Annotated in this window: 42 protein-coding genes and 4 pseudogenes (1 of these 46 cut by a window edge); 18 read left to right on the top strand and 28 right to left on the bottom strand. The window is 64.9% G+C overall.

Annotated features, from left to right (window positions below; all coding sequences use genetic code 11):
- The first annotated feature begins 178 nt into the window (after positions 1–178).
- Together FPJ27_RS01735 and FPJ27_RS01730 are read left to right on the top strand one after the other, a co-directional pair.
- Positions 179–490, top strand: a complete 312-nt coding sequence (locus FPJ27_RS01735) for a hypothetical protein (protein WP_072439892.1) — start codon at positions 179–181, stop codon at positions 488–490.
- Positions 491–697: 207 nt separating this feature from the next.
- Positions 698–922, top strand: a complete 225-nt coding sequence (locus FPJ27_RS01730; protein ID WP_072439805.1) for a DUF3562 domain-containing protein — start codon at positions 698–700, stop codon at positions 920–922.
- Between the two features lie 95 nt (positions 923–1,017).
- On the opposite strand, the gene FPJ27_RS01725 is transcribed toward FPJ27_RS01730, so the two are convergent.
- The 6 genes from FPJ27_RS01725 to FPJ27_RS01700 form a co-directional block, all read right to left on the bottom strand.
- Positions 1,018–1,749 (bottom strand): helix-turn-helix domain-containing protein, encoded by a 732-nt coding sequence (locus tag FPJ27_RS01725; RefSeq protein ID WP_239483172.1) that lies wholly within the window; start codon positions 1,747–1,749, stop codon positions 1,018–1,020.
- 448 nt (positions 1,750–2,197) lie between these two features.
- Positions 2,198–2,845 (bottom strand): response regulator transcription factor, encoded by a 648-nt coding sequence (locus FPJ27_RS01720; protein ID WP_204421187.1) that lies wholly within the window; start codon positions 2,843–2,845, stop codon positions 2,198–2,200.
- A 646-nt stretch (positions 2,846–3,491) separates the two neighbouring features.
- A complete protein-coding gene (locus FPJ27_RS01715) occupies positions 3,492–5,897 on the bottom strand; it encodes a phosphoketolase family protein (protein WP_204421186.1) in 2,406 nt (801 codons plus the stop codon).
- A 218-nt stretch (positions 5,898–6,115) separates the two neighbouring features.
- Entirely contained in the window at positions 6,116–8,512 is a 2,397-nt protein-coding gene (locus FPJ27_RS01710) for a serine hydrolase (RefSeq protein WP_204421244.1), read from the bottom strand.
- Positions 8,458–9,669 carry a putative glycoside hydrolase gene (locus tag FPJ27_RS01705; RefSeq protein ID WP_343300095.1) on the bottom strand — a complete coding sequence of 404 codons (1,212 nt, stop codon included), beginning with the start codon at positions 9,667–9,669 and terminating at the stop codon, positions 8,458–8,460. The genes FPJ27_RS01710 and FPJ27_RS01705 overlap by 55 nt, the downstream gene beginning before the upstream one ends.
- A 56-nt stretch (positions 9,670–9,725) precedes the next feature.
- On the bottom strand, positions 9,726–10,649 hold the full coding sequence (locus FPJ27_RS01700; RefSeq protein WP_204421184.1) for a polysaccharide deacetylase family protein: 924 nt from the start codon (positions 10,647–10,649) through the stop codon (positions 9,726–9,728).
- 173 nt (positions 10,650–10,822) lie between these two features.
- Between FPJ27_RS01700 and FPJ27_RS36210 the strand changes: the two are divergent.
- Positions 10,823–10,996: pseudogene (locus tag FPJ27_RS36210) on the top strand (two-component sensor histidine kinase); the annotation flags it as partial.
- A gap of 117 nt (positions 10,997–11,113) precedes the next feature.
- Here the strand turns inward: FPJ27_RS36210 and FPJ27_RS01695 are convergent.
- Positions 11,114–11,512 carry a hypothetical protein gene (locus FPJ27_RS01695; RefSeq protein ID WP_204421183.1) on the bottom strand — a complete coding sequence of 133 codons (399 nt, stop codon included), beginning with the start codon at positions 11,510–11,512 and terminating at the stop codon, positions 11,114–11,116.
- A gap of 234 nt (positions 11,513–11,746) precedes the next feature.
- On the opposite strand from FPJ27_RS01695, the gene FPJ27_RS01690 reads away from it, so the two are divergent.
- On the top strand, positions 11,747–12,703 hold the full coding sequence (locus FPJ27_RS01690) for a cation diffusion facilitator family transporter (RefSeq protein ID WP_204421182.1): 957 nt from the start codon (positions 11,747–11,749) through the stop codon (positions 12,701–12,703).
- Between the two features lie 50 nt (positions 12,704–12,753).
- On the opposite strand, the gene FPJ27_RS01685 is transcribed toward FPJ27_RS01690, so the two are convergent.
- Entirely contained in the window at positions 12,754–13,371 is a 618-nt protein-coding gene (locus FPJ27_RS01685; protein WP_204421181.1) for a VTT domain-containing protein, read from the bottom strand.
- 230 nt (positions 13,372–13,601) lie between these two features.
- On the opposite strand from FPJ27_RS01685, the gene FPJ27_RS01680 reads away from it, so the two are divergent.
- Positions 13,602–15,899 (top strand): heavy metal translocating P-type ATPase, encoded by a 2,298-nt coding sequence (locus FPJ27_RS01680; protein WP_204421180.1) that lies wholly within the window; start codon positions 13,602–13,604, stop codon positions 15,897–15,899.
- Positions 15,900–15,910: 11 nt separating this feature from the next.
- On the opposite strand, the gene FPJ27_RS01675 is transcribed toward FPJ27_RS01680, so the two are convergent.
- The 3 genes from FPJ27_RS01675 to FPJ27_RS01665 form a co-directional block, all read right to left on the bottom strand.
- Positions 15,911–16,861, bottom strand: coding sequence for a universal stress protein (locus tag FPJ27_RS01675; RefSeq protein ID WP_204421179.1), 951 nt, complete (start codon positions 16,859–16,861; stop codon positions 15,911–15,913).
- Between the two features lie 304 nt (positions 16,862–17,165).
- Positions 17,166–18,416 (bottom strand): nitrate/sulfonate/bicarbonate ABC transporter ATP-binding protein, encoded by a 1,251-nt coding sequence (locus tag FPJ27_RS01670; protein WP_239483170.1) that lies wholly within the window; start codon positions 18,414–18,416, stop codon positions 17,166–17,168.
- A gap of 98 nt (positions 18,417–18,514) precedes the next feature.
- On the bottom strand, positions 18,515–20,248 hold the full coding sequence (locus FPJ27_RS01665) for an ABC transporter permease subunit (RefSeq protein WP_204421177.1): 1,734 nt from the start codon (positions 20,246–20,248) through the stop codon (positions 18,515–18,517).
- Between the two features lie 391 nt (positions 20,249–20,639).
- Here FPJ27_RS01665 and FPJ27_RS01660 point away from each other — a divergent pair, with 391 nt between their 5' ends.
- The 3 genes from FPJ27_RS01660 (at position 20,640) to FPJ27_RS01650 (ending at position 22,912) form a co-directional block, all read left to right on the top strand.
- On the top strand, positions 20,640–21,560 hold the full coding sequence (locus FPJ27_RS01660; protein WP_204421176.1) for a DnaJ C-terminal domain-containing protein: 921 nt from the start codon (positions 20,640–20,642) through the stop codon (positions 21,558–21,560).
- Between the two features lie 6 nt (positions 21,561–21,566).
- The gene (locus FPJ27_RS01655; protein ID WP_204421175.1) at positions 21,567–21,917 is read left to right on the top strand and encodes a chaperone modulator CbpM; all 351 of its coding nucleotides are present in this window, start codon (positions 21,567–21,569) and stop codon (positions 21,915–21,917) included.
- A gap of 275 nt (positions 21,918–22,192) precedes the next feature.
- Positions 22,193–22,912 carry a Bax inhibitor-1/YccA family protein gene (locus FPJ27_RS01650; protein ID WP_204421174.1) on the top strand — a complete coding sequence of 240 codons (720 nt, stop codon included), beginning with the start codon at positions 22,193–22,195 and terminating at the stop codon, positions 22,910–22,912.
- Between the two features lie 74 nt (positions 22,913–22,986).
- Here the strand turns inward: FPJ27_RS01650 and FPJ27_RS36205 are convergent, their stop codons facing one another.
- Positions 22,987–23,277, bottom strand: coding sequence for a hypothetical protein (locus FPJ27_RS36205; protein ID WP_239483165.1), 291 nt, complete (start codon positions 23,275–23,277; stop codon positions 22,987–22,989).
- Between the two features lie 223 nt (positions 23,278–23,500).
- Between FPJ27_RS36205 and FPJ27_RS01640 the strand changes: the two genes are divergently transcribed.
- Positions 23,501–24,154, top strand: coding sequence for a response regulator transcription factor (locus tag FPJ27_RS01640; RefSeq protein ID WP_204421173.1), 654 nt, complete (start codon positions 23,501–23,503; stop codon positions 24,152–24,154).
- 97 nt (positions 24,155–24,251) lie between these two features.
- Here the strand turns inward: FPJ27_RS01640 and FPJ27_RS01635 are convergent.
- The 8 genes and pseudogenes from FPJ27_RS01635 to FPJ27_RS01600 form a co-directional block, all read right to left on the bottom strand.
- Positions 24,252–24,539 (bottom strand): annotated as a pseudogene (locus FPJ27_RS01635) (universal stress protein); the annotation flags it as partial.
- A pseudogene (locus FPJ27_RS01630) lies at positions 24,536–24,964 on the bottom strand (acetate kinase); the annotation flags it as partial. The pseudogenes FPJ27_RS01630 and FPJ27_RS01635, both read right to left, overlap by 4 nt.
- A 538-nt stretch (positions 24,965–25,502) precedes the next feature.
- Positions 25,503–26,372: a 4Fe-4S dicluster domain-containing protein gene (locus FPJ27_RS01625; RefSeq protein ID WP_204421172.1), complete on the bottom strand. Its 870-nt coding sequence runs from the start codon at positions 26,370–26,372 to the stop codon at positions 25,503–25,505.
- Between the two features lie 10 nt (positions 26,373–26,382).
- A complete protein-coding gene (locus tag FPJ27_RS01620) occupies positions 26,383–29,361 on the bottom strand; it encodes a molybdopterin-dependent oxidoreductase (RefSeq protein ID WP_204421171.1) in 2,979 nt (992 codons plus the stop codon).
- 55 nt (positions 29,362–29,416) lie between these two features.
- Positions 29,417–30,154, bottom strand: a complete 738-nt coding sequence (locus tag FPJ27_RS01615) for an OmpW family outer membrane protein (protein ID WP_204421170.1) — start codon at positions 30,152–30,154, stop codon at positions 29,417–29,419.
- 139 nt (positions 30,155–30,293) lie between these two features.
- Complete coding sequence (locus FPJ27_RS01610; RefSeq protein ID WP_204421169.1) at positions 30,294–32,264, bottom strand: acyl-CoA synthetase; 1,971 nt, start codon at positions 32,262–32,264, stop codon at positions 30,294–30,296.
- Entirely contained in the window at positions 32,261–33,217 is a 957-nt protein-coding gene (locus tag FPJ27_RS01605) for a fumarylacetoacetate hydrolase family protein (protein ID WP_204421168.1), read from the bottom strand. Before FPJ27_RS01605 ends, FPJ27_RS01610 begins: the two co-directional genes overlap by 4 nt.
- Positions 33,218–33,254: 37 nt before the next feature.
- Entirely contained in the window at positions 33,255–34,325 is a 1,071-nt protein-coding gene (locus FPJ27_RS01600) for a VOC family protein (RefSeq protein ID WP_204421167.1), read from the bottom strand.
- A gap of 470 nt (positions 34,326–34,795) precedes the next feature.
- Here FPJ27_RS01600 and FPJ27_RS01595 point away from each other — a divergent pair, with 470 nt between their 5' ends.
- Positions 34,796–35,569, top strand: coding sequence for a TetR/AcrR family transcriptional regulator (locus FPJ27_RS01595; RefSeq protein WP_072439754.1), 774 nt, complete (start codon positions 34,796–34,798; stop codon positions 35,567–35,569).
- 122 nt (positions 35,570–35,691) lie between these two features.
- On the opposite strand, the gene FPJ27_RS01590 is transcribed toward FPJ27_RS01595, so the two are convergent.
- The 7 genes from FPJ27_RS01590 to FPJ27_RS01560 all read right to left on the bottom strand — a co-directional run bounded on the left by FPJ27_RS01590 (position 35,692) and on the right by FPJ27_RS01560 (position 46,011).
- The gene (locus tag FPJ27_RS01590; RefSeq protein WP_239483164.1) at positions 35,692–36,393 is read right to left on the bottom strand and encodes a TetR family transcriptional regulator; all 702 of its coding nucleotides are present in this window, start codon (positions 36,391–36,393) and stop codon (positions 35,692–35,694) included.
- A 29-nt stretch (positions 36,394–36,422) separates the two neighbouring features.
- Positions 36,423–37,124 carry a PqiC family protein gene (locus FPJ27_RS01585; protein ID WP_204421166.1) on the bottom strand — a complete coding sequence of 234 codons (702 nt, stop codon included), beginning with the start codon at positions 37,122–37,124 and terminating at the stop codon, positions 36,423–36,425.
- A complete protein-coding gene (locus FPJ27_RS01580) occupies positions 37,121–38,716 on the bottom strand; it encodes an MlaD family protein (RefSeq protein WP_204421165.1) in 1,596 nt (531 codons plus the stop codon). Before FPJ27_RS01580 ends, FPJ27_RS01585 begins: the two co-directional genes overlap by 4 nt.
- A gap of 40 nt (positions 38,717–38,756) precedes the next feature.
- Positions 38,757–40,130: a paraquat-inducible protein A gene (locus FPJ27_RS01575; protein WP_204421164.1), complete on the bottom strand. Its 1,374-nt coding sequence runs from the start codon at positions 40,128–40,130 to the stop codon at positions 38,757–38,759.
- 123 nt (positions 40,131–40,253) lie between these two features.
- A complete protein-coding gene (locus FPJ27_RS01570) occupies positions 40,254–41,720 on the bottom strand; it encodes an efflux transporter outer membrane subunit (RefSeq protein ID WP_072439744.1) in 1,467 nt (488 codons plus the stop codon).
- Complete coding sequence (locus tag FPJ27_RS01565) at positions 41,717–44,881, bottom strand: efflux RND transporter permease subunit (RefSeq protein ID WP_204421163.1); 3,165 nt, start codon at positions 44,879–44,881, stop codon at positions 41,717–41,719. Before FPJ27_RS01565 ends, FPJ27_RS01570 begins: the two co-directional genes overlap by 4 nt.
- Positions 44,878–46,011 carry an efflux RND transporter periplasmic adaptor subunit gene (locus FPJ27_RS01560; RefSeq protein ID WP_204421241.1) on the bottom strand — a complete coding sequence of 378 codons (1,134 nt, stop codon included), beginning with the start codon at positions 46,009–46,011 and terminating at the stop codon, positions 44,878–44,880. Before FPJ27_RS01560 ends, FPJ27_RS01565 begins: the two co-directional genes overlap by 4 nt.
- Before the next feature lie 418 nt (positions 46,012–46,429).
- On the opposite strand from FPJ27_RS01560, the gene FPJ27_RS01555 reads away from it, so the two are divergent.
- The 3 genes from FPJ27_RS01555 to FPJ27_RS01545 all read left to right on the top strand — a co-directional run bounded on the left by FPJ27_RS01555 (position 46,430) and on the right by FPJ27_RS01545 (position 50,152).
- Complete coding sequence (locus FPJ27_RS01555; protein ID WP_204421162.1) at positions 46,430–47,155, top strand: TetR/AcrR family transcriptional regulator; 726 nt, start codon at positions 46,430–46,432, stop codon at positions 47,153–47,155.
- Between the two features lie 292 nt (positions 47,156–47,447).
- Positions 47,448–48,914 carry an ISNCY family transposase gene (locus FPJ27_RS01550; RefSeq protein ID WP_186381723.1) on the top strand — a complete coding sequence of 489 codons (1,467 nt, stop codon included), beginning with the start codon at positions 47,448–47,450 and terminating at the stop codon, positions 48,912–48,914.
- A gap of 224 nt (positions 48,915–49,138) precedes the next feature.
- Positions 49,139–50,152 (top strand): IS110 family transposase, encoded by a 1,014-nt coding sequence (locus tag FPJ27_RS01545; protein WP_204421161.1) that lies wholly within the window; start codon positions 49,139–49,141, stop codon positions 50,150–50,152.
- Positions 50,153–50,421: 269 nt separating this feature from the next.
- Here the strand turns inward: FPJ27_RS01545 and FPJ27_RS01540 are convergent.
- A pseudogene (locus FPJ27_RS01540) lies at positions 50,422–50,688 on the bottom strand (MFS transporter); the annotation flags it as partial.
- Positions 50,689–51,360: 672 nt separating this feature from the next.
- Between FPJ27_RS01540 and FPJ27_RS01530 the strand changes: the two are divergent.
- From FPJ27_RS01530 to FPJ27_RS01510, 5 genes are all read left to right on the top strand, one after another.
- Positions 51,361–52,080, top strand: a complete 720-nt coding sequence (locus FPJ27_RS01530) for an alpha/beta fold hydrolase (RefSeq protein ID WP_204421160.1) — start codon at positions 51,361–51,363, stop codon at positions 52,078–52,080.
- A 153-nt stretch (positions 52,081–52,233) separates the two neighbouring features.
- Positions 52,234–53,184 carry a UDP-glucuronic acid decarboxylase family protein gene (locus FPJ27_RS01525; RefSeq protein ID WP_072439733.1) on the top strand — a complete coding sequence of 317 codons (951 nt, stop codon included), beginning with the start codon at positions 52,234–52,236 and terminating at the stop codon, positions 53,182–53,184.
- A 198-nt stretch (positions 53,185–53,382) separates the two neighbouring features.
- Positions 53,383–54,693: a diaminobutyrate--2-oxoglutarate transaminase family protein gene (locus FPJ27_RS01520; protein ID WP_204421159.1), complete on the top strand. Its 1,311-nt coding sequence runs from the start codon at positions 53,383–53,385 to the stop codon at positions 54,691–54,693.
- 77 nt (positions 54,694–54,770) lie between these two features.
- Positions 54,771–55,757: a TauD/TfdA family dioxygenase gene (locus FPJ27_RS01515; RefSeq protein WP_204421158.1), complete on the top strand. Its 987-nt coding sequence runs from the start codon at positions 54,771–54,773 to the stop codon at positions 55,755–55,757.
- Positions 55,758–55,953: 196 nt separating this feature from the next.
- On the top strand, positions 55,954–57,671 hold the 5' end (the start) of the coding sequence (locus tag FPJ27_RS01510; protein WP_204421157.1) for a beta-ketoacyl synthase N-terminal-like domain-containing protein. It continues 2,698 nt past the right edge of the window; only the first 1,718 of its 4,416 coding nucleotides appear in the window; its start codon is at positions 55,954–55,956; its stop codon lies off the right edge, out of view.

Below are 57,671 nucleotides of genomic sequence, written 5' to 3'. Positions count from 1 at the left end.
CGGTGCCGGTTGGCGGGCAGCGTGCGACGATGCCCGTCGGTTGACGCACATCAACGAGGCAAGGCCGACGCTACGGAAGATGGAAGTACGAAATCAGGTATTGCGAGCGCACCACACTGATGAACCGGCTCTCGCCATCGATCGACGCGATCAACAGGAGCGGAACATGGGAATCGGGATGCAGATCGCTTACTTCGGCTTCGCCGGGTCGGCTCGGCTGGAGGCGGAAGCAAGCATCCAGCTGATGCGTCTCGAACCGTTCGGTACGCAACTGGCCGGCTGCCATCTCGCGATCGAGGCCATGGGCGCGTCGACTCGCCAGCCGAAGTATGACGTGCGACTCGATCTGATCACGCGCAAGGGGGAATTCCGTCCCGTTCCGCATATGACGGGCGTGGACCCCATGGACGCGCTGAAGCGGGCATTCGACATCGCCGAGCGGCAACTTGCCGGGATCGCGGCGGCTGAAGCCCACGAGAATCCGCGCTGACGCGTCCCGCGCATCGGACGCGATTCGCCATGGCACGATGCACCGGCCCGCCGCGGTTCGCGAGGCGTGAGTCGATCCGCCACGGCGATGGGGCCGCGCATCCGGGGCGTGTTGACTCAGGTCAAGCGCGGTGGCGGCGCCGCGCGTTCCAATGGATTCAGCCAGGACGACCTCGGATGAAGGCCTTGTCCTCGCGGGAGAGCGGTGATGAATCAGGATCGGTTGTTCGCCTCGTTGGCGGCCTTGGCGCGCGACCTGTCGATTTCGGACGACGCGTTGCGGCGGATGCTCGACGACGAGATCGCGACGCTGACGAAAGATGCCCGCGTGCATGATTACCTGCGGATATTCGCGATCCGTCGCCTGAGGCAGCGCATGCGGTCACTGAACGCCGCCGGCGGGTATCCGGAGCGACCGAAACCGGGACGATAGGCGATGCGCGTGCGGGTATTCGACGGAACGGGATCGAGCCTGCGGGATCCCTCCTGGTGCCGGACCTGGCTCGGCGCCGCGCGGGCGGCCAGCGCTCAGACGCGGGCGAGCCCGGCCAGATCGATGATATGGATCTGCTTGCCGTGCGGGTCGATCAGGCCGTCGCGCTGGAATTTCGACAGCATCCGGCTGACCGTTTCGAGCTTGATCCCGAGATAGCAGCCGATTTCCTCGCGCGTCATGCGCAGGTTGAAATCCGCCGGCGAATAGCCGCGCGCCCTGAAGCGTTCGGACAGGTTCAGCAGGAACTCCGCGACTCGCTGTTCCGCCGACATCGTGCCAAGCATCATCATCAGGCTCGACTCGCGCACGATCTCACCGCTCATCATCTTGTGGAGGTGGTGCTGCATCGACCTCACCTTGGCGCAAACCTTCTCCAGCTGGCCGAACGGGATGATGCAGACCGTGCTGTCCTCCAGCGCGATCGCATCGCCGTTGTGACGCCCGCTGCACACGCCGTCGAGACCGAGCGTTTCCCCGGCGATCTGGAATCCGGTCACTTGCTCCTGGCCGTCGCGATGCATGACGATCGTCTTGAACGAGCCGGTGCGGACCGAATAGAGGCTCTGGAACGTATCGTGCGCCCGGAACAGCGACTCGCCCCGCTTGACCGAGCGGGTCGTGCAGACCACCTCGTCGAGAACGGCCAGGTCGGCCGCGTCGAGTTCCTCCGGCATGCACGCCGAACGGACCGAGCAGGTCGAACAGCGCGCGCCGGGGCGCTTCACTCGCTCGTCCCGATCGACGGGACGAAGCGCGATCGTCATCGCATGCGCGACGGCGGGGTGGGCATTTTCGCGGCATTGGGCAGTCAGCATGATCTGCTCCTGGTCACTCGGTTGGGTGCGGCGCCGCGGCATGGATGGTGCGTCATGTCATGCCGCGGTCGGTCTGGTCGGGAAATTCGTTCCTGGTCATTTGTCGGTCGTGCACGGCGTGGAACCTGGCGATTTCGTCGGTGCGACGGCGACGACCCGGGACGCGGAACGGTGCAGCGCAATCGACGGGCAGACTGACGACGGCATGATCGGCGCTCGGGCATCCATGTAAAGCAGTATGGTTCGCGCGCGGCCGGACTGAAATCGGCGGGGATGGAAAGTCAGGTAGGGTTTGGAGAACGGCTGTAGGAGGATGCTGACAACGGCTGCGTCTGGTGAAAACCCTCGTTGGCGTCGCCCGGGTGCTCCAGCGGGGGTAAGCGCCTACCGTCGGCTGTCAGATGCCGTCCTGGTCGTCGAACAGCTTGTGCTGCATCGCATAGCGTACGAGCGCCGCATCGTGCGGCATCTGCATCTTGTCGAGGATCCGTGCCTTGTAGGTGCTCACGGTCTTCGTGCTGACGCATAGGGCCAGAGCGATCTCGGAAATCGTCTCGCCGGCCGCGATCCGCCGGAACACGTCGAACTCGCGGTCGGACAGGCGCTGATGCGGCAGCGAACCGGGGGGCTCGTTGAGGCGCTGCGCCAGTTGCTCCGCCATCGCCAGGCTGACGTAAACGCCGCCCGCCGCGATCTTCGACAGCGCCGCGACCAGTTCGGCGCTGGCGCTTTCTTTGGTCATGTACCCCGATGCGCCGGCGCGGAACGCACGCGCCGCATATTGCTGTTCCGCGTGCATCGTCAGCACCAGCACGCGCAGCGTGGGTTTCTCGTCCTTGATCTGCTTGATCAGCTCGATGCCGTTGCGGCCCGGCATCGACAGATCCAGCACCAGCACGTGCGCTTCGGTCGAGCGGACGAGCGCGACGGTCGTGACGCTGTCCCACGCCTCGCCCGCGATCTCGAAGCCGCTGGCGCCCCGCAGGATGTGTCGCAGGCCGTCGCGCACGAGCGCATGATCGTCTGCGACGAGTACCTTGATCATGGCGGCATGGCTCCTTGTTGCGCCGCCTGAAGCGGCAACGCGCCCGCGCTCGTGAAACGGCCGGGCGCGGCGGCCGGAGCCACGATGAAGACGAGCGGAACCGCCAGGGGCCCGCGCCTGCCGGGGTGAACCGGGCGCGGTATCGGGCTGCGGGAGGTCCGGCTGGCCATCGTGACTGTACTCCCGGGGCATGGCGCAACCGCGATATCGTGTGCGGGGCTATGACGCGGCGCTATCGCTCGCCGTGTCGGCAAAACTTCAATTCGTACATTGTGCGCCGGCACAAGGGCTTGTGCCAGGAGCGCCAGTTCGCTCCGGGCAAGACGACCTTGAGCAACGAGAGAGCCTGACGGGATGACAGGGCTTTCGCGGCGCAGCCGGGGCATCGCCGCGTCGTTCGGTTCGGACACGCTGCACGCGCGGCAGTCGTGTCCCGCCGGCGACGCCACGATGCGCCGCGCGATGCCCGCGACACCCACCGGCAGCACTCCGCGGTGCGCTTGAAATGTGTCACGCGCACCGGTCGGCGCGGCAATACAGTCGAAACCGGGGCGCATGCGCCATCGACGGGCATCTCGCCCGGATAGCGCGGCCGGGGGGCTCGATCGGCGCTAAGCCGTGGCCGCCCCCGGTGCATGCGAGCGACTCACAGCATCGGATTCCGGCTACCCGGCGTCGCCTGCCAGCGCCAGTCGCGGATTTCCGGCAGGTCGTCGCCGTACCGGTCCACGTGGCGTCGATGCTCGACCAGCCTGTCGCGCAGGTACTGCCGGAAATGCGCGCCCGTCTGCACGTGTTCGCCCACGTGATCAAGCACGGCCTCGCACAGATGGAAGCGGTCGACCCGGTTGAGGACCGTCATGTCGAACGGCGTCGTGGTCGTCCCTTCCTCGATGAAACCATGCACATGGAAATTCGCGTGATTCGTGCGGCGATAGGTCAGCCGGTGAATCAGGGCGGGGTAGCTGTGATGCGCGAATATCACCGGCCGGTCGGTTGTGAACATCGCGTCGAAATCCGCGTCGCTCAATCCGTGCGGATGGTCGTCGGCAGGCTCCAGCGTCATCAGGTCGACGACGTTGACGACCCGGACGCGCAACGCCGGCAGATGGGTGCGCAGCAGGTCGACGGCCGCGAGCGTCTCGAGCGTCGGCACGTCGCCCGCGCAGGCCATGACGACATCCGGCTCGCCGTCGCCGTCGTTCCCCGCCCACTCCCAGATGCCCGCGCCGGCGCTGCAATGCCGGATCGCAGCATCCAGGTCGAGCCATTGCGGCGCCGGCTGCTTGCCGGCGACGATCACGTTGATCCGGTTCCAGGTGCGCAGCGCGTGATCCGTGACGACCAGCAGCGTGTTCGCGTCGGGCGGTAGATAGACGCGCACCGTGTCGGACTTCTTGTTGACCGCGAAATCGATGAAGCCCGGGTCCTGGTGGCTGAAGCCGTTGTGGTCCTGCCGCCAGACGTGCGATGTCAGCAGGTAGTTGAGCGACGGCAGCGGCCGCCGCCAGCGGATTTCCCGGCAGGCCTTCAACCATTTCGCGTGCTGGTTGAACATCGAATCCACGATATGGATGAACGCCTCGTAGCACGACATCAGCCCGTGCCGCCCGGTCAGCAGATAGCCTTCGAGCCAGCCCTGGCAGGTATGCTCGCTGAGTATCTCCATGACGCGGCCGTCCGGTGCGAGCTGGACGTCGTCCGGATCGGTCGCGGCCATCCAGGTGCGCGCGGTGACGTCGAATATCGCCGACAAGCGGTTGGATTCCGTCTCGTCCGGGCCGAACACGCGAAACGTCCGGTCGGCCAGATTTGCCGACATCACGTCGCGCAGGAAGCCGCCCATCACGCGCGTGGCCTGCGCGTCGACCTGCCCGGGCGCGGGCACCGCCACCGCGTGGCGGGTGAAATCCGGCATCCGCAACTCGCGCGCTTCGCTGCCGCCGTTCGCCACCGGATTCGCGCTCATCCTGCGTGGTCCGGCCGGCGACAGCGACCGGATTGCCTCGCACGGACGCCCGTGCGCGTCGAACAGTTCGTCGGGGCGATAGCTGTTCAGCCAGGCTTCCAGCAATTGCAGGTGTCCCGGTTGTTTCAGGTCGGCGATCGGCACCTGATGCGAACGGAAGTGCCCCTCCGTTTTCAGGCCGTCGACGCGCTTCGGGCCGGTCCAGCCCTTGGGCGTGCGCAGCACGATCATCGGCCAGCGAGGGCGGACGAGCTTGCCTCCGCTGCGCGCCCGCGTCTGGATGCCGCGAATGTCGTCCAGCGCGTCGTCGAGCGCGGCCGCCATGCGCTGGTGCGCGGCCATCGGCTCGTCGCCCGAGACGAACAGCGGCCGATAGCCGTAGCCGGTCAGCAGGCTCTCCAGTTCGTCCTGTCCGATGCGGCTGAGGATCGACGGACTGGCGATCTTGTAGCCGTTCAGATGCAGGATGGGCAGCACCGCGCCGTCCGATGCCGGATTGAGGAACTTGTTCGAATGCCAGGCGGTGGCGAGCGGCCCGGTTTCCGCCTCGCCGTCGCCCACGACGCAGGCGACGATCAGCCCGGGATGATCGAAGGCCGCCCCGAACGCATGCGACAGCGAGTAGCCCAGTTCGCCGCCTTCGTGAATGGAGCCCGGCGTCTGCGGCGCGACGTGGCTCGGCACGCCGCCGGGGAAGCTGAACTGGCGGAACAGCGCCGCCATGCCCTCGGCGTTCTGCGGCACGTTCGGATAGGTATCGCTGTACACGCCTTCGAGCCAGGCGTTGGCGAGCACGCCGGGACCGCCGTGGCCCGGGCCGGCGATGAACAGCACGTCGAGGTCGCGCGCGTTGATCACCCGGTTCAGATGGGCGTAGATGAAGTTCAGCCCCGGCGTCGTGCCCCAGTGACCGAGCAGGCGAGGCTTGACGTGCGCGATCTGCAGAGGCTCGCGAAGGAGCGGATTGTCGAGCAGATAGATCTGCCCGACCGACAGATAGTTGGCGGCCCGCCACCACGCGTTCATGCGATGCAGCAGCGCGTCGGAAAGCGGGGCGGGGGAGGTCCGGTCGGCTTGGTTCATGCAACGCTCCTGAAAGCGGCCGTGCCGCATGGAAGACAGCGCGATTCGCGACGAATCGCCCAGCGTCCACGGTACGGCGAGTGGCCCGGCGGCGCTTGATCGTCATCAAGCCGGCGCAACGATCGCCGGCGAATCCGTCATACGACTGGCCGATTGGAGGGTTCCGCCCCGGTCATGCACGCCGTCGCCAACCCAGGCACGGGCCGGCGGCTGGATCGTCAGTAACGCAGATAGCGGCTCCGCAACGCGGAAAACGATGCACTCCGCCGTTCGGCGACGGCCTCGATCGCATCGAGGCCGTCGCCGGCGCGAATCGCCTGCCACACCTGCGCATCCCCGATCGAGTCGCGCGTCGCGTCGAGATCGAATGTCGCCGGGTAGAGCGCATGCAGGACGGACAGCAAGGCGAGACCGAGCCGCGCCGGACGTCGCGGCTCGCGGCCGGCGTGGAGGCTGACACCATGGCACAGCACTCCCCGGTACGTGGACTCGGTGGGCACGAAGTCGACCGGCTCGGCCTGCACGCCGAGATCCAGCGCATTCAGCATCGCGGCCACGCGCGCACTGTCGAGCCACGGCGCGCCCACCCATTCGAACGGATGCGGCGAGCCGCGCCCGACACTCACGTTGGCGCCTTCGAGCAGCGCGACGTCGGGGTAGAGATCGAGCTGCGCCGCCGTGCGCAGGTTCGGCGACAGCGGCGTCCATCCCAGCCCGGTGTCCGCGAACCGCATCGACCGCCGATAGCCGCGCAGCGGGATCACGCGCAGATCGGCGCCGATGCCGCGCTCGCGATCGAACAGTGCCGCCAGCTCACCGACCGTCATGCCGGGCAACAGCGGTAGCGGGAAATAGCCGGTGAACGATTCGCGGCCCCGATCGAGCATCGGGCCGCCGACACGGTCGGCGCCGAGCGGATCGGGGCGATCGAGGACGAAGAGCGGAATGCGATGGGCGGCGGCGGCTTCCAGCGCGTAACCCAGCGTCGTCTCGTAGGTGAAGAAGCGCACCCCTGCGTCCTGAAGATCGAACACCAAGGCATCGAGCCCCTCGAGCGCGGCGTCCGGAATCCGTCGGCGGGTGCCGTAGAGGCTGTACACGGGCAGCCCGGTCGGCCCGTCGCGCGCATCGACGACCCGCGCGTCCTGATCGGCACCCAATCCGTGTTCCGGCGCGAACAGGGCGGCCAGTTCGACATTCGGCGCGTGCGCGAGAAGGTCGATGGTGCGCGCGCCTGCGCGGTCGAATCCGGTGCGATTCGTGATCAAGCCGACCCGAAGGCCCGCGAGCGGCGCAAAGTGCAGCGCTTCCAGCACGTCGATACCGGTGTCCACCGGCCCGGCCCCGTTCGGTAGCCGCTCCGCTGCTGCAATCGCCGGTCCGGCCGACGGCAGCGCCAGTTCCTGCCCGGCGGCCGATTGCGGCGGCGACTGGCTGGCCAGCAGTGCGATCGCCTGTGCGCGAAGCGGCCGAGCATCGCCGCGGTCGTCCGGATGCACGCGGTTCGTCAGGATGACGGCGAACTGGCGGGACACGAAATCGATCCAGATGGCGGTGCCGGTATAGCCGGTATGCTCGACGGCGCCGACCGGAACCAGCCGGTCACGGTTGGCCGCCAGCGGTCCGCTCGACACCCATCCGAGGCTCCGCCACGGCGGCGGCGAAAGCGGCGTCGCCGGCGTCGCCAACGCGGCGACGCTTTGCGGCTGTAGAATCCGCGCGGCGCCCGCGCGGCCGTCGTCGAGCAGCATCTGCGCGAACCGCGCCAGGTCGTCGGCCGTCGAGAACAGGCCCGCGTTGCCGGCAACGCCTCCCATCCGGGCGGCGGTCGGATCGTGCACCCGCCCGCGCCGCATCCCGTTGCGATCCGCGGTCGTCGCCGCGCTGCGTGCTGCCCGCGCGGCGTCGGGCAGGAACATCGTGTCGTGCATGCGAAGCGGCGCAAAGATTCGATCGCGACAATACGCGGCCAGCGTGCGATGCGTGATCTGCTGCACCAACTCGCCCAGCACGACGAAATTGATGTCGCTGTAGATCGCCCGTTCACCCGGCTGCGCGCGCAGCCGCTGCGCGACGACTTCGCGCAATACCCCGTCGCGCGTGGCCGCATCGGGGCCGAGCGGCAGATCCGGCGGCAGGCCCGACTGGTGCGTCAGCAACTGGCGCACGGTCACCGCCTGCTTGCCGTTGGCTGCGAAGGCGGGCCAATAGCGGGCGACGGGGCTGTCGAGATCGAGTTGCCCGCGCTCCACCAGTTGCATGACCGCGGTCGTTGTGGCGATGACCTTCGTCAGCGATGCCAGATCGAACACCGTGTCGACGGTCATCGCTTCGTTGCCCGGCACCTGCACGCGCTGCCCGAATGCCTGCCGATAAAACACGTGATGCGCGTCGCCGAACGCCAGCACCGCGCCAGGCACTCGGCCCGCCGCAATCTGTGCCGCGACGATCCGGTCGAGCTGCGCGCGGGCGCCGGCGTCCAGGTTCGCGCCGTGCGCGGCCCACGCAACGCATGCGCACGCGAAGCCCACGGCCCGGCAGGTCCGCGCCAGATGCCGCTTCAGTGCGGCAATTGCGCGGCGTCGTAACGGTTGCGCGGATTCCACAGCATCCATCCATCGGTGTCCGCGGCGTCGGCCGCGTCGGTTTGCGCGCGGATCTGGTTCGCATCGAAGGCCCGCCGGTCGAACGCGTAGTCGCGAAATGCCTGCAGCCATGGACGGAAGCGCACGCCCGGGAGCCCGGTGCGCTCGCGCGCTTCCGCCAGCGAGCGCCTGACGATCTGGCCGGGATCGGCGACGGGATTGGTGCAGCCCGGCAGGCCCCACGTGAAGCCCGACGGATAGAGCATCGGCGAAATGTAGTCGAGCGCGGCGCCCAGCGACTCGATCTGCTGCCCGATCGCCGTGTCGTCGAGGTTCCAGCACACGTAGCCGAAGATGTCGGCGGACACGAAGACGTTGTACGGCTCGAGCCGCGTGCGCGCCGCCTGCAGGAAGCCGACGATGGCCGATGTCCGGTTGGCGCGGGTGTTCGGCTGCGCGAAGCGCAAGCCGCGCGCATCGGGAAAGCGCACGTAGTCGAACTGGATCTCGTCGAATCCCAGGCGCGCGGCCTCTTCGGCAAGGTCGAGGTTGTGCTGCCAGACGTCGCGGGAAAACGGATCGACCCATTGCAGGTGCTCCCGATCGTGCCAGACCGCCCCGGCTGCATCGCGTACTGCCCAGTCGGGGTGTGCGTTGGCGAGCGGGTCGTCCTTGAAGACGACGATGCGGGCGATCAGATAGAGATGCCGGCGATGCAGGTCGGCGAGCCGCGCCGGGAAGTCGCGGTCGACCGGCGCATGTTCGCTGAGCCGGGCCGCCGCGCCGATCGCTTCGCGCGCGGTGCTCCGGTAGGGTGTCAAGCCGCGATCGCCCTTGACGTCGATCACCAGCGCATTGACGGCGGTCGTCCCGCTCAGACCGACAGCGGCGTCGCGGATGGCCGCGCTGTTCACGCCGTAGACCGACAGGTAGACGGCCTTCGGGCGGAACGGCGTCAGGCTCAGCGTGACCGGGCGGCCGTCGTCGATGTCGGTTTGCGTGCTGCGCAGATAGCCCGGCGCTCGGGCGGCGACGGTCGATCCCGGTTGCGCGATGTCGAAGCGGCCGTGGTCGTCCGTGCGCCCGGTGGCCGCGGCCGTGGTGACGATCGCGCCGGCGATCGGGTGCTGTGTGCTGCCGTCGATCACGATGCCGGTCACGGCCTGCGTGCCCGCGCTGGCCGACATCGCGGCCAGCGCCAGCACCGCGCACTTCGCAAGCCGCACCGGCCAGCCGCCGCGGGTCATGGCTGCTGCTCCCCGGTGCGGGCCGGCTGCGCAGGCGCGTCGCCCAGCAGCCGCGCCAGCGCGGCCGGCCCATGGGCGTCGGTCATCAGGAAGCGCGGCAGCGCGAGCAGTGCCGCGTGCCGGTCGGCGCGGCGGCCCACCAGCGTGAAGCCCGCTGCATAGCCTTGTTCCGCCGCGATCGACATCAGTTCGTCGTCGTAGATGCCGAAGGGCCAGGCAAGCATGTCCACGCGGGCGCCGGTCTCCGCTTCGAGACGCTTGCGCGAGCGGTCGAGCTGGGTCCGGACGAACTGGCGGAAATCGGCCGCGCTGCGCCGGCGTCGTTCGACCTTGAAGTTGGGATGCCAGTACGTATGCGACTGGATGTCGAACAGCCCGGTTTTCCCGAGCGTGCGCAACTGGTCCCAGGTGAGCGCATACGACGCGTTCGAGATGGCGGACGGGTAGATGAACAGCGTGACCGGCAGCCGGTCACGCAAGACGATCGGCAGGAGTGCTTCGAACACCGAACGATGGCCGTCGTCGAGCGTCAGCGCCACCGGCCTGGACGGCAGCACGGCGGCCGGATCGCGGATCCAGTTCACGATGTCGCGCAGCGGCACGAAGTGATAGCCGTGTTCGTGCAGATAGCGCAGTTGCGCTTCGAAGGTGACGACGCGCACGGTCATCGAATCGTCGGCGGTGGCCGAGAACCGGTGATACACGAGGATCGTCGCGCTCGATTCGGCGGCCGGTGCGAAAGCCGTCGCCGGATGTGCCAGCCAGCATGCGACGACCAGCAGCCGGCCGAGCCTGCCGAGCATGGCTCGGGTCGTGCGGAACGGATCGCGGGATGCCGCGATCCGGACACGCGCGCGGCCGCGCTCGGGCCGGTCGGTCGCGGCTTTGCCGTCAGCGCCCATCAGGATCGTTCCGGACATGTTCGTGTGTCACATGGAGGCTTGCGAAGGAGAGACGGGCCGTGCTGTCTCGTGATGCGCCATGGTGTGGCCGGCATGCGGTGCGGCTCATGATGCAGGTCAACGGGTGGCAGGATCGGCGGCCGGGGGCGGTGCGTCAGGCCCGCGCCCGTGCGCGGCCCGGCCGAACGGACTTTCGGCCGACGGGAACTCGGCCGAGCGGGAGCGGCCTTGGATGGTCGATCGTGCGGAGAATCGCGTCGGCGCATGACGCCGACATTCAGGTAGACCGATCGCCCCCGCTTGGCGGACTACGGGTGAGCGTTTCGTGGCCGGCTGCCGACGCAGCCGGCGCGACCATGCGTTAGACGATCATGTGCGTTAGCAATCAGACACGACAATTTCAACGCTTGGCCGGAGCTCGCGGAATCGCTCGGTTGCAACCGAAACGGTGCGTTCATTACCGGACGCGCGGAACCATGCGATCACTGACCGAGCGCGCCGCTTCCCGGACCGCCGGGCTGGCCGTGCATGTAGCCCGGACCCATTCCCGTGCCCATGCCCATGCCTCGCCCCCGATGCATACCCCACATGGGGGACACGTCCGGGAGCTTGATGCCGCGCGCCTTCGCGCGCTTTTGCATCTCGGCATGATGTTCGTCGCGGATTTTTTCGCGCTCGGCATCCGACGCCGCGGCGAGCATACGGGTCCGGTATTCATTCCGCTCGGCCGGCGTCATCAACTGGCTGCCGTAGATCATGCCGCCGGCTTCGCGTGCCGGAGTGCCAGCGGGCTGACGTGGCTGGGCATCGGCGAAACTGGCCGTCATCGCGATCGCGATGCCGAGCAGACAGGTAACGGTGAACGTATTCGCTCTGGACATGACGGTCTCCAAGCCGGTTGAACGTGTTCAACCGTACACGGAAGGGCGGTAAATCCTTTGCCTCAGATCAAGCCCCCCGTGGTGGGCGTCAATACCATCGAAATGCATACCGGCGATCGCGTTCGACGAGCTTTCGACCCGAATGCCGGCGTTCGGCCGTGCCGGAACGCCATGCGTTCCGCCGCCGCGCGTGCGACTTTCGACTTTGTTCAACCTTGGAATATGACCTGAATCGTGACGTCAAAGAACCCCGATGTTTTTCCGGAAACCGTCGCTGAAGCGACACCGGCGACGGCCGTGGCAGCCACTCGAAGCACATGGGTGAGCGTCGCGGTGAATCTCGCGCTGAGCATCGGACAGGTTGGGATAGGTATCCTGTCCCGGTCGCAGGGTCTCGTGGCGGACGGCATTCATTCGTTATCCGATCTGATCGCGGATTTCGTCGTCCTGGTGGCCAGTCACCACAGCAAGAAGCCCGTTGATGCAAAGCATCCGTACGGACATCAGCGCTTCGAAACAGGCGCATCGCTCGCGCTTGCATTGATCCTGCTGCTGGTCGGGGGCGGCATGCTCTGGTCAGCGATACAGAAGCTCGAGCATCCGGAAGCAATCCCGCGCGTCCACGTTGCCGCGCTATTGGTAGCGATCATCGCGCTTGTCGCGAAGGAAGGCTTGTTCCGTTACATGCTTGCGGTTGCAACCCGGGTGAAATCGAGCATGCTGGTCGCCAACGCGTGGCATGCGCGTTCGGATGCCGCATCCTCCCTCGTGGTCGCGTTCGGCATTGTCGGCAACCTGCTTGGCTATCCGCTTCTCGACCCCATCGCCGCGCTGATCGTCGGCGGGATGATCGTGAAAATGGGCGCCACGTTCGGTTGGGATGCGTTGCACGATTTGATGGATCGATCGGCCGACGCCGAAGATGTACAGGCAATCCTCGCGACACTGCGTACGACACCGGGCGTGCTCGACTTGCACGATCTACGCACGCGAAAGGCGGGCGATCTGATCCTCGTCGACGTGCATCTCGACATCGATGCCGATCTCACCGTCGCACAAGGGCACGATATCGCTGTCGATGCGCGTGCTCGCGTGATGAGGCATCACCGTGTTCTGAACGTGATGACGCACGTCGATCCCCGCAAGCGGGAAAGCGTCACCGAAGTTGCGTCGGAGATTCGAAACGGGTAGACAAAAAACGGGCGGCGGCGCTTTCGTTCAAAACGCCGCGCGCGCTGACGTCATTCAGAGCGGTGTGGATGATGGCCACGCCGGAACGTCAACCGACGCTCATTGACCAGTGTGCTCCAATCGAGCTTCATCAGTGCGAAGACGAAGGCGAGCAATACCAGTTGCGTGACGACGAAGTATCCGCCGAGGTAAGTCCCTTCGAGCTGGGATTCCACGTCCAGCCGGGTCGATGCAAAGCGGCCGAGGTGCGCCCAAATCGCGTAGGTCATTGCGCGGCCGATGAAGAATGCCGCGGCGATGACCCTGAGCGGCAACCCGGAAAGGCCATACGCAATAAAGAGGTAGTTGGATGGAAGCGGGCTCAATGCGTAGAAAAAGAACGCGCCGGCAGTCAGCGTCTTGTGCTTCCGAAGCCAGCGGGTGGCGATGTCGATGTTCTCGCGATCGGATTCCATTATCCAGCGGGACCGGACGAGTGACCTCGCGAAGGTCGCCAGAATGACGCGGCCCGTTGTCGCGGCGCCAGCCGCTACGACGGCAAAGATCAGTGGATTTCCGCCGGGCAGATTGAACCCGACCCACGACATCGCCATCCAGGTCGGTGGGGCAAACGCCGGTATGAGATTCAGCAGAAGAATCACGACGAAGAGCACGGCCAGCGTTAACACGATATCGACTCCAGGCCATCCGGCATCACAGTGTCATTGTGCTGACGAAAGGAATCGTCAACTTGACTCACATCAAGCAAGAAGACGTGCCTGGTATTGCGCCGGAGGTACGTCGTCCTGACCCATGTCAAGCATCGAGCAGAGGCGCTTCTTAGACTTGATGCAGTTCCAGCTGCGACCGGATTCGGACGCGGCGGTTACATCCCTGCATGAGGATCCGAAACATCGGCATGTCACGCATTCCCCGGTCAATCGATTTTGTGTTGCTGGTCTTTGCGGCCGTTACGCTCGCCGGAGGAGGCATGTGCGTTGCGTTCGGTCTGCCTTCGCTCGCGCGAGTTGTCTGGCTGCTTGGCGCGTTGCCGGTCTTGCTCGCCTTGACCGTATCCATTGCAAAGGCAATCGTGAGGCGGCAGGCCGGCATCGACGTTCTCGCATGGTTGGCGATCGGGCTGGCGATGGCGCTCGACGAGACGCTCACCGCGGCAGTCATTGCATTGATGCTGGCAAGCGGGCGTACCCTCGAACAGTATGCGCAAAACCGCGCACAACGCGAGATGACCGCGCTGCTCAACCGTGCCCCCCGGCAGGCAACCCGATTCGAGGATGGTGAATGGCGTTCTGTCGCTCCGGAAACCATCCGCCCCGGTGACCGGCTTCTCGTGCGAAGCGGCGAGTTCGTGCCGGTTGACGGCACGCTGACCGGCGATGCGGAACTGGACGAATCCATGCTGACGGGCGAGTCATCGACCCAGCGACGACGATCCGGGGAGGGCGCATGCAGCGGTGTGGTCAACGCCGGCGCTCCGTTCGAGATGGTCGCCCGCGCGAGCGTCGGCGACAGCACGTTTGCCGGCATTGTCCGCATGGTCGAAAGTGCACGGCGCGAGCGCAGTCCGGCCGTACGCCTCGCCGATCGCTATGCAGCGTTCTTCGTACTGGTTTCGTTGCTTATCGCGGGTATCGCCTGGCTGGTGACCGGCGACGTCGCGCGCGCGCTTGCCGTGCTCGTCGTAGCCACGCCATGTCCGCTGATCCTGGCAGTGCCGGTAGCAATCGTTTCCGGCATGTCGCGCTGTTCGAAACGAGGCGTTCTGGTCAAAGGTGGCGGTGCGCTGGAACTCCTTGCGCAAGCAACGATTCTTTTCTTCGACAAGACCGGGACCCTCACGGGCGGCCGGGCGCGTATCGTTTCGATCGAGTGCGGCCCGAATGTCGAGGCAGACGATGTGCTGCGTGTCGCGGCATCCCTGGCACAAGCTTCGGGTCATGTCATTTCGGATGCGTTGACGGTCGCAGCGCGGGAACGTCACATCAAACTTTCACCGCCGTCGGCCGTCACGGAAACGGCCGGCGAAGGCGTGACAGGCCAGGTTGACAACCGGACTGTCGCAATCGGCAAGTTCGGCTACGTATCTGCCCGCTCGACGGTTGTGCCCTGGAGCGACGCCTTCCTTCGACGGGTCGGCAGCCAGGGCGGGGCCGCGGTATTCGTCGGAGCGGATGGCGTCATGATCGGCGCAATTCAAATGGCCGACCAGGTGCGGCTGGAAACGCCGAGGGCATTGCGGCTGCTGAAACGTGAAGGCGTCGAGCGCCTCATCATGCTGACTGGCGACCGACGGGACATTGCGGAAGCCGTCGGTGAGCTATTGGGCGTAACGGATGTGCGCGCGGAGCAAACGCCAACGGACAAGCTTGCCGCAATCCAGGCAGCTCGCAAGGAAGGCGTGGTGATCATGGTCGGCGACGGCGTGAATGACGCGCCGGCGCTCGCGGCCGCCGATGTCGGTATCGCGATGGGCGCGCGGGGCGCGGCCGCGTCGTCGGAAGCGGCCGACGTGGTACTGCTGGTGGATCGGCTGGATCGACTCGTGGATGCGATGCGTATCGCTCGACGGTCGCGCCGGATTGCGCTCGAGAGCGTAGTGATCGGCATGTCGTTGTCGGTCGCCGCGATGACGATTGCCGCGTTGGGATTCCTGCAGCCAATCGCCGGTGCGGTGATTCAGGAAATCATCGACGTCGTCGTCATCGTCAATGCGTTACGGGCGTCGATTGTGCGCAGGAGGTCGACGGAAGCTCGCCTGGCCGACGTCAATGTCGATGTCGAACAGCTCAAACGCGAGCACGCGGAATTGTCACCGCTGCTGGGCCAGATCAGGGATCTCGCAGATCGCATACCGAAGCTGCCCGGTGAAATAATGACCCGCGAGCTTGCCGATGTCATCGACGCGTTGGAAAAACGGCTATTGCCTCACGAACGATCTGACGAAATCAACGTCTACCCGCGTCTTGCGTCACTTCTCGGCGGCGAGGATCCGCTTGCGGCAATGAGCAGCGCGCACAGGGAGATTTTCAAGATAGTTCGATCGCTCAGGCAGGCGGTCACTGACATACCGCATGACGGGCCGGAAGTCATGCAGATGCAGGCGATACAACGCTTGCTATACGGGCTGGATGCAATCGTCCGCCTGCATTGTGCTCAAGAGGAGGAGCTGTTCCACGCAGTCGTAGCAGACGCTTGACGATAGATGCGTCACGCACGAGGCGGATTCACGAGAAGGACCGGTGTCTTCGTGATCCGCGCGACGCGCCCGGCAACGCTACCGACCATCCAGCCCGCGGTGCCGCGCCGTCCATGGGTGCCCATTACGATCATGTCCGCATTCCATTTGATCGCTTCGCGCACGATTACGTGAGAAACGTCGGCGTCGATTCGATCGGTATGAACCAGTTGTGACTGTGAGTGCCCGGCTACGCCATCGAGTACGGCCGTGGCTTCTTGCAGTACATGTTCTCCTTCGCTGACCAACGCATCCTCCAGTGTCTCGACAGGTACGAAGTCACCAAACGATACGGCGGGATCAAGTACGTATATCGCGCGTAACTCGGTATCGGGTCTCGCGAATTGCATCCCGACCTGCAATGCGTGGCGTGCCGGAGAGCTTCCGTCTACGGCAAACAGCATCCGCCGCGGCAGATGCTCGGCAACCGACGAGAAACCTTCCGGAACGATAAGCAGCGGGCAACGAACAAGTTTGGCAAGCGGACCGGAAACCGTTCCTTCAATCCATCTGCGCAAGCCGTGGTGCTGGCGTGCGCCCACGATCAGGAGTTCGGCTTGCCGGGCTTCCGTGCTTTCGATCAGCGCATGCACGACATCCCCGCCATGCCTGGACAGGTCGATTACTTCCGTGTCGATGGTGATATCGTCGCGCTTCATTTCGCTTTTTGCGCGTGACAGCGAATCGGTCGCGTCTCTGAGCAATTCGTCGCGCGCTGCCTCGAGAAACGCCATGGTCTGCGATCCGAGCGGAACGAGTGTTCTCGGATTTTCCGCAACGCTCACGATCTGTACCGATGCATTCGACGGAACGATACGTTTGGCATAGGCGAGTGCATGCTCGGTTGCGATCGTGCCGTCGATCGCGATGACTACCCTTTGGGGAGGGCGTCCCGCCGGTACGGTTGGGGTGCTGGTGCTCATGAATGTCTCCTGGTGGCAACCCGAGGTCATGCATACCGTGATTTTTCGCACGTACTGCTTGTCCCGGTTTGATCCTGGTCAAGCGCAGTCACGTTCAGGGTCGGTGTGTCGCGAAGAAACGCGATCGATTCGTGGCATGTCTCCCGGATCCGCCATGGATTGAAGTGTCGGAGGATTTTCAGGAAATTCGATGGGCCCGATGTGACGACGCTGGCGCATCACGGGTACCCGGTCCAGGTTGACGTGACGATCGGGACGACCGTCGCCGATCGGTTAAGCAGGAGCGCGACGAAGGCTGCCTGCGCTAGTCATCACCGGCGCCGAACATGCGGGTCGCGTCGTCGTAGGTGTAGAGCCCCGAAGCACGGCCCCAGTCGATGACGGTTCGCAGCGTATCCGCGGCGTCCTGCCGGTTGAGGTGATCTTCCAGCTCGAGCTCGAAACGTTCGCGCGGCGCCCGATGCCCGTCACGCTCGTCGAGGACGGCCCGGATGTGGCCGGCAAGCGGGACGAAGTGCTCGAGATGCTCGCGCAACAGCCGCTTGCGGTCGGCCGCACGTCCCTGCGCATAGACCCGGCCGGCGGCGGTCAGCCGTATCGCTCCGTCGTGCAGTTCCGCGAACGCCAGGATATGCAGCGCGGCGGCGGCGGGCAGCAGTTCGTTCACCTTGAGCAGCGGCCCGGCGATCTTCGACAGCTCGGCGTAGCCGTTGCTCGAACCGGCGGCAAGCGTCTCGATGAAGCCGTCGATGCGGTGGCTCGACACCACCGGCAACCGTTGCGTGAAATCGGGCGATCCCTTGCGCTGCGCATCGAGCGATTCGACGAGCCGCGCGGTCAGGATCGCGTAGATTTCGTTGGCGAGCGCCTGAAACTGGCTGTCGAGACGCTGGCGCGGATGCGGCAGCGGAATCCCGAGTTCGGCGACGATATGACCGGGATGCGCGCCCAGCACGAGCACGCGGTCGCACATCTGGACCGCTTCCTCGATGTTGTGCGTGACGAGCAATACCGCCTTGGTCGGCAACTGCCGCGCGGCCCAGAGATCCAGGAAATCCATGCGCAGCGTGTCGGCGGTCAGCACGTCGAGCGCCGAGAACGGCTCGTCCATCAACAGCAGCGCCGGTTCGCCGACCAGCGCGCGCGCAAACCCGACGCGTTGCCGCATGCCGCCCGAGAGTTCGCGTGGAAACGCGGACTCGAAGCCGTCGAGACCGATCAGTTCGATGACCGACAACGCGCGCTGGCGAATCACGTCGCGCGGCAAGCCGCTCGCATCCAGTCCCAGCTCGACGTTGTCCAGCACGGTCAGCCACGGGTAGAGCGCGAACGTCTGGAACACGACCCCGATTCCTTCCGCCGGTCCCGCAAGCGGCGCGCCGCGATAACGGACCTGGCCGGACGAGGGCTGGACGAGGCCGCCCGCGATGCGCAGCAGCGTGGATTTACCGGACCCCGACCGCCCCAGCAAGCCAAGAATCTCGCCTTCGCGCAGCGTCAGGTCGACGCCGGCCAGTACCGGCAGCGGCGCGCCCGAGGGTTTCGCGAACGACATGCAGACATCGTGCAGTTCGATCACGGGCGGCGCTTCGCGAATGGCCGGCGCGGCGTCGGGCTGAATGGAAGCAGGCGTAAGCTCGGACATGGGCGGACTCAATCCAGTCGGGCGCGGCGTTCCGCATACGCATAGAGCGGACGCCACAGCAGGCGGTTCGTGGCGATCACCAGGATCGACATCATCGCGATGCCGAGCGCGATGCGCAGGTAGTCGCCCGCAACGGTCATGCGTGCGATATAGGCGCCGAGCCCGCCTCCGTCGAGCGCGGTCGGCCCCCAGCTGACCGCTTCCGACACGATGCTGGCATTCCACGCGCCACCCGACGCCGTGATCGCACCCGTGACGTAATACGGAAAAATGCCGGGGAGCACCACCTTGCGCCACCACGCGTGCGGCCGCAGGCGCAAGCTCGCGGCGGCTTCCCGCAGATCGTTCGGCAGCGCGGTCGTGCCCGCGATCACGTTGAACAGGATGTACCACTGCGTGCCCAGGATCATCAGCGGGCTCAGCCAGATCTTCGGCGCGAGGCCGAAGCGCACGATCAGGAACACCGCCATCGGAAACAGCAGGTTGGCGGGAAATGCCGCGAGAAACTGCGCAATCGGCTGCACGCGCTCCGTCATCCTTGGCCGCAGTCCGATCAGCACCCCGAGCGGCACCCAGATGATCGACGCGATCGCGATCAGCACGACGACCCGCGCCAAGGTCAGCAGGCCGTCGTGCGCGACGACGGCGACATCGCTCCACATCAGGCGCGGCACGGCGACGCGCAGCAAGACCGAGACCAGCCAAGCGAGGCCGGCGGCGCACGAGGCCAGCCAGATCGCGTCGCCCGCGCGCCGGGACAAGGGCAGACGCGGCGCGAGCGCATGCCGCGGCAACGTGAGGCGCGCATGCGCGGCCCGCTGCAGGATCGAGCCGAGCGGCGCGCTTGCCTGGCGAATCAGGCTGGAGCGACGTAGCAAATCGAGCACCCAGCTGTGCGGCGCGCTTCGGCTGGCCGTCTGCTCGAAGCGGAACTTGTCGGCCCAGGCGACCATCGGCCGAAACAGCAACTGGTCGTAGAGCGCGATTGCGACGGTCATCGCGAGAATCGCATAGCCGACCGCGCGGAGATCGCGCTGCGCGATCGCTTGCGCGACATACGAACCGACGCCCGGCAGCGCGATCTGCAGGTTGCCAACCGATATCGCTTCGGCGGCAACCACGAAGAACCATCCGCCCGACATCGACATCATCGTGTTCCAGATCAGCCCGGGCATGGCGAACGGCACTTCGAGCCGCCAGAATCGCTGCCAAGCCGACAGCCGCAGGCTGCGGCTCGCTTCGTCCAGATCGTGCGGCACCATCCGCAGCGACTGGTAGAAACTGAAAGCCATGTTCCATGCCTGGCTCGTGAAGATCGCGAAAATCGCCGCCAGTTCGGCACCGAGCAGATTGCCGGGAAACAGCGACACGAAAAACACCACCGTAAACGACAGGTAACCGAGAATCGGCACCGATTGCAGGACGTCGAGCAGCGGAATCAGCACCATTTCCGCGCGGCGGCTCTTCGCGGCGAGCGTCGCGTAGGTGAAGGTGAAACACAGCGAGGCGAACAGCGCGGCCAGCATGCGCATCACCGTGCGCAGCGTGTATCCCGGCAATGCATCGGGCGCGAGCGTGACGCTTGCGTGCTGCGCGATCACGAGCGGGCCGACCATCTGCCGCGCGCCGGCGCCGACGAGCACCACCAGGCCGAGCACCAGCAAGACGGCAAGCGGGTCGCGCCAGTCGGGCGCGCGCGGGTACCAGTGTCCGCCGTGCAGGATGTCCGCATGGTGCTCCAAAGTGGCTCCCCCCGTTCCGTGTCGTCACATCGTCGGCCACGCTTGCCGGCGGGCCATTGACATGGGTCAAGCATCGCCCGGGCCGCTCGGGACGGCCGACGGCGCGGGGGCCGGATCGGGTTCATGCGAGTGGATCAGGTATCGCCCGGGCGGATTCACTCACGCGCGTCCCGGGTCCGTCGCGACATCGGCGGACACGTTGAGATGGATCAATCCCCGTTGCAGGATCGCTGAATACGCTGCGAAGGAGGGTGCCTGAACGCGTGCGGACGACGCGTTCGCACCGCCGTGCCGCGCCATGCCGGAATTCGCGGCACGGAGCGCGGCCTCGGCAAGGCTGCAGCGACGCATGCGCCGACCGGTCCATCGCTCTTACCGCCAGATCTTTCTCATGGAATACAAAGACTATTACGAAGTGCTGGGCCTGGCGCGCGACGCGACTCAGGACGACATCAAGCGGGCGTATCGCAAGCTCGCGCGCAAATATCACCCCGACGTCAGCAAGCATCAGGATGCCGAAGCGAATTTCAAGGAAGTCGGGCAGGCCTACGAGGTATTGAAGGATCCCGAGAAGCGGGCCGCCTACGACAGACTCGGCGCCGGCTGGCATGGCGGCGAGGCATTTCGCCCACAGCCGAACTGGGACGAAGGGTTCGAATTCAGCGGAGCCGGCGCGCCGCCCGACTTCGACGACTATCTGGCGTCGATCTTTGCCGCCGGGCGGGCCAGGCCGGATGGTTCGCTCAACGCCGGGCGCGATCACCATGCAAAGCTCGTCGTCGATCTGGAAGACGCGTATCGCGGCGCGCAGCGCGTCATTTCGCTGAGCGTGCCGGTCGTCGACCCACAGGGACACGTGCGGCTGCAGCCGCGGACGCTGAATATCTCCATCCCGAAAGGCATCCGGGCCGGACAGTACATCCGGTTGGCGGGACAGGGTGGTGCAGGGCATGGCGACGGTGCGCCCGGCGATCTGTATCTCGAGATCGTGTTTCGCGACCATCCGCGGTTTCAGGTGGACGACCGGGATGTGACGGTCGATCTCCCGGTCGCGCCGTGGGAAGCGGCACTCGGCGCCATGGTCACGACGCCGACGCCCGACGGCGAGGTCGCGGTGACCGTGCCCGGGAATTCGCCATCCGGAAGACGGCTGCGATTGAAAGGCAAGGGTATTCCCGGCGATCCGCCCGGCAACCTGTACGTGAAGCTGAATATTGTCCTGCCGCCCGCCGACAGCGAGCGGAGCAAGGCCGCCTACGACACCATGCGCCAGTCGTTCGATTTCGACCCGCGCGCGCATTTTTACGGGTGACGCATCATGAAAGAATCCGAAACCGCCTGTCTGCAAGGACAGGTCATCGACGAGCGTGCCGAACTGACGTTCGTCGAGCTGTGCAGGATCAGCGGCGCGTCCGAGGAGGAGCTGACGCTGTGGGTCGCCGAGGGCGCACTCGATCCGATCGGCGCGTATCCGCGAGAGTGGCGTTTCAGCGGGGCAGTGCTGCGCCGCGTCGCGATCGCGCAGCGCCTGTCCCGGGATCTGATGATCAACCCGCCCGGCATCGCGCTCGCGCTCGATCTGCTCGACGAGATCGATGCGCTGCGCGCCCGCACCCGGGCCATCCCGGCCGCGCATCGGGAATCGGGGCCGCCCGCGGGCCCCGCCTGATTCAACTCAAGGACACGAACCGGTCTCGGGCGCCTGTCGAGCGGACTGGCGGACGTTGCGCGGGCTGATCGCGAGCGCCGCGCCCGCCGTCCCGATTTCCGGCGTCCGGGTGCGCGCTGTCTGCGAACGGTGGCAGCGGGTGTCGATCGACGCGGTGGTCGACCGATGGGCTTGATGTGCGTCAAGGTGCTCGGTGACCCGAGAGGCGAGATTGATCACGGGGACGGCCACGACGAAGCGCGGCCGCCACGACTGCGGCCCGGGGAGAATTGATCATGGGAAACGATCTTGGAAAGGAGATGCGAGCGGAAGAGTCGCAGCGCGTATCGGGCGGCGACGACGTCGGCCTTCGGGAGTATGTGCGGCGCATCTACAACTATATGGCCGGGGGCCTGGCGCTGACGGGCGCCGTTGCCTACCTCGGCGCATCAACCGGGCTTTACCGGTCGATCGTCGGAACGCCCCTTTTCTGGGTCGTGCTGTTCGCACCGCTGGCGCTGGTCATGTTTCTGAGCTTCCGCATCGAGCGCATCGGCTTCGGCACGGCGCAGGTCAGCTTCTGGGCCTACGCCGCGCTGGTCGGGCTCTCCCTTTCCGGCATCTTCCTCGTTTACACGGGCGAGAGCATTGCGCGCGTATTCTTCATCAGCGCGGCCACTTTCGGTGCAACGAGCCTCTATGGCTACTCGACACGGGCCGATCTCTCCCGCTTCGGCTCCTTTCTGTTCATGGGGCTGATCGGCATCATCATCGCGGGGTTCGTGAATCTCTTCCTGGTTTCCTCGGCGCTGCAGTTCGTCGTTTCCGTGATCGGCGTGCTCGTGTTCACGGGACTCACCGCGTACGACACGCAACGCATCAAGCGTATCTACATAGCAGGCGAAGAGGGCGAGATCGCCGGCAAGAAGGCGATCATGGGGGCGCTTGCGCTCTATCTCGACTTTCTGAACCTCTTCCTGATGCTGCTGCGGCTCTTCGGTAGCCGCCGCAGCTAGGCAAGCGGTTGCGGATCGGGACAGGCGGCCGGGCCGCGATGAGCCCGGCCCGGCTCTCCGCAACCGGCCTCACATCATGTCGGTTTGGTTTGAACGTTGACGCCGCCCGACGCCTCGAGCGCGGCGAGTCGGGCATCCATCAGCTCCGCATGCAGCTTGATCGCCCGGATAAGAAATTGAACATCCTCGTTTTCGCTTTTCGAAGCAAGGTCATCAAATTCGGCCCACAGCTCATTTACCCGTTCGGCACGCATGGCAACTCCTTTGGCGTGTGTATGGATGACGTTGTACGGCAGGCGGGAACACCGTTGACGCCGTATGAACAGCATCGCCACTGGCCTGCCTTGCGTGCTGATCTGGATCAAGGGGGTACCACGTCGGGGTATCGCTCGACATTCGGCACCGGGCTCGAACGGGCCTTGTCTTGCCGGAAGCGCGCGTGCCGCGGCGATCGGCCATGTCGCTGAGCTTTGTACGACAGCGTGCAGACGAGACGCGTTCATGGCCCCATGCTTTCAAACAAATCGGCGCCAGTGAATCGCACGCCGTTCCGGGTTCGTTCACCTGCCGAGTGGATGGGTGTTTGTCATGATCAAGGTGGTGATTTCCGACGCGCATGCTGTCATGCGGGCGGGTGTGCGCAACGTCCTCGAGGAGGCCGACGGCTTCGATGTCGCAGGTGAAGCGACAGATGGGGCCGCCACACTCGAACTCGTGTGCGCTGTGAAGCCGCGCGTGCTGTCGCTCGGATTGATGATGTCCGGTATTCACGGAGTCGACCTTATCAGGCAAATCAAGAACGAGCACCCGGATGTCCGGGTGCTCGTTCTGACCGCGCATTCCGCACAGACCCATGCAGTGCGCGTTTTCAGGGCCGGGGCTTCGGGATTTCTTTCAAAGACCTGCTCGAACTCGGACCTGACCGATGCGGTTCGAAAGCTTGCCGACGGCGGGGTATACGTGAGCACGATGGTGGGCGATCTGTTGGCGCAAGTCATTAACGGCGACGGTGAGGCGCTCGCTCATCATCGCCTGACTGCGCGGGAGTTCGAGGTCCTGGTTGGTTTGGCATCCGGACAATCCATTTCTCAGACGGCAGGTAGCCTGGACATCAGCATCAAAACGGTCAGCACATACAAGTCGCGCATTATGGAAAAACTGGACTTGGCCAATGAATCGGACATGATTCGTTTTGCACTACGTCACCAGTTGCTGGATCTTGGCGACAACACGCTCGGGTAGTCGATCGCTACTATGGGCGGCACGCCATTCGTGTGAGAAATCGCACGGCAGATCCTGCCATGCCGCTTCTGCATTGAAAACCGGTGTGATACCAGGTCAGGTCGGCGCCGGCTTCCTCCGCGACGATCGGGATCCGCTGCGCGACGTCTTCGCCGCCCGGTTCGACATTGGCGATCTTCGGCGTGCCGGTTACGCCGCGCGCAGCCGCGGCGGCGTCGGTGACGCGCAGCCCTTCCTCGCGGAACGCGTCGGCCAGGATCGACGGATCGTAGCCGTACATGTCGTGGGCCGGTACCAGGAAATCGACGACGTAGACGGGCGTGAGCCGCGCGCTCGATTCCGACGCAAGCGTCAGTGCGGCGTCGATCGAGCTGGTCTGGATCAAGCGGCGCCGTCGCGTCGCAGCAGACGTACCGCATCGCGCGCCACGATCCACGCTTCGTTGGCCGGCTCGACGACGACCGTCACCGCGCTCGTGGCCGACGAAATCACCTGCGCATGGGCGGCATTGGCCGACGCATCGATGTCGACGCCGAGCCAGCCGAGCGATGCGCAGATCCGCTCGCGCAATGCGGCCGAATGTTCGCCGATGCCGGCCGTGAACACGAGCATGTCGAGGCCGCCGAGCAAGGCTGTCAGCGCCCCTGCTTCGCGCACGATGCGATGGACGTACAGCGCCAGTGCGTCGCGCGCGAGCGTGTCGCCGTCCGCCTCGCGGGCGAGGAGGGCGCGCGGATCGCGGGACGCACCCGAGACGCCGTTGAGCCCCGACTCGCGGTACAGGATCCGGCCAAGCACGTCGTGCGACAGATGCTGGGGTTCCTTTGATTCCTGTGCAATTTTCCGGTTAGATCCACCTCAGTTTGGCGGTGTTTTGCGTCAAGGACCCAATTTAATAATCAAAGTAATCATGGACTTGCTGACTATACGATGCAGTGGGGCCAGCGCTAGCCCCTTAGCCTCGCATCACGGCGAACTCGGCACCGTTGAGATGACCGAGCGGCTAAGCGGCAAGATCATGACAGGTAATTTCCATTAGAATAGCTAACTTTCTTGTGTGATGGAATGATCGAAGCCGCGATCAATCGGTTTGCCTATTGATCGCCTCGGATGCTCGAATCGACATGCAGTAATGTCATCGTGATACTCCCGAGTCAATGAAGTTCGGTCACAGCCACTGGAAATCGCATGCATCGCAGTTGAGCTGCCATGCCCTGTGGTGACCCGCCGAAGGCAGGCACCCGAGTTTGCGGAATCCGTGATGATGTGGTCGGCGAAGTTCTGATGAAACGAGCAGGCTGTGCCGCGGAGATCGGTGCGATTACCGCAGCGTCGAGCCTTGCTCGGATCATGAGCACTCGATCGCCACGGCGTTTGTCGACTGACTGAGCCTGACGTCTCCCAGGTAGGCGCTGTCGCCCAACTCGCACTCGCGCCAAGCGTTGCCGAGGGCATGTCGGATTTTGACTCTGTAGCGGCCACTGGCCTTGGCTAGGCCATCGAACCGGAAGTCGCCGAAGCCGTCCGAGACGGTTTCGGCTACCTGCTGATTACCTACGTACAAGGAGACGACCGCATCCGTGACACACTCAACCACGTCTCCTGCCTGGACACTGACACTTCCGCCGATGAAGCATGTTTCCCAGCGCTCGAGGCCGCTGTACCACACGCGGGGCTTCGTGCTCAGGTCGGGTCGCAATACCTTGAGTCCCTCCCGCCGGGCCTTCTCGACCATCGCCGTGTCATCGAGCTTGACCGCCTCGAAGACATCGGTCGGGCACGACTGCTGACAACGCGGACGGGGCCAACCCTGGTCGAGCAAATGCGCATCGAAGATCCAGATCTGGGGCAGTTGCAGCTCTTCGTTCCAGACGATTGCCTTGTAAGGGCAGGCCTTGACGATGTCCTTGCGGCCTCGTGCCTTGTCCGGATCGATGATGACGATGCCGTCGGCACGCTTGCGAACGGCGCCGCCGCCAACACGCATGCAGGGCGCGTCGTCACAGTGATTGCACATGACCGGCAAATAAGTGGTCTGCACCATATGCGCGGCACCCTGTACGCGACGCAGGATGCGGATGGGGCTCTCGGCGTTGGCCGAGGCGGGCGCGGCGTAACCGGGAAAGTCGTTGCCGACGTGTTCGTCCCGCGTGGCGATCACGCAGTTCTGGCAGTTCTCGCAACGCCCGACCTTGATAATCAGGTTCCACTTGCTCATTTGACGTTCCTCACGCTGCGCGACCGAGCATGAATGCTTCGGCACCGCGCCATTTCTCGACCTGCACCAGGCAGGAATTCGGGCTCATGCTGCTGGTGCCGGCGGTCTGCGGCCGGTCAGGGGTGAGCATGTTCATGCAACCGCAAATCTCGACTTGCTCACCGTCGATGTCGATCAACTGAAATTCGGCGCTCGCCTCGTAGGACTTCACCACGCCGGCGTTCACGAGCGGCGAGACATCGGCAGCACAGATCACGGCGCCGCGGTCGTTGTGCACCTTGACGAGATCGCGATGGGCGATGCGTCGAGCGGCAGCGTCGGCCGGATTGAGCCTCAGCAGCCAGAATCGGTGCCCCGCGATCAGCGCGCGATGATCGTCGATGCCGTTCACCGCGGAATTCTTGCCGTCACAATGGGTATGAAAGCTGTAGCGGCTGTGGGTGGCGATCAATTGCAGCGGATAGCGCCGAGCCAGGTCCGAGCGCAGACCCTCCCACGAGGGGATATATCGGTTGAGCGGCGGCCGCTCGGGATTGTCCGCCGTGTGCCGCTTCAGCAACTCGGGCACGAACTCCAGCTTGCCGCTTGGCGTCTGCAGGCCCTTGCCGAACTTTTCCGGGAACTGCGACGGCAGCGGATGAGGTTCCGGCAGGTCCTTCCTCCTGTCTTCCGCATACCAGCGCATGTCCACGGGATGGCGAAGCTCGGGCTTTTCGGGCGGCACGACGAAGTAGCCCTTGCGGCAGAATTCGCGCCACGAAATGTGATCGGGCAGATCCGACGAGTCGAAGACGCGCTTGACCCAGTCAAGATCGCCGCAGCCTTCGGTGAAAACGCCACCCAGGCCCAACCGAGTCAGGATGGCGGTGAAAATGTCGTAGTCGGAGCGGGACTCGCCCAAAGGCTCGATGCACTTGTGCTGCAGCGTCAGCATGCGATGGTTGACCGTGCCATACCCATGGTGGGCGTAGCCGCCCGAATTCGCCCATTCTCCGATGTCCCAACGCTCCAGCGAAGTGCACGCGGGCAGGATGATGTCGGCGAACTGGGCTTCGCCTTCCATCCAGATCGACTGATTGACGACGAACTCGATGCTCGAGTGCCGGTAGGCCTGCGTCCACCGTCCGGAATTCGTCACGGTACTGAACGCGGATCCGCCGTAGCGATAGATCATGTGGATCGGCGAATAGCCGGGCATCGGGTAGGTGAACGGCGCAAACTGGGCTTCCTGGGACATGCCGTCCCAGAGATAACCGGTGGCTTGACCGTTGAGGATCGCATCGGGCATCTGCTGTCGCGGCACCATCTGCTTGACGGGATTCATGGTCAGGATGTGCGGCATGCGCTGGTAGTTGTCCACCGCATTGGCGGTCCACGCCAGATCGCCCGAGATGCCGCCGTCCGCGTAGCCAGGGAAGTAGAACTGGAGATCGTGCGGGACGCCGATTTCGAGGCAGCCGAAATTCACTCCCGGCTTGCCCCAGCCCTGCATGGACATCATCATGATCATGCAGCGCGCCCATTGCGCTCCGGTCGCCCCGCGGCCCGCGCCACCGAATCCCGCGCCGGTCATCCCGACGGCGAGATGAACCTTTTTCTTTCCCCATAGGCGCGCAAGCGCACGGGCGTCCTTGGCCGGCACACCGGTCTCGCTCTCCTGCCACTCGGGAGTCTTGGGAGTCCCGTCGGTTTCGCCCAGAAGGTAGGCTTTCCAATCGTCGAAACCGGTCGTGCGCGTCGCGACGTAATCCTTGTCGTACAGGCCCTCGACGGCCCATACATACATGATGGCGGTCGCCAGGGCGGCATCGGTTTGCGGCCGGATCGGGATCCAGCGGCCGCCCAGCAGCTGTGCGGTCGGATTGCAGTGCGGGTCGACGTGAACGAACTCGATCCCGAGTTCCTTGGCCCACAGGCGGCGCGGTGTTCCCTCGAATCCTGCGTAGGCCCCGTTGGTACTTTCGGGGTCGCAGGACCAGAAGACGATCATTTCGGCTTCCTTCAGACCATCCTCGAGGCCGCCGTAGCCGGAGGGCACGCCGACGCGCATCGAGTTGCCGAAATGATGCATGGCGCCCCAGTACCAGCCTTCCCAACTGTCCGGATTCGCGGCGACCCGGGTAAAGCCGATCAGGTTGGCGAAGCGCGTCAGCGCGCTGAGGTAGTAGCCCACGTTGCCCCACTGGTGGTGGGACGACATCGGGAAAGTGATGGAGCCAGGGCCGTGAACGCGCTTCTGCCGATTGATCTCCTTGGCGACGATGTCCAGGGCCTCGTCCCAGCTGATACGCACATAGCCGGACTTGCCGCGGTTCTGGGGATTGCGCTCGCCATCGGGGTCGAAGTCGACCCGTTTCATCGGGTGGAGGATGCGCTTGTCGGAGTAGACCAGCGACTTGAGCGTCAACGCGTGGGGCGCGACCAATCCACGCCGTGGCGGGCTGAAGCGGCGTCCCCGTGCCTCGATCACCCAACTCGCCGCATCCGTATCGTCCAGCTCGATGGGGGTCACGCGGACGATGCGGCCATCCTTGACGTAGACGAACAGGGGCCCGCCATTGGTACAGGTGGTGTAGCGTCGGGTGCCGTCGCGCATGGGCGTGCCCATCGGCAGGCCGACGGTGCGCATCATGCTCAGGGTTTGCATGAGCCAGACCAACAGTTCGTCCTCGCCCTCGGTGACCACCTTGAAGTTCTTGGCGGCGTGGACGATTTCGCCCTGGTCGGGGCGGGGAGAGAGGAACTTCAGGGCAGTGGCGACATCCTTGAAGGCCATGCGCACGTCGGGCCGCGGATGCTTGCCGGCGCGCGACCGAATACGGCCATTCTTGAACTCGATGGCGCGACCGATGCTTTGATCCATGAGCCCGATCCACGCGACGAGATTGCGCTCCTTGAGGCGATCACGATAGTCGGGGAAGCGGCGCGCCGTCAGGTCCAGAACCTTGGGCAATGCAAAAAGAATGGTCTTGAGAGCCTGTCGTTTCATCGTTCGATCCAGAGTGTTGCTTCTATGCGGGGGCACTGGCATCCGGGCACACCCGCTAGAACGTATAAGCGACGTTCAAGAAAACGCTGAGGGGGTTGAGTCGGAGCGTCGATTTGGAAACGATCTGCGTCCCGGTCGCGGTCTGTCCGTATAACGTGAGGTGGGTCTTCACCGGCATGTAGTTGACGGAGGTTCCGACAGACCAGTGTCTGGTCACCGCGTAATTCGCCCCGATCTCGAACACGGGGTTCCACGAAGCGCTGAGCGTCGCGTGCGCCGAGCCCCCCGGCCCGAAGCTGTCGGAGACGAACTGGCTATTGGTGGCTCGAACCTGGGTGAACCACGTATAGTTCGCGCCAATGCCCAGGTACGGCCGGAATTTCGATGTGGCAGAAAACAGGTGGTATCGCAGTTCGATCGCGGGCGGCATCGGCCTTGTCGTGCCGAGCGTGCCGTACTTCTGCAACGTCCCGTCGCCAATCAGATTGACTTTCAGCGGCATTCCAAAAAGCATCGCGACACCGAAGTGGTCGGTGACGTAGTACTCGTTGGTAATGCCGATCGTATCCGTCGAACTGGCATGGGCGCTGCTACCGGCCAGTTCGTGATTGACCGTGACGCCGCCGACACTTTGCACGGCCAGGGGCGTTGCGTTGCCCTGAGGGGCGATGTGTAGCCATCCTACCGATGTCGTGATGCTTCCGGCCGACTGGGCCTGCGCATCGTCGCCAAGAAAAGCCGAGCCGATACAAACCGCCATGCCTGCGAAACGCGTCGTCCGCCTGAAATTCATCTTGTGTCTCCTCTGTCTCGATCCATCTCATGAATAACAACTAATTTGGATACCTTATTGAATGCGGCGATCTGTTTCCGATGTTGGTGCGATCCAGGTTAGCCGCGCTCCTCCATCGCCGCGGATCTGTCGCTGTGGGTCAGGATGACCGTGTTGGCTGCGCGGCGATCGAGATCGAGAACGCAAACGGAAAACGCCCCAGCACCACGCGTGCCGCAGGCTCGAGCCCGGGGTCGCTCAGCTCGACCGACACGGACATTCCGCCCGATTGATCGGTCGTGACGTCGATCGATGCACCGGGGGCGCCGCCCTGGGCCAATGCCGCGCGCAGCGCGTCACGCGTCTCGCGGCGCTTGAGTTCCGGTTTGAAGATTTTGCCGACGCCCGTGAGCGGGATAGCGTCCACGATTCGGACGTGCTTGGGCAGCGCGGCGCGTTCGGCGATCTCCTGTTGCATGAACGCCGTCAGATCGTGCTCGGTCGCGCTCATCCCCGGCTTGAGCTGAACATACGCGACCGGCAGCTCGCCGGCATGCGCATCGGGACGCCCGATTGCCGCGGCGAGCCGGACCGCCGGATGTCGATGAAGGGGTTCCTCGATCGCCGCGGGGTCGATGTTGTGCCCGCCCCGAATGATCAGTTCCTTCTTGCGGCCGGTCAGCCAAAAGTAACCGTCGACGTCGCAGCGACCCAGGTCGCCGGTGTTGAGCCAGCGCTTGCCGTCGCCAAGATCGAGCCACAGGGCGTTGTTCTGGTCGGGACGCGTGTAGCCGGTGAAAACGTTCGGCCCGGAAATGACGAGCAGCCCCTCTTCGTTAGCCGCGCAATCGCGCAGATACCGTCCCGCATCGTCCACGACGACTGCTTTCATCGCCTGGAAGGGGATGCGCAGCCCGATCGATCCCAGCCGGCGCTCGCCGGTCGGCGGGTTGACGCTGCTCACGCACGTTGCTTCGGTCAGGCCGTAGCCTTCGAGAATCCGGATGCCCGTTTTTTCCTGGAACGCTTTGAACACGCCGACCGGCATCGGTGCCGCCCCGCACAGGCCGTATTCGAGCGAATCGATGGCGTGATCGTTGACGGGAACGTCGAGCAGCGACGCATAAAGCGTCGGGACGCCACTGAAGAAATTGATGCGATGATGTTCGACGATTTCCCAGAAACGTTTGACGACGCCGTCCCCCCGGTAACCGTGCGGCGTACCGAGCACGACATGGGCGCCGCGAGAAAACGGCAGCAGGCCGGTCACCATCGCGGCATTGACGTGAAAGAGAGGCAATCCGCAGAAAGTCGTCTTGCCAGGGCCGATGCTGTCGCCGAGGAACCGGCCGGCGCTCCATGCATTGGCCACTTCGTTGCCGTGGCTGCGCATCGCGATTTTCGGCAACCCGGTGGTGCCGCCGGTGCAGAAGAACGACGACATGTCGCCGGGTTGAAAGCGACGCACGCTATCGAGCGCCGCACCCGATTCCCGCACGATTGCCGTACCGAAGTCGTGAATCTGGATATGCGCTGGCACCGCGCCGCGCAAACCACCATCGCCGTGCAGCTTCATGCACGCGTCACGCTGGAGCGTTCGGGCTGCTGATTGCGCCGTGCCCCGCACGCGATCGGCCGGATCGACCAGCACGAGATGCTGCAGCGACTCGACCCGGTGAAGGATATTCGCCACTTTCTGCCAGAGATCGGTCCCGGGAAACGGTGCAAGCGTCACGAGCACGCTGGCGCCGGCCGCATCGAGCAGCTTGGCTATCGCTTCACCTTCGAGCAGCGGATTGATCGCGCAGACGATGCCGGCCGCCTGCCCGCCCCAGATCACGAAATGCGTTTCGGGAAGATTGGGCAGGGCATAGGCGATCACCGAACTCGAGCGCACGCCGATGCGTGTGAACATGTTCGCCGTACGCGTGATGTCGCGCACCAGCTTGCGATAGGTCCAGCACTCGGCGTCGCGGTGCGCATCGGCGGTCGCAAAAAAGGAGAGCGCGGGCGCGGACGGATCGATGGCCGCACCGGCGCAAATCATCTCGTACGTGCTGGCAGGGAGGTCCTGCGGAAGACCCTGCGCTTCGATCGTCAGCACGTCGTCCGGGGTCGCGATGCCGTTCATGCTGCTTCGTCCACGATCTCGTTACGTTGCACGCCCAGATCGATCGTTCCGTCGCGGCTCGCGATCCGGGCTTCGACGATGTCTCCGGCCTTCAGGTATTGTGCGCGTCCCGCCTGCACCTTCATGAACATCTTCCACTTGACGGATTCGGGAAACAGCGCCACGGCCCGCTGCTTGAGCGGCGACGGAATGCTGAGTGCGCAGCCGGCCGGCGTGCCGGTCGCGAGCAGGTCGCCGGCGCGAAGGTCGTGCACGCCCGACAACTCGGTCAACGTTTCCGCCGGACCATAGACGAGGTTCGAGGTCGAGTCCCGCTGACGCACCGCGCCGTTGACGGTCAACGTCAGGTCGAGCGCCTTCAGCTTCGGGAAGTCACGCCGCTCGAGCAGGCACAGATAGGGGCCGACCGGGCCAAACGTCCGGAAACTCTTGCCCTTGTAGAACTGCATCTGCGGGATCTGGACATCGCGCGCGGAATAGTCGTTGACGATCACGGTGCCGGCGACGTAGTCGTGCAGGTTCTCGTCCGTGATCTGCCGGTGGGACGTGATGTCGCGTTTGAGGATGAGGCCGAGCTCGATTTCGTAGTCGAGAAACCGGACGTGTCGCGGTTTCACCACCGGTGAGTCGGCGGGGACGATGCAACTCGTCGCCTTCGTGAAGATCATGTTGAACTTTTTCGCGTCCGGATCCATGCCGGATTCGATCATGTGCTGACGATAATTCGCGCCCTGGCAAATGAATTGCTGGTTGGCTGTCACCGGGGGCAGCCACTCCACCTCTGTCTCCGGAATCGTCGATCCCTCGAGCATGGCGAGTCGTTCGACCGGATTCGCCGCGAGAAAGCCCGCGGTGGTTTCGAAGTCGCCGGGAATCGGCGTGACGGCGCCGTTGGCGGCCACCCCCCATTGGGCGCGGCCGTTATGCCGGAAGTGCAAGACAAGCAGTGACATGGATGGATCTCTCGGGAGTCGAATAGGCGGTTGGGGGTCAGGCGAACAGCTTCGCCAAGGTCAGCAGCTTGCTCAGCGTCAGATCGGGACTGCGGCGCAGGTTGCGAAACAGCGCCGCGAGGCTCGACGGCGTGAACCGGGGCTTCGTGAAACTGCGCGGCATCGTCGGGCCCCACTGCGCCATCGCTTCGCGGCTGACCGGGTGCACGCCTGTCGGCTCGTTAGCCGTGAACAAGTCGCCGTCGCAATAGTGTTCGTGCTTGTCGCCCCAAGGGTCCTGCCAGTAGTCGAAGATCTGGCTGCCGAGAATGTGTCGGCCGATGCCCCACGCATGCGTCCACCCGCTGTCGCGGAGCATGCGCTGCCCCATGCCGACGGCATCGGCGTCGACCAGCTCGTACGCGCTATGGCTATAAGTCGGCAGGAACCCCTGGGCGAGCGCGAGCGTATGGTGATCAGCCGGCCTGTCGCCCAGATCGAGCCGCATGAATGCCACCGCGGGGGAGCCGTCCGGCAGCACTTGGACATCGCTGGGGATGAACCCGAAATGCTGCGTGTACCACGCGCAGGTTTCCTGGAAGTCGGCAAGCTCGAGCACGACGTGCCCGAGCCGAATGACTTCAGGGGTGCTCGCCGGCGGCCGCTGCGTGTCGTTGATTCGCACGGGCGCGTCGACCGAGTTGAACGGGAGCGGAGCGCGATGCGGCAGCGTGTCGGCCCGTGTCTGGCCCGCAATCGCGTCGACCCGAAAACCTGACGGATCGGTGAGGCGCACCCGCTGGCCGCCACCGGGCCAATCCGATGCCTCGACCTTCGACGCGCCAGGGACGCTGGCGAGCGCCTCCAGATCGGCCCGGCTGTCGACCCGCAATCCGAAGCCGACGAAGCGGGCCTTCGGCGCGTGGCGAACGACATAACAGAAGTGTGCGGTGACCGTTCCGCGCAGAAGCAATTGCGAGTCGTCCCGCCATACCGTTCGGAGACCGAAGTCGTTGAGAAAGTGCTCGGCCTCGCCGAGGTCCGGACGATCGAAGATCAGATAGGCGAGCGCCGATGCCTTCGTCGTGGGGTGGGGGTGTCGAGCCGGCTGGGTGGTGGTCAGTTTCATGGCGGATGGCAGTCAGGCAGGTCGAACGGCAATCGCGAAGGCACGCGCCATCGCATCGAGGGGCTGTCCGCGCGACGGCACGCATGCAAGCGCACCGTCGCATGACATGACTGGCCGGCCCATGAATGTCGCGGCGTCGCTCGTCGATTGCGCATGTAGGCGGCGCGCGTCGTCGTGGGGGCGACGACTGCCCGGAAAATCGTCCGCTACGGCGCCGGCCGGCCCGGATCCCGGGATCGGTACGCCGAGCGTCGAACGCAATCCGCGCTCGGGCGACGAGGGCGGGTTGTCGTGAATGGACGCGCTGGCGTCCGTGTGCAGATGTGTCTCCACCGTTTCTCCATTCGTCTGTCGATCGGTTCTCGAGGCCTCGTTTCGCTGCCTTTTGTGACATTAAAATCATAGATGATGATTTTGTCAATACAGACATATTAATCTATACTTGGGCACGAACAAGGATCGGAAACGTCATGCCGAATACACCGAATCGCCGGACACCGAAGCGCTCCGCTCCGGAAGCAGCCAACGCGCCGGAACCAGCCAAATCCGCGGTCGCGGTCGCCGAAGAGCGCGAGCCGCGCGGCGCGCGCCGCAAGCGCGAGACCCGTGCCCGCCTGCTGGACGCCGCGCTCAGGCTGATGGCGCAAAAGGGCATGGAAGGCGTCGCGATCAACGAAATCACCGAGGCCGCGGACGTCGGCTTCGGCTCGTTCTACAACCACTTCGAATCGAAGGAGGCGATCTACGCGACCCTCGTGGAATCGGTATTCGAGGAATTCGCGGATTCGCTCGATCGCGTGGCCAGCGGCTTGTCCGATCCGGCGGAAATCATTTCCGTGTCGGTACGGCATACGCTGATACGCGCACGGCGCGAGCCGGTGTGGGGACACTTCCTGATACGCGAGGGTTTTTCGGCGCGCGTCCTGACGCTCGGCCTGGGCCAGCGCCTGCTGCGGGACATCGAGCGCGGCATCGCCGAGAAACGCTTCGTGGTCGCCGACCCGTTCATCGGCTTCCTTTCGGTTGGCGGTACGGTGCTGACCGCCATTGCGGCCGAGCTCAACTTCGTCGCGCCGGGCGCGCCGGCGGCCGATGTGCTGAAGGAACTCGGCTTCAGCGGAGAGCATTTCCCGGAACGCACGGCGGCAACGCTTCTGCATACGCTGGGGCTCAAGCGCGTGGAAGCCGAGAAGATCGCAAGCCGGCCGCTACCGGTCGTGGAAGCGGCCGAGACGGCGCAGTGACGCAGCGCCGTCGCCCGCTGCCAGGCCCGGGTGGGTCAATTGCGGACGAGCGGCAACACGGCAGCTTGGGCCGGGATGTGGCGGATGTTTGGCGAATCCCGGCCGGGTGGCCCGTTCTTACGCTACGTTGAATCGTCGCGCCGGGCATCCCGCGCGCCGGCGCTCAGCAGCGCGACGCCGAGCGCGGCTGCCCGCCCGGTCGCGGACGGCATTCGATTCGCGGCGCCCGCCGCGCCGCTTGGCGTCTCCGGTTGCGCAGCCGGTTCGGCGTGCAGGCCGTCGACGATGTGCCGAAACGTGGCATCGCGCAGCGCGTACAGATGGACCTCGACCCACAGCGGGAAACATTCCCAGCCGGCGGCAATGTCCGCGTAGTCGACTGCGGTGCAGGAGCCTCCGCGCTCCGGCGCCGCCAGCCGAACTTTCGTGATCATTCGATCATGGTCGCGGCGAAGGATCTCGATCAACAGCTCGCGCTTGTGTTCGAAGTGCGCATAGAACGCGCCGCGCGTGTACCCGGCGCCCTCGGCGATATGTTCGACGCTCGTATCGGCAAAGCCTTTCGCAATGAATAGCGCGCGAGCGGTGGCGATGAGCCGTTCGCGGGTGTCGAGCCTGCGTTGCTCGCGCGTGAGTCGGGCGGGTTTCATCCTGGGTTGTCCATGCAGGTGCAAATGATCGAAGCGGCGCCACACCGCGCCGCGCGAAACGCCGGATCGACGCGGGAACGGCGCAGCGCCGAGTCGTTGTTCGTCGAGATGATTTCGCCTGACGATGTAGCTTGATCGTGCAGGGCACGGCGCGAGGCCGCTCGCCCAGCCCAACCCGACCGGGCGCGTGTTCGCGGCCCGATTCAATCGTCGAGCGGATCCGGCGCGCCGCGCTCGGCGACGGGTGGCGCGATCCGTCGGTCGAGTGTTCCCGCGCGGCATCCGGCGGGCGGCGGCGCGTGCGTGGCCGCCGCGCGAATGCCCGCGGCGATGCCGAGCGCGAGCGTGTCGAGCGCATGGCGATGCGCGTCGACGAGCGCGTCGTAGCCCGCCGACGCACCGGCCCGAACGATGCTGCGGCAAGTCAGTGCCGGCTGTCCGGAGCCGGCGTCCACCGTCCATGTCGCATCGAGCAGCACGTGCGACGCCGGCCACGATTCGACACGCTGAACGTCCACGGCGACCCGATAGACCGGCGTGCCATCCGGATGGGCGACGCGGTGAACGTCGATCGTGTTCAGCCGGGACGTGACGCGCGTCGACAGTCCGCCGCGCATCTCGTCGCCGAGCGGCGAAACCCACCGCTCCTGTTCCAGAATGTCGACCCGTTCGGGGCCGCGCTGCACCGCGAGCCGGTCGCCGTCCGCAGGCGCCGCGACGTGCACGCTCTGCATGTCGATCAGCCATGCGGGACGTGCGGCGCCGGATTCGCCGCCCGCGCCATCCGCCATTCCGAGCGTATGGAATCGTACGGGCGGCGATGCACAGGCGCTGAGCACGGCCAGCGCGACGCACGTCGCGATGCGGATCGGCATCCGGATCGTGCGAAACAAATGCGGCGTCATTTCGGTTCTCCTTTCTTGCCGAAGAGCAGCGCTTCCGGATGCCGCTCGAGATAGTCGGTCAGCGTATTGAGCGACTGGAGCGTATGCGTGAGCGATTGCATCGCGTCACGAACGTCCGACTGCATCGGCGAATCCTGCCGCAGCGTCGCCTGCGCGGCGTCGAACGTGCGTTGCGCCGCCGCCAGCGTGTCACGCGCCTGCGGCACGACCTGCTCGTCGAGGTGTCCGAACAGCTGGTTCGCATGCTCGAGCGCACCGTTCAGACTGTTGCCGATCTGGTCGAATGGAACCTTGTCGAGCTTCCGGGCGATGTCGGCGAGCTGAACCTGCAGTTCGTCGAGCGTGTTCGGAACGGTCGGCAGCTCGACCGGCATGCGGCGTACGTCCACGCTCGCGCGCGGCGCCTTCGGGAACATGTCGAGCGCCACGTACAACTGGCCCGTGAGCAGGCTGCCGGTGCGCAGCTGCCCGCGCAGCCCCTGCAGCACCAGGTGCTCGAGGAGTTCGTGGCCGCCGGCCGTATCGGGGGCCGGCAGCGCGGTGTCGCTGTGCCGGCTCAGCCTCGACGGATACAGCGCCATCGTGACCTTCATGCTGAACGTGCGCGAGTGCTCGTCGTACTCGATCCCGATGTTCGTGACCTGACCGAGCGCGATGCCCCGCAAATCGACCGGCGCGCCGACGGACAGCCCGCGCAGCGACTGGTCGAAGCGCATGACGACCATCAGCGGCGTGCCGTCGGGGTCGCGCATTGCCTCGGCTTCGTCCGGCGCGAGCCGGAACGACGCGTTGTCGGCCGCCGGCGGTGCATCGGCTTGCTCGGGCGGCGACTGAAACGCGAGGCCGCCGACGACCACCGTCGCGAGCGACTGCGTGTTCAGCTTCAGGCCGTTCGAATCGAGCCGCAGATCCACGCCGCTTGCGTGCCACCAGCGCGTGTTTGTGCCGACGTATTTGTCGTAAGGCGCCTTCACGAACGCCTGCACGTCGACGCCCGTGCCATCCTTGTCGAGCGAGAAGCCGACCACCTGGCCGACCTGCAGGTGCCGGTAGAACACCGGCGAGCCGATATCGATCGAGCCGAGCGAATCGCCGTGCAGCAGGTAGCGGCGGCCCTGCTGGTCCGCGGTGACGGCGGGCGGCGTCTCGAGGCCGGCGAAGTCGGTCTGCTCGTGCGGCGAGCGGCCGAGGTCCGCGCCGATGTACGCGCCGGACAGCAGCGTGCCGAGCCCGGAGATGCCGGTGGCGCCGACACGCGGCCGAACGACCCAGAATCGCGTATCGCGATTCGCGAACCGCGCGGCTTCCTTGGTGAGCTGGATGCGCACGACCACGCGCTTGAAGTCGGGCGTAAGCGTGATGGCCTGCACCGAGCCGATATCGACGTCCTTGTAGCGGACCTTGGTCTTTCCGGCTTCGAGGCCTTCTGCGTTCGCGAACGTGACGGTGATCGTCGGGCCGGTTGCGGCAATGCTGCGATACACGAGCGACAGCCCGATCAACGCGCACACGAGCGGAACGATCCAGACGAGGGACGGGATCCAGCGGCTGCGCGGCCGGATCCCGGGTTCAGGCAAATCGAGGGGAAGCATCGTATGAATAGTCGTGGAGTTGCGACGGGCTTGCGCTCGTTCAGGATCGAGGGCGGGCGGCTGCGCGGTGCACGCCGTCCCAGATGAGTCGCGGATCGAACTGCATCGACGCGCACATGGTGAGTACGACCACGGCGCCGAACGCCAGCGCGCCGGGGCCGGGCGTGATCTCGGCGAACGACCCGAAATGCACGAGCGCGATCGTCAGCGCGACGACGAACACGTCGAGCATCGACCAGCGGCCCACGCGCTCCACCAGTCGATGGAGCCGCGCGCGTTCCAGCGGGCGCCATGGCGTGCCGCGATGCGCGGCAACGGCCTGCAACGCGAGAATCGCGAGCTTGAGCATCGGCACGAGCACGCTCGCGACGAACACGACGACGGCGAGCGGCCAGTCGCCGGACGTCCAGAAGTACGCGACGCCGGCGAGAATGGTGTCGTCCTCGGTGCGGCCGAGCGATGTCGCGTGCATGATCGGTAGCAGGTTCGCCGGAATGTAGAGAAGCGCGGCCGCGATCACGAGCGCGCCCGTGCGTGCGGCGCTGCGCGGGCGGCGTTCGTGCAGCGTCGACCCGCAGCGCGTGCAGCGCGCGCCGGCGGCCTCGGTATGCGGCGGCTGCACGCGTCCGCATGTGTGACATGCGACCAGCCCCGCGGCGCGGGCCGTGACGCTTGCCGGCCGACCGTGCCCGGTCGCGCTGGGCGTGTCCGTTGCGTCCGCTGCGTTGGGCGCCACCGGTGCAGCGCGCCGCGGCGTGTGCCGCCGGCGCGACACTGCGGCGGGCGTAGCGCCGCCGCGCAGCGTGATGATCTCGTCGCGCGCTTCCCACAGGCCGCCCAAGTCGAACGACGTGAGAAAGCCGAGCATCATGGTGAGGGCGCCGAACGCAAACAGCGCGGGGCCCGGTATCACGTGCGCGACGCTCGTCATCTTGACGATCGTGACCAATATCCCGAGCAGGAACACCTCGACCATGCTCCACGGGCGTAGCCGCTGCATGTTGCGCAGGACCGGCTCGAAGCGGGGCGGTACGCGGCCCGCGCGCAACGGTACGAGCACGTACAGCCACGCGGCGAGTTCCAGCAGCGGGAACAATATCGTCATGCAGAACACGATCGCCGCCACGACCGGTTGCCCGTGCAAGCGCAACGCGGCCACCGCGTCGGCCGGCGTCGCGTGCGATGCGATGCCGGCTGCGTCGAGCGCGACGATCGGAAAGGCCTGCGCGATGAAGTACGTGAACAGTGCTGCGAGCGCGATCGCGCACAGCCGGTCCAGCGCCGGGCGGCCGTGCGCGCTGCCGCTCACGCGGGCACGGCATCTCGGGCAGTGGACAGCCAGCGCGCGCAGGCGCGGCGGCCGCCGAAACAGCAGGTCGCATTCGTGGCAGGCGACCAGGTTTTCGGGTTTCATCGGAAATCGATCAAGCGGGGTGAGGGAGTGCCCGGCGCCGCGGTACTCGCGGTGCGCCGGTCGTCGGGCGTCGAGGTCTGGGCCGGCGGCACGCGCAGCCGACCCCGTCGAAGCAAGCAGCCGTTATTGCCGGGCCGCGACTGCCGTGCGGGCGTCGGGCGGCAACTCGCCCATTGCCTGCAGGAGTGCCGCCGTATCGGTCATTCGCCGGCTCGCGGCACGGACCGCGTCGAGCTCCGCGGTCAGATATTGCCGCTCGCTCGCCTGCTGCGCGGACACCGGAACGGCGCCCAGTGTGCGGCGCTGCACCGTTTCGTCGAAGGCAGCGCCCGCCGCCCGCGCCGCGATTTCGTTCGCGGCCAGCGTCTGCGCGTCGTTGTCCAGCGCGGCGAGCGAATCCGCGACGTCACCGAACGCGGACAGCACCGCCGACTTGTACTGAAGCACCGCCGCGTCGTACGAATCGAGCGTCGCACGCCGGTGGGCCAGCAGCGCGCCGCCATGGAAGAGCGGCTGCGACAGGCCTGCGCCGACTGCCCACAGCCCTCCCGCCCCCGACAACAACGCTGGCCAGCTGAAGCCGCCGCGTCCCAACGTCGCCGTGAGCGACAAACTTGGGAACAGCTGCGCGGTTGCTTCGCCCGCATCGGCCGCGGCGGCTTTTACCGCGGCTTCGGCCGCGCGGATGTCGGGACGTGCCTTCAGCAGGTCGGACGGCACGACGACGGGCACGTGCTCCGGCAGCGACAGGTTGCCGAACGCGGGGATCGGCGGCACGGCGTCGGGCGTGCGGCCGAGCAGGATCGCTAGCGCGTGAACGGTTGTCGCGCGCTGCTGGCGTAGCGCCGGCAGCGTCGCGGCGAGCGATGCCGCATTCTGCGTCGACGCCAGCGCCTGCGCGTGCGAGATCGCGCCGAGCGCGTAGCGCTGTGCATCGTCGTGCGCGGACGATGCCGCGATGGTGACGAGCCGCTCGGTCAGCAGGATCTGTCGGTCGAGCGCCGCGGCGGAGATCGCGGTGCCGACGATGTTGGCTGCCAGCGCGCGCCGTGCCGCCTCGAGCTCGCAAGCGCGCACGTCGACACGCGCGGCGCTTGCCGCGTTCGCGTAGCGCGTGGCGCCGAACAGATCGAACGTGTAATGCGCCTGCAACTGACCGACGAACACGTTGTAGCGCAGGGTCTGCGCGCCCGTGCCGGAGATGTCCGGCGTGCGGGTGCGCGCCACCTGCGCATTCGCGTCGAGCGACGGCAGCGTCGATGCGCCGACCTGCGCGCGCAGTTCCTGCTGCGCGGCGGCGAGCGTCTTTTCGGTCGCGGCAAGCGTCGGATTCGCGCTCAGCCCTTCGTCGACCAGCGCGTCGAGCGCGCCGGAGCGATAGAGCCGCCACCACTGCGGAACCGGCGCAGCACCGACGTCGAATTGCTGCGCGACGCCCGCCGCTTCGGCGGTCCGCGCCGGCTGCGGCGTCTCGCCATAGTGAGCCGGCGACGGCATCGCGGGCGGCGTGCTGCTCGGGGCCATCGCGCAGCCGCACAGGCCGAGCGCCGCGGTCGCGGCAAGCGCCGCGGTCATACGCGTAAGTTTCATTGACATGTCTCCGGGGACGCGACGGCCGCGGCGGTCGACTCGCGTTCGTCGCCTCGCACCTTGAAGCACGTCGCATAAAGGGCGGGCAGGAAGAAGATGGTCAGTCCCGTCGCGACCGTGATGCCGCCCATCAGCGCCGTTGCCATCGGGCCGAAGAAGCCCGAGCGCAGCAGCGGGATCAGGGCGAGCACGGCGGCGGCGGCGGTCAGCATGATCGGCCGGAAGCGCCGCACCGTTGCGCTGACGATCGCCGTGAAGCGCGGCTGTCCAGCTGCGATGTCCTGGTCGATCTGATCGACCAGGATCACGGAGTTGCGCATGATGATCCCGAACATCGCGATCACGCCGAGCAGCGCGACGAAGCCGAACGGCTTGCCGAACAGCAGCAGCGCGGCGACCACGCCGATCAGGCCGAGCGGCGCGGTCAGCACGACGATGAAGGTGCGCGAGAAGCGCTTGAGCTGAATCATCAGCAGCGTCAGCACCGCGATGATCATCAGCGGCATCTGTGTGTTGATGGACATCTGGCCCTTCATGCTTTCCTCCGCCGCGCCGCCGATGTCGATCCGGTAGCCGGTGGGGAGCGTCGCGCGCAGCGTCGCCAGCGCACCGTCGATGTCGCGCGTGACGCCGATGCTCGCTGCGTCGCCGCGCACGTCGGCCTGCACGGTGATCGTCGGCTGGCGGTCGCGTTCCCAGATCACGCCGTATTCGAGCGTGTCGCGCACGTGGCCGATCGCGCCGAGCGGCACCGGGCCGTGCGGCGTCGGAATCGCGATACCGGCGAGCTTCGACGGGTCGACGCGCTCGCTCTTCGGCGCGCGCAGGTCGACGTTGATCAGCTTGTCGCGCTCGCGATATTGCGTGACCGTGTAGCCGGACAGCGTCATCGCGAGGAAGCCCGACACGTCTTCCGACGTCACGCCGAGCTGACGCGCCTTGAGCTGATCGATTTCGAACGACACCGAGCGCTCGGCCGGCTCGTCCCAGTCGAACTGCACGTTGCGCGTGCGCGGGTCGGCGCGCACCTTGTCGGCCACCTTCTCGGCGATGGCGCGCGCGGTCGCGATGTCGTCGCCGCTCACGCGGAACTTGATCGGGAAGCCGACCGGCGGCCCGTTTTCAAGCCGCGCCACACGCGTGCGCACGGTCGGGAAACGGGTCGCGAGCGTCGACTCGAGCCAGTGCGACAGCCGGTCGCGCGCTTCGACGTCCTTCGCCGTGATGACGAACTGTGCGAAGTTCGGCTGCTGAAGCTGTTGGTCGAGCGGCAGATAGAAACGCGGCGCACCGGTGCCGACGAAGTCGACGACGTGATCGATTTCGGGGCGGCCAGCGAGCGTCTTCTCGAGCCGCGTGGCCTCGCGCAGCGTCGCGTCGAACGACGCGCCTTCCGGCAAGCGCAAGTCGACCAGCAGTTCGGGGCGCTCCGAGTTCGGGAAAAACTGCTGCGGCACGCGCGTGAAGGCGGCCATCGCGATCGCGAACAGCACCGCGGTCACGCCGAGCACGACCCAGCGGCGTTCGATGCAGGCCGAGATCCAGCCGGACAGGCGCCGGTAGAAGCCCGTGTCGTACACGTCCTGCCCGTGCGCATGCCCGTCGTGATGCTTGAGTTCGGGCAGCATGTGGTAGCCGAGCAGCGGCACCAGCACGACGGCTGCAAACCACGACACGATCAGTGAAATGGCCGATACCTCGAAGATCGAGCGCGTGTATTCGCCGGTGCTCGACTTCGCGAGCGCGATCGGCAGGAAGCCCGATACAGTCACGAGCGTTCCCGTGAGCATCGGGAACGCCGTGCTCGTGTAGGCGAACGCCGCCGCACGCGTTCGCGTCCAGCCTTGCTCGAGCTTCACCGCCATCATTTCGACGGCGATGATCGCGTCGTCCACCAGCAGCCCGAGCGCGAGCACCAGCGTGCCCAGCGACACCTTGTCGAGCCCGATGCCGAACACGTGCATGCACAGCGCGGTCACGGCCAGCACGATCGGAATCGTGATGACGACCACCATCCCGGTGCGCAAGCCCAGCGACACGAGGCTGACCACGAGCACGATGGCGACGGCTTCGCCCACCGCTTCGACGAAGTCGTCCACCGAGTGCTTGACCGCGTGCGGCATGCTCGACACCGCGCTCAGCTTCACGCCGGCCGGCCGGCCTGCCTGGAGTTCGGCAGTCCGGGCGTCGAGCGCCTCGCCGAGATCGATCACGTCGCCGCCCTTTTGCATCGTCACGCCGATGCCGAGCACGGCGTGGCCGTTCGTGCGCATTTGCGTGACGGGCGGATCGTCGTAGCCGCGCGTGATCTTTGCGACGTCGCCGAGCCGGAACGTGCGGCCGTTTACGGTGATCGGCATGTCCGCGAGGGCCTGCATGTCCTTGAACGCGCCGGTAGGGCGCACGAACACGCGATCGTCCGCCGTCGTGATCGTGCCGACCGGCGCGACGGCGTTCTGCGCCTCGATCGCTTGCGCGAGCTGTTGCGGCGTGATCGCGAGCCGGGTCAGCTGCGCGTTCGAGATCTCGACGAACACGTGCTGATCGGGGTCGCCGAAGTAGTCGACCTTTGCTACGCCGGACACGCGCAGCAGCACCGCGCGCAGCTTGTCCGCGTAATCGTGCAGTTGCGCCGGCGAGTAGCCGTCGCCTTCGAGCGCATAAATGTTCGTATAGACGTCGCCGAATTCGTCGTTGAAGAACGGACCGACCGTGCCCTTCGGCAGCGTCGCGCGGATGTCGCCGACCTTCTTGCGCACCTGATACCAGGTCTCAGGCACCTGATTGACCGGTGCCGAATCCTTCATCGCGAAGAAGATCATCGACTCGCCGGGGCGAGAGTAGCTCTTGATGTTGTCGACGTACGGCGCGGCCTGAAGCTGGCGGCCGATCCGGTCGGTGACCTGCTCCTGGACTTCGCGGGCGGTGGCGCCCGGCCAGTAGGTCTGGATCACCATCGTGCGGAACGTGAACGGCGGATCCTCGGACTGCGCGAGGCGCGTATAGCCGATCACGCCGAAGATCGTCGCAAGGCCGATCAGGAAGATCACCAGTTGCTGATGCTTGAGCGCCCATGAGGACAGATTGAAGCGACGGTCGTCGGCCGGGCCGGCGTCGGTTCGCGCGTCGTCCGGCAGTTGCTGATGTTCGGGGGCGTTCATGACGGGAAGTCCTCCGGATGCAGCGGCGGCACGACGCGCACGCGTTCGCCGGCGGTGACGGTATGGACACCTTGCATCACGACGCGCTCGTCGCTCGCGAGCCCCGACGTGATGGACACCGTGCGTTCGTCGTAGCGTCCGATCGACACCGTGCGCAGTTCCAGCGTGTCGCTGCCCTTGCGGACGACCCACACCGCCGGCACTTCGCCGCGGTGAAAGAGGGCGGTGGCCGGCAGCGTGATCGTATGGTCCGCGGCGGCGTCGGTGCTGCCGTCGAACGCGACGTTGGCCGTCATCCCGGAGCGCACGTCCGGGCTCGGCGCGATCAGCGTCAGTTTTACCCGCCACGTGCGGCTTTGCGGATCCGCGGCGGCCGCGACCTCGCGCACGCGCGCATCGAACACTTTGCCCGGCAGCGCCGTGAGGCTGACGCGCGCGCCGCGGCCGATCGCAAGATCGCGCAGGTCGCGCTCCGAGGCGTCGCACACGATGTCGAGCTCGCCGCTCCAGTCCAGATGAAACACTGCCTGCCCGGCCTCGACGTTCTGCCCGGTATCGGCATCTTCGGACGTCACGACGCCGTCGTGATCCGCGACGAGCGTCGCGTAGCGCAGATGATCTCCGGCGAGCGCCATCTGCGCGAGGGCGGCATCGCGCTGCGCGACCGCCGACGTATAGGCATCCTGCGTTGTCTCGAGCTGCGCAGGGGCAATCAGCGCCGCCTGTGCCTGCGCGCGGTCGCGCTCCAGCTGCTGCTTCGCGTAGACGACCCGATGCTCGGCGGCGTCGAGCTGTGCGCGGGTATTGAGCAGCGTGTTGTGCAGATCGGCGGGATCCAGGGCCGCGAGCGTCTGCCCGGCCTTCACGGTGTCGCCGATGCGCACGCGCCGCTCGACGATCTTGCCGCCGACCCGGAACGACAGCGCCGTCGAATAGCGCGCCTGAACCTGTGCCGGCAGCACGCGCTGCGACGCGCCACTGTCCGCGTGAGCCGGCAGCGCGACCACCGACCGCGGTTCGGGCGCGGGGGCCTCATGCGAATGACAAGCCGTCAGAAGAATTGCACAGCATGCGAGCGCGATCGGCGCCCGCTGAACCGGCGGCGCGATGCGTGTCAGGAGCCGGCGCATCGAAGTGCGCGCATCAAGACCTGGTGATTTCACGATGTTTCCAAGACGAATGAAGGGCCAACTAAAAAAAATCCGGCGACCTCGGCGGGCCGGCCGACTGGGGCGGGGCGCGATCCGGCTTCGCTGCCGACGGCGCATCCATTTGCTAAATCAGTACTCCGATGTTTGCGTGGCAGCGTCCGATGCCGGCACGCGCAGGTCACGCAGCCTGCGCCCGCCGCAGGGAGCGGTGGGGCTGGCTACCGCGCGGGCATCGAATGCCCGTGCTGGCCGTTACCGCACGTCGAGGACCCTTCCGGCAGACACGCTCGGCGCAGCGATTTCCGAGATTAGACTCATAACTGATAATATTGTCAAGTATGAGACAATAATCTAAGATTGCGGAATGCAAGAAATTTCGAAGGGGGGAGACGCTGTCATGGAACAAACGTCCGAGCCGCCGCGGCCCATCGGGGCCGCCGTCGCGACCGAGCACCGGCTGCCGCGGGGCGCGCGACGCAAGCAGGCGACGCGCATGCGTCTGCTGCGGGCGGCGTTCATGCTGATGGCGGAAAAGGGGATGGACAACGTGGCGATCAGCGAGATCACCGAGGCGGCCGACGTCGGGTTCGGCTCGTTCTACAACCACTTCGCATCGAAAGACGGACTTTTTGCCGCGTTGATCGAGTGGGTGTTCGACGATTTCGCGGATCGGCTCGAGCGCGTGACCGGCGGCTTGTCAGATCCGGCGGAGGTCGTGTCGGTCTGCGTGCGCCATACGCTGATGCGAGCGCATCGGGAGCAGATGTGGGGTCGGTTCTTGATGCGCGAGGGTTTCTCGGTGCGCGCGCTCGACCGAGGGCTTGGGCAGCGCTTGCGGCGGGACAGCGTGCGCGGCATCGCGGCGCGCCGCTTCGTCGTCAGCGATCCGTTCGTCAGCGTTCTGGCGTCGACGGGGACGATTCTCGCGGCAATCGCCGCGCAGCTTCACATCGCCAGGACGGTCAAGGGCGGGACGAGGCGACGGGTGGAGGGCGTTGGCGGTTTCCCCGAACGGACCGCCGCGATCGTGCTGCAGACGCTTGGCGTTGCGCGCGCCGAGGCGCACGCCATCGCGAATCGCCCGCTACCGCCGGGCGATTTCGCCGGCGCGGGAGGCGGTTGAGCGGCGGTAGCCGCCGACGCACGTCGGGCCGCTTGGGTCAGGCAACGAAGGCGGCAACGCAACCGTGTCCGGTTGCGAGCGCGCCGCCGGACTCGCGAGGTCAAGGCCTGCAGAATTTGCTGGTTTTGCATTTTACATAAGCTAAATTATCAACGTTAAATCTTGTAGCGGCTAAGTTGTAATGTCCGCTTCTGGCTAAGTTCAAATGTCCGCTTTTCGACCCATCGTAAGCTGACCGGCCGCTGGGAATCCAGCGCTGGAGGCTTCGATGGCTGCAACGGAACGGATCACGATGACGATGTGCGAGCTGGACAGGTTCAAGGTCATTCAGGACGTGGCGGACGGCAAGCTCCAGCCGTGGCGCGCGGCCGAACGACTCGGGTTGACGACGCGGCAGATCCGGCGACTGGTCGGCCGATTGCGTGAGCACGGGCCGCAAGGTCTCGTGTCGCAACGGCGCACGAAGCCCAGCAACAACCGACTGGATAGCATGATGACTGATCGGGTGCTGTCGATCATCCGGGATCGCTACGCCGATTTCGGACCGACGTTGGCCTGCGAGAAGCTGTACGAATGCCACGACATTCGGCTGGCCAAGGAAACGGTTCGCAAGCTGATGACCGACGCTGGCCTATGGGTGCCGCGCCGGCAACGCCCGCCCAAGGTCTATCAGCCGCGAGCACGACGCGCGTGCCTGGGCGAACTGATCCAGATCGACGGCTGCGATCATCGGTGGTTCGAGGAACGGGCGCCGGCCTGCACGCTGCTGGTGTATGTGGACGACGCGACGAGCCGGCTGATGGGGCTGCACTTCACGCAGACCGAATCGACGTTCAGCTACTTCGAGGCGACGCGTGCGTACATCGAGCGCCACGGCAAGCCGAGTGCGTTCTATAGCGACAAGTACAGCGTGTTCCGCAATACAACGCCGGGCAAGACTGGTAATCGGGTGACGCATTTCGGTCGAGCGATGTACGAGCTGAACATCGACACGTTTTGCGCAAACAGTAGTCCGGCCAAGGGGCGAGTCGAGCGAGCACATCTGACGTTACAGGATCGCTTGGTCAAGGAGATGCGACTACGCGGGATCAACACGGTGGCCGACGCTAACGCTTACGCGCCCTCCTTCATGGCTGCTTACAACGCGCGCTTCGCAAAGCCGCCGAAGAGCGACTTCAATGCACACCGGCCGCTGCGCGCCGATGAGAATCTCGACTTGGTGCTGACGTGGCGCGAGCCGCGGAAAGTCACGAAGTCGCTGACGGTGCAGTACGACCGAGTGATGTATTTGCTGGACGATACGCCGGAGAATCGGAAGCTGATCGATCGAACGATTGAGGTTTGGGAGTACCCGGACGGGCGCATCGAACTCCGAACAGAGGGTCGCGTGTTGTTCTGCAGGCAGTACGACCGGCTGGCCGAGATCGATCAAGCCGCTGTTATCGAACACAAGCGCCTGAGTCATGTGCTCCAGGTTGCTCAGGCGATCCAGGCGCAACGCGATAACAGCAGGATCGGTAAAGCTCCATCCAGAACGCATCGAGGCGACTCGACCAAGACGAACCGCAACACCTCTCAGCCGAACAAAAAGAAGCAGCGTGAGTTCACGCAGGCCGACGTCGAGAAAGTGATCGTGGATCTCGCTGAACGCAGACAGAACCAACAGCCCGCACGCAAACCTGGCCGTCGGTCTGCAAGGGACAGCGACGCAAGCGTAAGCACCCTGCCCGTTCAGGATCCACTCTTCGACACTGCGTGATCTGTAACCCAAGAGAAACACACCTCAAGCCCGCAAACCCGGACATTTCAACTTAGCTGGGAAGCGGACATTTGAATCTGGTCTAGACAAATCTGTAGTAGCTTTTTAGATGGAATGGTCGCCTCCCGCCACAACGACCGTTCCAGCGCCTGATCGTGCTTTCTCAGCTCCTGGTGTGGATGTGCGACAGTGCTTTGTCCGTTCTTCCGTTCAGGAGAGATTCCATGGAGCCCACGACGATAGCCATCGACCTGGCCAAGCGCGTTTTCCAGATTCACTTTGTCGATCCGGATGGCAGAATTCACAGCAAGGTGCTCAAGCGTGACCAGATGCTGCCATTCTTCGCCAACCGGCCTGCAGCCCGGATCGTCATGGAAGCTTGCGGCAGCGCCCATCACTGGGCCCGGCAACTGACAGCGCTCGGGCACGAAGTCAGGCTCGTAGCGGCCCAGTTCGTGCGCCCGTTCGTCAAGTCGAACAAGAATGATGCGGCAGACGCGGCAGCGATCTGGGAGGCGTCTCTGCGCCCCGGCATGCGCTTTGTTGCCGTCAAATCGGCGGACCAACAGGCAATGCTGGCGCTACACCGGATGCGCCAGCAACTGGTCCGGATCCGCGTCATGCAGGTCAACCAGCTGCGGGGATTGCTCTATGAATTCGGCGTCGTCTTGCCACAAGGCCGACGTCCATCGATCCAGGCCGCGCAAGCGGCGATCGCGACGCTAACCGATCAACTGCCGGGAATGCTGATCGATAGCCTGCGTGATCAACTGTCTCGGCTTCACCTGCTCGACGACCAGATCCAACGCATCGAGCAGCGCATTATCGGGTGGCGACGCGGTGACGAAGCCTGCCGGCGGATCTCGGAAATTCCGGGCGTGGGTCCACTGACGGCAACCGCAGCAGTGTCGGTCATCGGTCAAGCGCAAACCTTCCGTTCCGGACGGGAATTCGCGGCCTATCTCGGCCTTGTGCCAAGACAAAACGGTTCAGGCGGAAAAGTTCGGCTTGGCGGAATCAGCAAACGCGGTGACGTTTATCTACGGACCCTGCTGATTCACGGCGCACGAGCCGTGATCTCGAGTTCGAAGCATCTGCCGGCGCACATGCGGGATCTGTTGGCACGACGGCCGACGAATGTCGTCGCCGTCGCGTTGGCGAACAAGATGGCCCGCACGATCTGGGCATTGCTGGCTTACGGCCGAACTTACCAACCAGCGGCGGCGCTACCGAGCTAAAGACCCAATAAACGAACATCAAACTCATCCACGGTTGCACGGGTGATATTGAACGATGGCAAGACAGGTTGGACCGCGCAAGGGCAAGCCTGAGACATTTCTCGGACCTCGAGTCCGCTAGTTAGATTAGGACCCTTGCGGCGAAATCCATCGGGGCCGGCAGGCACGTCCTGCAATCGAGTCCGGATATAAGTCCGCAACCACCCTCCTCGCCGCGATCAAAATCGCCTTGCAAATGGGAGGCGACCATATAAGAAATGTCGTGTGACATAGCCGGCGATGCCGATCAAGCAAGCGACAGCCCGGCTGGTCTGGCTCACTCGGAGCACGCGAATCGGTGACACGCGGTCACTCAGTGCACCGCAGATCGGGAAGGCAATGAATCGCGGGAACGCTTCAATGAAAAAAGCGAGTCCGGACCACGTCGCTTTCTGAGTGACCTGAAAGACGACGAGCGGTACCAGAAAGAGCAGCATCTGGTCTGCAAGCCGCGACAGAAAGAGAGAACCCAGGAAGGCCGGCTGATCGACGCGCATCACGCGTATGCCCCCGCAAGATTGATCGGAACGCGTCCCGAGTACGCCCGCTTCACTAGACGCTCAATGTGTCGATCCGGATGCGCCGTCGAGCGTGTGCCGTTCGGTGCCACGCAGCGGCGGATTGTCGAGTGCATACATATCTCCCGGCCGGATCGGGTAAACGTTCCCGTCCACGTCCTCCACTTCGCATGACCTGCGATGCAATAGCAGGCTTCCAGATGATTCCTGTATTGCAACAGCGACTCCGTACCCGCCGGTACCACGGTATTTTAGGTGTGAAATCAGGGGGCGACATTTTCGACTACGCGCGTCCCCTTTTCCTACGACATACATCCACGCGGCGTCATGTTTAACTCATGCCAAACCGGATCGGGCGTATTCCGAATCCGAGCGGCGCGCATCTTGAATGTTCACGAAGCAAATCAATGCTTCCATGACTTCCGGTGTGCTTCACGCACTGCCTTTGTACCGCGATGACGAACCGGCTATCGACGTGCGAACCGCGGCGCCTGGCTGTCGCGCCCGTTTCTCTCCAAGTGAAGATTGCCGATGCATCGCCATGGCAATCATGACCGGAACTTTAATGGTGAAAAACACCGAACACGTGAATTTCCGCAGCGCGATCTCATGTGCGCCAGTAACAAGCGAGCCGCTCGAGTACCCGCTCGCATGCGTCTGATCTGTTTCCCCTATGCGGGCGGCTCGGCCGCCGTTTATCGTGGTCTGCAAGCCTTGTTGCCCGGCATCGAAGTACGCCGTCATGAACTTGCGGGCCGAGGCAGCCGCCTGTCCGAGCCTGCCGTACGAGACATGTCGACGCTGATCGACGCGTTGCTGTGCGACTTGGACAACTGCTTCGATCGTCCCTTCGCACTGCTCGGACACAGCATGGGCGCGGCTATTGCCGTCGAACTGGCGCTGCGGCTTCCCGCCCAGGCGCAACCGAACCTGCGGCATCTGTTCGTGAGCGGGCGCGCCGCACCGGGCAAGGAGCGACCTGTTCGACGCATGCAGGCACTGGACGACCGCGCCTTCCTCGATGCACTGCACGAGATGGGCGGCACGCCGAAGCCGGTACTGGACAACAGCGAACTGATGGCGCTGCTGATGCCGGCGCTACGGGCGGATTTCACGATGATCGAAAACTACCGGCCCGTGCCCGGGCGCAGGCTGGCGGTGGACATCACCGCGTTCGCGGGCCGCGCGGATGAACAGGTCCCCGTTGATTCCGTTGCAGGCTGGGGCGCCGAGACGACCGGGCGGTTCGATTTTCACGTCATCGAAGGAGATCATTTCTTCATGAGAAGCGAAATGCGGGCGATGGCCGGCATCATCGCGGCGCGCCTGCGGCGCGCGGAACACGTTGCGTCGAGCGCACTGCAGGCATGACGGGCCGATCCTCGCGATCGGCGTGCCGGCCGGTGCCGTGTCGAATGAAGAGGCTCGTGCGCCCTATCGGCTTCCATGCCGGAGCCGCGGGCCGGTCAAGCATGCCTGGAGGCCGCGCGTCGCTTCCTTGCGCGCGATACTTGGAGTGCAATTGTGCAACGTAATCGAAAGCGAATCCTCGTAACAGGTGGCGCGGGTTTCCTCGGTTCGCATCTTTGCGAGCGCCTGGTCGAACTCGGTCACGACGTATTGTGCGTCGACAACTATTTCACCGGCACGAAGCAGAACGTGGCTGCGCTGCTCGGCAACCCGAGCTTCGAGGCGCTGCGCCACGACGTGACCTTTCCGTTGTACGTCGAGGTGGACGAGATTTACAACCTCGCCTGTCCGGCTTCGCCAATCCACTATCAATTCGATCCCGTGCAGACCACCAAGACCAGTGTGATGGGCGCGATCAACATGCTGGGGCTCGCCAAGCGCACGCACGCACGCGTTCTGCAAACCTCGACAAGCGAAGTGTACGGCGACCCCGATGTGCATCCGCAACCGGAGAGTTACCGGGGCAACGTCAACCCGCTCGGGCCGCGCGCCTGCTACGACGAAGGAAAACGTTGCGCGGAGACTCTGTTCTTCGACTATCACCGCCAGCAAAACGTGCGAATCAAGGTGGTACGCATCTTCAACACGTACGGGCCGCGCATGCATCCCAATGACGGCCGCGTGGTTTCCAACTTCATCGTGCAGGCGCTGCGCGGCGAGGACATCACGCTGTATGGCGACGGCAGCCAGACCCGGGCGTTCTGCTATGTCGACGATATGGTCGACGGTTTGATCCGGATGATGGCCACGCCCGCGGACCTCACCGGCCCGATCAATCTCGGCAATCCGCACGAGATCGCGGTCAGCGAACTTGCGCAGATCATTTTGCGCCTGACGGGCTCGAAGTCGCGGCTCGTATTCCGTCCGCTGCCGAAGGATGATCCGACACAACGTTGCCCCGATATTGGCCTCGCACGCGCCCACCTCGACTGGGAGCCGACGGTCGGGCTCGACGCGGGGCTCCGGCGGACCATCGACTATTTTCGCGCGACCATGCCGGCTTGACGCCGCGTCCGGAAACCACGCTTCGATGATCGGGATGCGATGGCATGACGTAGTGACGTTGCATCGCCTGTGTCCCATTTTTACGTGACAGACGCGATATGGACTACATGCTCCAATCAGGCCGTACCGTTACGCCATTGGCCAGGATGAAGCAATGCCAGTGTCCATCAATCCGCCTCGCAAGCCGGATCTCCGCGCATGGAAAAACTTGAGTATCTGAAGCATGTCGAATCGAAGGCGCGAACCTACGCGACATCTTTCCCACGGCTGTTTACCCATGCCAAAGGCATACGGGTGCGCGACTCCGAGGGGCAGGAATACATCGACTGTCTGTCAAATGCAGGTACGCTCGCGCTCGGACATAATCACCCGGAAGTCAATGAAGCCGTCATGCGGTTTCTGTCGTCCGATCAAATTCAACAGGCACTCGACCTGGCGACGCCGGCAAAGCACGCGTTCGTCGAGCAGCTTTTCTCGCTCTTGCCCAACAAGATCGCCGAATCCGGCAAGATCCAGTTTTGCAGTCCCAGTGGGGCGGATGGCGTCGAAGCGGCCATCAAGCTGACCAGGCACCATACGGGCCGCTCGACGATCATGGCGTTCCACGGCGCCTACCACGGCATGACGGCCGGCGCACTCGCCGTGTCGGGAAATCTCACGCCGAAATCGGCCGGCGGCAATGGACGCGACGTTCATTTCCTGCCTTATCCCTATGCCTTTCGCTGCCCGTTCGGCACCGATGGCTCGGCGACCGATCAACTCAGCATCAACTATATTCGGACCGTCCTGTCCGATCCCGAGAGCGGGATAACGAAACCGGCGGCAATCATTGTCGAAGTCGTGCAAGGCGAAGGGGGTTGCATCCCCGCTTCCGACGCCTGGTTGATCGAGTTGCGCAACCTGACGCTGCGGCATGAAATCCCGTTGATCGTCGATGAAGTGCAGACCGGACTCGGTCGAACCGGCGCGCTGTTCGCGATCGAACATTCCGGCATCCAGCCGGACGTACTGGTGTTGTCGAAGGCATTCGGCGGCGGCTATCCATTATCGGTGGTGGTCTATGACAAGCGCCTCGACACCTGGCCGCCCGGCGCGCACGCCGGCACCTTTCGAGGCAACCAGATCGCGATGGTGGCCGGCTTGTCGACCATGCGCATCGTCGAACGAGACGGTCTGTCGGCGCATGCTGACAGAGTCGGAAAACTACTGGTTGCCGGCCTCGAAGCGGTTGCCGGACGCTTCCCCTGTCTGGGCCAGATACGCGGCCGCGGCCTGATGATCGGCGTTGAAGTCGTCATACCCGGCCCACATGGCCAAACAGGCCCGACCCATGCGGAACGGGCAAAAGCCATCAAGCTGAACTGCCTGCGAAACGGACTCGTCATCGAAACCGGCGGCCGCAACGGCGCGGTACTCAGGTTCCTGCCGCCGCTGATCGTTTCGGAAGCGGATATCCACGAGATTCTCAATCGCTTCGAGCATGCGGTGGAAACGGCTTGCCGTGCATAGCCGCACCGCGGCGCGACCATGCAGACCGACCGGTTCGGGTTTCGCCGTGATCCACGTTCAGAAAAGGACTATTGACCATGCTGGGCATGACGGAACGCAAGCTGCTTGCCGACGGGAGTTCTCCGTGGCTGCTGGAGCCTGCGTCGAACGGGCGCGATATCGTGCTGGCGGTGAACGACAACCGGGTGGAGCTGGAATCCCGGCTTCTCGAACATGGCGCGCTCCTGTTTCGTGGCTTCGACGTTTCATCCGTGGGCGGCTTCGAAGCGTTTGCTGACGCGATTTCGGCCCATAAGTCCGACTACGTCTATCGTTCCACTCCGCGCACCTCGATCGGCAATGGCATATTCACCGCAACCGAGTATCCGCCGAGCGAGACAATCGCACTTCATTGCGAAAACGCGTATCAACGAAGCTGGCCGCTGAGAGTGGCATTCTGTTGCCTTGCTCCGGCCACGACCGGCGGCGAAACGCCGATTGCCGACATGCGCGAGGTGAGCCGCAGGATCGGACCGCGCATCCTGCAGAACTTCGAGGCGAAACAGGTCCGCTATGTCAGGCACTACCGGCGGCACGTCGACATTCCGTGGGAAACCGTCTTTCAGACCTGCGACCGCAGCCAGGTTGCGGCCTTCTGCGCAGACAACGGCATCGAGCTCGAATGGCTCGACGACGACACGCTACGCACCGCACAGATCAGCCAGGGTGTGGCTTACCATCCGGTAACCCGCGACAGGGTGTTCTTCAATCAGGCACATCTGTTCCATATCTCGAACCTGGAAGCATCGCTCGCCAGTTCGATCGTCAGCCTGTTCGGCAATGACCGTATTCCGCGCAACGCTTTCTATGGCGACGGGAGTCCATTCGATCTCGCCGACATCGAGCAGATCCGCAACGCATTCCGCGACTGCGCCATCACGTTTCCATGGCAACGAGGCGACGTCCTGCTGGTCGACAACATGCGCTTCGCGCATGGCCGCAACCCATTCGAAGGCGAGCGCAAGGTCGTCGTGTCATTGCTGGACCCGTACTCCCCCGACAGCGAAGCAATGGCCGACCGTTAGCCAGCGCGAGCGTACGAATTAATAAAAATCCATATTGATCAAGTGCGCGAAACGCCATGTCCATGGATTACGGGGCAGACGTCGGATTAGAGCGATGCTCTAATTTCAATACCATCCAATTCAACAAGCAAGCTTGGCGGGATCGCCGCAACTGGTCCTGATGAATTCAACGTTTGGCAGACAACGAAGGTTGAGTATGCTTCCCGATACAAAATTCAGGACTGTTACGGAAATATTGATATTTCGCGGCAAGGTCGAACCGGAGAAGACGGCATTCGTTTTTCTCGAGAACGGCGAATCGGAACTGACTCGGCTCACGTTCGGCGACCTGGACAAGCGGGCTCGCGGCATCGCCGCCAGGCTGCAAGCCATGGCGCAACCGGGCGATCGCGTCCTGCTGGTCTATCCGCCCGGACTGGAATTCATCTGCGCATGGGTGGGATGCCTGTATGCCGGCCTGATCGGCGTGCCTGCCTATCCTCCGCGCAGGCATCGTCCCGCGGATCGTCTCAAGGCCATCGTCGCCGACGCCGGGCCGGTCGTCGCGCTGACCGACGCAGCCACGCTCGACGGCATGGTGCATCGCGCGGACGGCTATTCCGACACGCTGGAACTGAAGATCCTGGCGACGGACCGGAGCTTCGACGCACCGGCCGAACAATGGCGCGCACCGGAAATCACGCCGCAGACGCTGGCGCTTCTGCAATACACGTCAGGCTCCACCGGTACGCCAAAAGGCGTGATGATCAGCCACGCGAACATCCTGAGCAATATGGCTGTCATCGCCGAGGCGAGCGATGCCGATGCGTCGGCGGTGTTCGTCAGCTGGCTCCCGGTGTTTCACGACATGGGTTTTTTCGGGAAGGTGCTGCTGCCGATCTATCTCGGTGTGCTGTCGGTGCTGATGGCGCCCGCGGCGTTCGTGCAGAAGCCCATCCGCTGGCTGCAGGCAATCACGAAGTATCGCGGCACGCATTGCGCCGCGCCGGATTTCGCGTATGACCTGTGCGCGCGCAAAATATCCGATGAAGCCCGCGCGCAGCTGGATCTGAGCAGCTGGCGGGTCGCATTCAACGGCGCGGAACCGGTGCGCGCGGAGTCGGTGGCACGTTTTTCGCGCGCATTCGCCGCGTGCGGCTTCCACGCGCAAACCATGCGCCCCGTCTACGGCATGGCCGAGGCGACCTTGTTCATCTCCGGTCAGCCGGCACGCTCGCTGCCGCTCGTGGCGGACTACGACGCCGACGGCCTGGCACAAGGCGTGGCGACGAGAAGTGACCGCGGCAAGCGCCACGCGCTGGTCTCATGCGGTCGGACCTGGGCGGAGCACCGCCTGCAGATCGTGAATCCGGATACCGGTGAGCGCTGCCCGCCCGACCGGATCGGCGAAATCTGGTTGACGGGCCCGAGCGTCGGCGTCGGCTACTGGAACCGCGTCGAGGAAACGGAGCACACCTTTCGCGCGAAGCTGGATGGCGATGACGCGCGTTACCTGCGCACCGGCGATCTCGGCTTCGTCGATGGCGATAACCTCTTCGTCACCGGCCGTTTGAAAGACCTCATCATCGTCGCCGGCCGCAATCACTACCCGCAGGATCTCGAGCAATCCGCCGAAGGAAGCCACCCCGCGCTGGCGCCCAACGCGTCGGCGGCTTTCTCGATCAACGTCGATGACGTGGAGCGGGTCGTTATCGCATGCGAAGTGCGCCGGGAAGCGCTCAACACCCTGAACGCGGAAGCCGTCGCAGCGGAGATCCGGCGCAAGCTCGCCGAAGAGCATGACGTCGATCTGTATGCGGCGATCCTGTTGAAGCCCGCCACGATCCTGCGCACGTCCAGCGGAAAAATCCAGAGGAGCCGAATCAGACAGGCATTCCTCGATGAACAGGGGCTCGCGATCGCGGGCGAGTGGCG

Origin of the sequence: Burkholderia sp. MS455, from assembly GCF_016899445.1 — a bacterium.
Taxonomy (GTDB): domain Bacteria; phylum Pseudomonadota; class Gammaproteobacteria; order Burkholderiales; family Burkholderiaceae; genus Burkholderia; species Burkholderia pyrrocinia_C.
The sequence above is the reverse complement of the archived record's forward strand: the minus strand, read 5'-3'. Positions and strand labels throughout refer to the sequence as shown.

Coding starts and splice junctions, on each gene's coding strand:
- FPJ27_RS01660 (WP_204421176.1), top strand. CDS start 20,640: ATGGAATACAAAGACTATTACGAAGTGCTGGGCCTGGCGCGCGACGCG.
- FPJ27_RS01555 (WP_204421162.1), top strand. CDS start 46,430: ATGGAACAAACGTCCGAGCCGCCGCGGCCCATCGGGGCCGCCGTCGCG.
- FPJ27_RS01580 (WP_204421165.1), bottom strand. CDS start 38,716: ATGCTTCCCCTCGATTTGCCTGAACCCGGGATCCGGCCGCGCAGCCGC.
- FPJ27_RS01620 (WP_204421171.1), bottom strand. CDS start 29,361: ATGAAACGACAGGCTCTCAAGACCATTCTTTTTGCATTGCCCAAGGTT.
- FPJ27_RS01655 (WP_204421175.1), top strand. CDS start 21,567: ATGAAAGAATCCGAAACCGCCTGTCTGCAAGGACAGGTCATCGACGAG.
- FPJ27_RS01545 (WP_204421161.1), top strand. CDS start 49,139: ATGGAGCCCACGACGATAGCCATCGACCTGGCCAAGCGCGTTTTCCAG.
- FPJ27_RS01695 (WP_204421183.1), bottom strand. CDS start 11,512: ATGTCCAGAGCGAATACGTTCACCGTTACCTGTCTGCTCGGCATCGCG.
- FPJ27_RS01565 (WP_204421163.1), bottom strand. CDS start 44,881: ATGAACGCCCCCGAACATCAGCAACTGCCGGACGACGCGCGAACCGAC.
- FPJ27_RS01650 (WP_204421174.1), top strand. CDS start 22,193: ATGGGAAACGATCTTGGAAAGGAGATGCGAGCGGAAGAGTCGCAGCGC.
- FPJ27_RS01600 (WP_204421167.1), bottom strand. CDS start 34,325: ATGAAACTGACCACCACCCAGCCGGCTCGACACCCCCACCCCACGACG.
- FPJ27_RS01615 (WP_204421170.1), bottom strand. CDS start 30,154: ATGAATTTCAGGCGGACGACGCGTTTCGCAGGCATGGCGGTTTGTATC.
- FPJ27_RS01675 (WP_204421179.1), bottom strand. CDS start 16,861: ATGAGCACCAGCACCCCAACCGTACCGGCGGGACGCCCTCCCCAAAGG.
- FPJ27_RS01700 (WP_204421184.1), bottom strand. CDS start 10,649: ATGTCCGGAACGATCCTGATGGGCGCTGACGGCAAAGCCGCGACCGAC.
- FPJ27_RS01730 (WP_072439805.1), top strand. CDS start 698: ATGAATCAGGATCGGTTGTTCGCCTCGTTGGCGGCCTTGGCGCGCGAC.
- FPJ27_RS01725 (WP_239483172.1), bottom strand. CDS start 1,749: ATGACGATCGCGCTTCGTCCCGTCGATCGGGACGAGCGAGTGAAGCGC.
- FPJ27_RS01735 (WP_072439892.1), top strand. CDS start 179: ATGCAGATCGCTTACTTCGGCTTCGCCGGGTCGGCTCGGCTGGAGGCG.
- FPJ27_RS01575 (WP_204421164.1), bottom strand. CDS start 40,130: ATGAAACCCGAAAACCTGGTCGCCTGCCACGAATGCGACCTGCTGTTT.
- FPJ27_RS01705 (WP_343300095.1), bottom strand. CDS start 9,669: ATGTCGGCCAGCGCGGGCACGCAGGCCGTGACCGGCATCGTGATCGAC.
- FPJ27_RS01520 (WP_204421159.1), top strand. CDS start 53,383: ATGGAAAAACTTGAGTATCTGAAGCATGTCGAATCGAAGGCGCGAACC.
- FPJ27_RS01720 (WP_204421187.1), bottom strand. CDS start 2,845: ATGATCAAGGTACTCGTCGCAGACGATCATGCGCTCGTGCGCGACGGC.
- FPJ27_RS01585 (WP_204421166.1), bottom strand. CDS start 37,124: ATGACGCCGCATTTGTTTCGCACGATCCGGATGCCGATCCGCATCGCG.
- FPJ27_RS01605 (WP_204421168.1), bottom strand. CDS start 33,217: ATGTCACTGCTTGTCTTGCACTTCCGGCATAACGGCCGCGCCCAATGG.
- FPJ27_RS01595 (WP_072439754.1), top strand. CDS start 34,796: ATGCCGAATACACCGAATCGCCGGACACCGAAGCGCTCCGCTCCGGAA.
- FPJ27_RS01515 (WP_204421158.1), top strand. CDS start 54,771: ATGCTGGGCATGACGGAACGCAAGCTGCTTGCCGACGGGAGTTCTCCG.
- FPJ27_RS01715 (WP_204421186.1), bottom strand. CDS start 5,897: ATGAACCAAGCCGACCGGACCTCCCCCGCCCCGCTTTCCGACGCGCTG.
- FPJ27_RS01640 (WP_204421173.1), top strand. CDS start 23,501: ATGATCAAGGTGGTGATTTCCGACGCGCATGCTGTCATGCGGGCGGGT.
- FPJ27_RS01625 (WP_204421172.1), bottom strand. CDS start 26,372: ATGAGCAAGTGGAACCTGATTATCAAGGTCGGGCGTTGCGAGAACTGC.
- FPJ27_RS01570 (WP_072439744.1), bottom strand. CDS start 41,720: ATGAAACTTACGCGTATGACCGCGGCGCTTGCCGCGACCGCGGCGCTC.
- FPJ27_RS01670 (WP_239483170.1), bottom strand. CDS start 18,416: ATGTCGTTCGCGAAACCCTCGGGCGCGCCGCTGCCGGTACTGGCCGGC.
- FPJ27_RS01710 (WP_204421244.1), bottom strand. CDS start 8,512: ATGGATGCTGTGGAATCCGCGCAACCGTTACGACGCCGCGCAATTGCC.
- FPJ27_RS01610 (WP_204421169.1), bottom strand. CDS start 32,264: ATGAACGGCATCGCGACCCCGGACGACGTGCTGACGATCGAAGCGCAG.
- FPJ27_RS01550 (WP_186381723.1), top strand. CDS start 47,448: ATGACGATGTGCGAGCTGGACAGGTTCAAGGTCATTCAGGACGTGGCG.
- FPJ27_RS01680 (WP_204421180.1), top strand. CDS start 13,602: ATGTCACGCATTCCCCGGTCAATCGATTTTGTGTTGCTGGTCTTTGCG.
- FPJ27_RS01530 (WP_204421160.1), top strand. CDS start 51,361: ATGCGTCTGATCTGTTTCCCCTATGCGGGCGGCTCGGCCGCCGTTTAT.
- FPJ27_RS01560 (WP_204421241.1), bottom strand. CDS start 46,011: ATGCGCCGGCTCCTGACACGCATCGCGCCGCCGGTTCAGCGGGCGCCG.